At 62.4% G+C, this 41,128-nt stretch carries 37 protein-coding genes and 2 tRNA genes; 14 read left to right on the top strand and 25 right to left on the bottom strand.

Going from position 1 to position 41,128, the window contains the following annotated elements; translation table 11 throughout:
* Positions 1 to 409: 409 nt before the first annotated feature.
* Together L21_RS01920 and L21_RS01915 are read right to left on the bottom strand one after the other, a co-directional pair.
* Positions 410 to 862 carry a UPF0179 family protein gene (locus L21_RS01920; RefSeq protein WP_074368812.1) on the bottom strand — a complete coding sequence of 151 codons (453 nt, stop codon included), beginning with the start codon at positions 860 to 862 and terminating at the stop codon, positions 410 to 412.
* Positions 863 to 868: 6 nt separating this feature from the next.
* Complete coding sequence (locus L21_RS01915) at positions 869 to 1,951, bottom strand: NAD(P)-dependent glycerol-1-phosphate dehydrogenase (RefSeq protein ID WP_074368811.1); 1,083 nt, start codon at positions 1,949 to 1,951, stop codon at positions 869 to 871.
* 11 nt (positions 1,952 to 1,962) lie between these two features.
* Between L21_RS01915 and L21_RS01910 the strand changes: the two genes are divergently transcribed.
* From L21_RS01910 to proS, 3 genes are read left to right on the top strand one after another with little or no spacing between them, the layout of a single operon-like run.
* On the top strand, positions 1,963 to 2,808 hold the full coding sequence (locus tag L21_RS01910) for a DUF63 family protein (RefSeq protein ID WP_074368810.1): 846 nt from the start codon (positions 1,963 to 1,965) through the stop codon (positions 2,806 to 2,808).
* Positions 2,801 to 3,367: a stage II sporulation protein M gene (locus L21_RS01905; protein ID WP_074368809.1), complete on the top strand. Its 567-nt coding sequence runs from the start codon at positions 2,801 to 2,803 to the stop codon at positions 3,365 to 3,367. The genes L21_RS01910 and L21_RS01905 overlap by 8 nt, the downstream gene beginning before the upstream one ends.
* Positions 3,368 to 3,403: 36 nt before the next feature.
* Positions 3,404 to 4,837 carry a proline--tRNA ligase gene (gene proS / locus L21_RS01900; protein ID WP_074368808.1) on the top strand — a complete coding sequence of 478 codons (1,434 nt, stop codon included), beginning with the start codon at positions 3,404 to 3,406 and terminating at the stop codon, positions 4,835 to 4,837.
* Here proS and L21_RS01895 read toward each other — a convergent pair whose 3' ends face one another.
* On the bottom strand, positions 4,838 to 5,281 hold the full coding sequence (locus L21_RS01895; RefSeq protein WP_256711979.1) for a hypothetical protein: 444 nt from the start codon (positions 5,279 to 5,281) through the stop codon (positions 4,838 to 4,840).
* A gap of 311 nt (positions 5,282 to 5,592) precedes the next feature.
* Here L21_RS01895 and L21_RS01890 point away from each other — a divergent pair, with 311 nt between their 5' ends.
* Positions 5,593 to 6,513 carry a DUF362 domain-containing protein gene (locus L21_RS01890; RefSeq protein WP_074368806.1) on the top strand — a complete coding sequence of 307 codons (921 nt, stop codon included), beginning with the start codon at positions 5,593 to 5,595 and terminating at the stop codon, positions 6,511 to 6,513.
* 3 nt (positions 6,514 to 6,516) lie between these two features.
* Here the strand turns inward: L21_RS01890 and L21_RS01885 are convergent, their stop codons facing one another.
* Positions 6,517 to 7,074 carry a manganese efflux pump MntP gene (locus tag L21_RS01885; RefSeq protein ID WP_074368805.1) on the bottom strand — a complete coding sequence of 186 codons (558 nt, stop codon included), beginning with the start codon at positions 7,072 to 7,074 and terminating at the stop codon, positions 6,517 to 6,519.
* Positions 7,075 to 7,167: 93 nt separating this feature from the next.
* Between L21_RS01885 and L21_RS01880 the strand changes: the two genes are divergently transcribed.
* Entirely contained in the window at positions 7,168 to 9,096 is a 1,929-nt protein-coding gene (locus L21_RS01880) for an agmatine deiminase family protein (protein WP_074368818.1), read from the top strand.
* Here L21_RS01880 and L21_RS01875 read toward each other — a convergent pair.
* The 9 genes from L21_RS01875 to L21_RS01835 form a co-directional block, all read right to left on the bottom strand.
* Positions 9,056 to 9,682 (bottom strand): TMEM175 family protein, encoded by a 627-nt coding sequence (locus L21_RS01875; RefSeq protein ID WP_074368804.1) that lies wholly within the window; start codon positions 9,680 to 9,682, stop codon positions 9,056 to 9,058. The genes L21_RS01880 and L21_RS01875 overlap by 41 nt on opposite strands.
* 438 nt (positions 9,683 to 10,120) lie before the next feature.
* Positions 10,121 to 10,879: a SagB/ThcOx family dehydrogenase gene (locus L21_RS01870; RefSeq protein ID WP_256711974.1), complete on the bottom strand. Its 759-nt coding sequence runs from the start codon at positions 10,877 to 10,879 to the stop codon at positions 10,121 to 10,123.
* Positions 10,880 to 10,902: 23 nt separating this feature from the next.
* Entirely contained in the window at positions 10,903 to 12,414 is a 1,512-nt protein-coding gene (locus L21_RS01865; protein WP_074368816.1) for an MFS transporter, read from the bottom strand.
* Between the two features lie 549 nt (positions 12,415 to 12,963).
* The gene (locus L21_RS01860) at positions 12,964 to 13,776 is read right to left on the bottom strand and encodes a glucose 1-dehydrogenase (RefSeq protein ID WP_074368803.1); all 813 of its coding nucleotides are present in this window, start codon (positions 13,774 to 13,776) and stop codon (positions 12,964 to 12,966) included.
* A gap of 85 nt (positions 13,777 to 13,861) precedes the next feature.
* Positions 13,862 to 14,740 carry a thiamine pyrophosphate-dependent enzyme gene (locus L21_RS01855; RefSeq protein WP_074368802.1) on the bottom strand — a complete coding sequence of 293 codons (879 nt, stop codon included), beginning with the start codon at positions 14,738 to 14,740 and terminating at the stop codon, positions 13,862 to 13,864.
* Entirely contained in the window at positions 14,737 to 16,395 is a 1,659-nt protein-coding gene (locus tag L21_RS01850) for a 2-oxoacid:acceptor oxidoreductase subunit alpha (protein WP_074368801.1), read from the bottom strand. The genes L21_RS01855 and L21_RS01850 overlap by 4 nt, the downstream gene beginning before the upstream one ends.
* Before the next feature lie 245 nt (positions 16,396 to 16,640).
* Positions 16,641 to 17,387 (bottom strand): hypothetical protein, encoded by a 747-nt coding sequence (locus L21_RS01845; RefSeq protein ID WP_083608693.1) that lies wholly within the window; start codon positions 17,385 to 17,387, stop codon positions 16,641 to 16,643.
* 53 nt (positions 17,388 to 17,440) lie between these two features.
* Positions 17,441 to 18,574, bottom strand: coding sequence for an NAD-dependent epimerase/dehydratase family protein (locus L21_RS01840; RefSeq protein WP_074368800.1), 1,134 nt, complete (start codon positions 18,572 to 18,574; stop codon positions 17,441 to 17,443).
* A gap of 183 nt (positions 18,575 to 18,757) precedes the next feature.
* Positions 18,758 to 20,347 carry an FMN-binding glutamate synthase family protein gene (locus L21_RS01835; RefSeq protein ID WP_074368814.1) on the bottom strand — a complete coding sequence of 530 codons (1,590 nt, stop codon included), beginning with the start codon at positions 20,345 to 20,347 and terminating at the stop codon, positions 18,758 to 18,760.
* Positions 20,348 to 20,628: 281 nt separating this feature from the next.
* Between L21_RS01835 and L21_RS01830 the strand changes: the two genes are divergently transcribed.
* The gene (locus L21_RS01830) at positions 20,629 to 21,069 is read left to right on the top strand and encodes a hypothetical protein (protein WP_256711967.1); all 441 of its coding nucleotides are present in this window, start codon (positions 20,629 to 20,631) and stop codon (positions 21,067 to 21,069) included.
* Between the two features lie 101 nt (positions 21,070 to 21,170).
* Here the strand turns inward: L21_RS01830 and L21_RS01825 are convergent, their stop codons facing one another.
* Positions 21,171 to 21,851: a 2,5-diamino-6-(ribosylamino)-4(3H)-pyrimidinone 5'-phosphate reductase gene (locus tag L21_RS01825; RefSeq protein ID WP_074368798.1), complete on the bottom strand. Its 681-nt coding sequence runs from the start codon at positions 21,849 to 21,851 to the stop codon at positions 21,171 to 21,173.
* 240 nt (positions 21,852 to 22,091) lie between these two features.
* Here L21_RS01825 and L21_RS01820 point away from each other — a divergent pair, with 240 nt between their 5' ends.
* The 3 genes from L21_RS01820 to L21_RS01810 all read left to right on the top strand — a co-directional run bounded on the left by L21_RS01820 (position 22,092) and on the right by L21_RS01810 (position 25,724).
* Positions 22,092 to 23,864 (top strand): sensor histidine kinase, encoded by a 1,773-nt coding sequence (locus L21_RS01820; protein ID WP_083608696.1) that lies wholly within the window; start codon positions 22,092 to 22,094, stop codon positions 23,862 to 23,864.
* A gap of 3 nt (positions 23,865 to 23,867) precedes the next feature.
* The gene (locus tag L21_RS01815; protein ID WP_256711964.1) at positions 23,868 to 24,293 is read left to right on the top strand and encodes a response regulator; all 426 of its coding nucleotides are present in this window, start codon (positions 23,868 to 23,870) and stop codon (positions 24,291 to 24,293) included.
* 102 nt (positions 24,294 to 24,395) lie between these two features.
* Positions 24,396 to 25,724, top strand: a complete 1,329-nt coding sequence (locus L21_RS01810; protein ID WP_074368795.1) for a glycosyltransferase — start codon at positions 24,396 to 24,398, stop codon at positions 25,722 to 25,724.
* Between the two features lie 52 nt (positions 25,725 to 25,776).
* Here the strand turns inward: L21_RS01810 and L21_RS01805 are convergent, their stop codons facing one another.
* Positions 25,777 to 26,250 carry an Hsp20/alpha crystallin family protein gene (locus L21_RS01805; RefSeq protein ID WP_074368794.1) on the bottom strand — a complete coding sequence of 158 codons (474 nt, stop codon included), beginning with the start codon at positions 26,248 to 26,250 and terminating at the stop codon, positions 25,777 to 25,779.
* Positions 26,251 to 26,641: 391 nt separating this feature from the next.
* On the opposite strand from L21_RS01805, the gene L21_RS01800 reads away from it, so the two are divergent.
* Positions 26,642 to 27,901 (top strand): ferritin-like domain-containing protein, encoded by a 1,260-nt coding sequence (locus L21_RS01800; RefSeq protein WP_256711963.1) that lies wholly within the window; start codon positions 26,642 to 26,644, stop codon positions 27,899 to 27,901.
* Between the two features lie 122 nt (positions 27,902 to 28,023).
* Here L21_RS01800 and L21_RS01795 read toward each other — a convergent pair whose 3' ends face one another.
* Both L21_RS01795 and L21_RS01785 read right to left on the bottom strand, forming a co-directional pair.
* The gene (locus tag L21_RS01795; protein WP_074368793.1) at positions 28,024 to 30,420 is read right to left on the bottom strand and encodes a sensor histidine kinase; all 2,397 of its coding nucleotides are present in this window, start codon (positions 30,418 to 30,420) and stop codon (positions 28,024 to 28,026) included.
* Positions 30,421 to 30,972: 552 nt separating this feature from the next.
* Positions 30,973 to 31,620, bottom strand: coding sequence for a phosphoribosylanthranilate isomerase (locus L21_RS01785; RefSeq protein ID WP_074368791.1), 648 nt, complete (start codon positions 31,618 to 31,620; stop codon positions 30,973 to 30,975).
* Between the two features lie 213 nt (positions 31,621 to 31,833).
* Between L21_RS01785 and L21_RS01780 the strand changes: the two genes are divergently transcribed.
* The gene (locus L21_RS01780; protein ID WP_143727182.1) at positions 31,834 to 32,271 is read left to right on the top strand and encodes a hemerythrin domain-containing protein; all 438 of its coding nucleotides are present in this window, start codon (positions 31,834 to 31,836) and stop codon (positions 32,269 to 32,271) included.
* A 354-nt stretch (positions 32,272 to 32,625) separates the two neighbouring features.
* Positions 32,626 to 33,642 carry a DUF5677 domain-containing protein gene (locus tag L21_RS01775; protein WP_074368789.1) on the top strand — a complete coding sequence of 339 codons (1,017 nt, stop codon included), beginning with the start codon at positions 32,626 to 32,628 and terminating at the stop codon, positions 33,640 to 33,642.
* Between the two features lie 330 nt (positions 33,643 to 33,972).
* On the opposite strand, the gene L21_RS01770 is transcribed toward L21_RS01775, so the two are convergent.
* A tRNA-Phe gene (locus tag L21_RS01770) sits at positions 33,973 to 34,046 on the bottom strand.
* A gap of 137 nt (positions 34,047 to 34,183) precedes the next feature.
* Between L21_RS01770 and L21_RS01765 the strand changes: the two genes are divergently transcribed.
* Positions 34,184 to 35,158, top strand: coding sequence for a DHH family phosphoesterase (locus L21_RS01765; protein ID WP_074368788.1), 975 nt, complete (start codon positions 34,184 to 34,186; stop codon positions 35,156 to 35,158).
* On the opposite strand, the gene L21_RS01760 is transcribed toward L21_RS01765, so the two are convergent.
* Positions 35,145 to 35,930: a hypothetical protein gene (locus tag L21_RS01760; protein WP_074368787.1), complete on the bottom strand. Its 786-nt coding sequence runs from the start codon at positions 35,928 to 35,930 to the stop codon at positions 35,145 to 35,147. The genes L21_RS01765 and L21_RS01760 overlap by 14 nt on opposite strands.
* A gap of 42 nt (positions 35,931 to 35,972) precedes the next feature.
* Here L21_RS01760 and metG point away from each other — a divergent pair, with 42 nt between their 5' ends.
* The gene (gene metG, locus L21_RS01755) at positions 35,973 to 37,967 is read left to right on the top strand and encodes a methionine--tRNA ligase (RefSeq protein ID WP_074368786.1); all 1,995 of its coding nucleotides are present in this window, start codon (positions 35,973 to 35,975) and stop codon (positions 37,965 to 37,967) included.
* On the opposite strand, the gene L21_RS01750 is transcribed toward metG, so the two are convergent.
* From L21_RS01750 to L21_RS01720, 6 genes are all read right to left on the bottom strand, one after another.
* A complete protein-coding gene (locus L21_RS01750; protein ID WP_074368785.1) occupies positions 37,942 to 38,457 on the bottom strand; it encodes a hypothetical protein in 516 nt (171 codons plus the stop codon). The genes metG and L21_RS01750 overlap by 26 nt on opposite strands.
* 111 nt (positions 38,458 to 38,568) lie before the next feature.
* Positions 38,569 to 38,871, bottom strand: coding sequence for a YunC family protein (locus L21_RS01745; protein WP_074368784.1), 303 nt, complete (start codon positions 38,869 to 38,871; stop codon positions 38,569 to 38,571).
* A gap of 105 nt (positions 38,872 to 38,976) precedes the next feature.
* Positions 38,977 to 39,843 carry an NAD(+) diphosphatase gene (gene nudC, locus L21_RS01740; RefSeq protein ID WP_256711962.1) on the bottom strand — a complete coding sequence of 289 codons (867 nt, stop codon included), beginning with the start codon at positions 39,841 to 39,843 and terminating at the stop codon, positions 38,977 to 38,979.
* 356 nt (positions 39,844 to 40,199) lie between these two features.
* Positions 40,200 to 40,274, bottom strand: a tRNA-Arg gene (locus L21_RS01730).
* Between the two features lie 79 nt (positions 40,275 to 40,353).
* Positions 40,354 to 40,743: a DUF473 domain-containing protein gene (locus tag L21_RS01725; RefSeq protein ID WP_074368782.1), complete on the bottom strand. Its 390-nt coding sequence runs from the start codon at positions 40,741 to 40,743 to the stop codon at positions 40,354 to 40,356.
* Between the two features lie 6 nt (positions 40,744 to 40,749).
* Positions 40,750 to 41,128, bottom strand: a 379-nt coding sequence (locus L21_RS01720) for a proteasome assembly chaperone family protein (protein ID WP_178377661.1), incomplete at its 5' end; no start/stop codon positions are given.

Here is a 41,128-nt window from a genome sequence, read left to right as displayed (position 1 = left end):
GGGGAGGGGGGCGAGCCCCCCTCCCCGTCGGCCCCACCCCCGATGGCGATATCCCCACGGTCCACTACATGGGGAGGTGCCGGGAGAAGGGCGGTTTCTTGACTTGCTTACCCGGATACGGCTTTCCACCGACTTCGCACCTTCGGTGCTCTAGCTCCGGTTCTCCGAACCATCGCTTATCGCCATGACTGCCCCTGCCCCCGGGAGGGGGCGGGGGAGGAGCGCCGAAGGCGCGGGCGGAGTGGGGGTTGCCGAAGAAGGGTATAGGGGCATTCCCCGCCCCTTGTGAACCCTTTCGTAAATTTCCCTGCAACTCCCATCACCATCGTGGCGGAGCATCCGCCGCGATCTGGATGAGGGGTTGAGAAAAATACCTGAGCAGGTACGGGCGAGGTCTCGCAAAGAGCCGTCACACCGGCCGGAGTTCCACCAGTTTCAGTGCCCGGCCCCGCTCGCAGACGTCGGGAGCGTTGCCGAGAACCTCCCCGACGACGTACTTCTCCCCCTCGATGATGCCGTCGGGGCGGCAGAGCCGGTAACTCCGGCACCCGGTTTTCGGGCAGGAGAACTCGTAGCTGACCTTCGAGTTCGCTATCGCCATGTCGGCACCGATCAGCGCGACGAGGGGGGCCTCCATGACGTCGACCGCGATCACCGCCTCGTGGTGGACGGGGCAGTCGTGCCGGGTGTTCGTGCGGACGGCGGCGACGCGGTACTTCCTGCCCGGTTGCAGGTTGTGGCAGGCCTTGCGGACCCTGCAGTTCTCGCACTCCGGGCACGAATCGCCTTCGTATACAAAATCAAGTCCCTGCTTTGCGAGTGCGGCGCCGATCAGCGTCACCCTTGTTTTCCCTTTCGCCATCCTTCCTCACTCCCGGTAGAGCATCTTCACCAGATCCCGTGCCGACTCCTCGGTCAGTCCCATATCCAGGATGGTGAACCGTTCCGGCCGGATCGTCCTCGCGGCGAGCAGCGCCGCAACCGCCGTCTCGTCGTCGACTCCGATCCCGGCGGGAGTCGTCGGTGCGCCGATCTTCTTTAGCGAGTCGCGGATCCCCTCCCAGTCCCCGCCGTGGAGGTACATCGTGATGATCGCCCCGATCCCGCACTTCTCCCCGTGGAGCCCCTTCCCCGGCGCGAGCTGCTCCAGCGCGTGGGAGAATTTGTGCTCGCCGCCGCTCCCGGGTCGGGACGACCCGGCGATACTCATCGCGACGCCTGAAGAAACCAGCGCTTTCGTCACGAGCCAGGCGCTCTCCTCGGAGTGAGGTTTGATGAGGTCGGCGTTCTTAAAGAGGATCTCGGCGGTCATCCGGGAGAGCGTCAGCGCGTACTCCGAGAGCGGTTCGCCCCGGAGACGGTGGGAGAGTTCCCAGTCGAGGATTGCGGTGTAGTTCGCGATGATGTCCGCACACCCGGACGCCAGCAGCCGGTGGGGCGCCGACGCGATGACGGCGGTGTCGGCGACGACGGCGATGGGGGGTTCGGCCGCGAGCGAGACGTTCCCCTCGGCGGTCGGAACCGAGGCACGCGATGAAGCGATCCCGTCGTGCGATGCGGCGGTGGGGATGCTGATGAAGTGGCGGTCGGTGTTGTAGGAGGCGATCTTCGCCATGTCGATGACCCGACCCCCGCCGACACCGATGACGAACCCCGCCTCTGCCGCCGCCTCCTCGGCCTTCCTGATCGTCTCGAGCGGATCGCCTTCGCCCGCGGCGAACGTCCCGATATCGTAGGAGCCTGAAAGGAGCGCCTCGACCCTCTTCCCGGCAACGTCCCGTGTCCGGCCTCCCGATACGATGAGCACAGAGTCGCCGAGGGCAAGGTCTTCGCAGACAGCCGGGATCTGCTCGATGACATCGTGGCCGATGACGACGTCACGGGGGAGCTGCATCCATTTCGACTTGTCGAAGACCTTGGTTCTGAGTAGGTTTATGCGGTCTGCGCTCATTTAGATCAACAATGATTAGGGAGTTCCTCTACAAATACTACATCGATCCCATCCGTTACGGCGAGGCGTATACGCTCGTCGATACGCTGACCTATGCCCTGATCCTCATCGCAGCAGTCTACCTTGTCTATCGGGGGCTCCGGCGGTATAAGATTGCTATCGACGACGAGCTGGTGCTTGCAACCCTGCCTTTCGTCGTACTCGGCGGGCTTCTCCGGGTCGTCGAGGATACCGGGATGATCGCCTCCGACCTCCGGTTCCTCCTGATCACGCCCCTGATCTTCTTCTCGATCTTTGCGGTTGCGGTAATCGCTCTCTTTGCCGGAAAAATCGCGGAGAACGCCGGACTCGTCAAGCGCTACAGCCGTTTCTACGGAGGCGTGGGAGTCGTTGCCTGTCTTCTCGCCACAGCGGCGCTCGTCTGGTTCGGTCTTGCCGAGACGACGATCGCGCTCGACGTCCTCGCCGTCATCCTGGTGCTTGCCTCCGTTACGTCGCTCGCCCTCTGGGCATTCTTCGTGTACGTGCTGAAGTGGGACTATGCCTCACACATTCTCTACAAACTCCTCATCTTCGGCCACATGCTGGACGCAAGCGCCACGAGTTACGGGATCGACATCCACCCCGTCCGCTACGTGGAGCAGCACGTCGTGGGTGGAGCCCTGATCGATGCGACCGGCACCGCGTTCTCGATGTTCCTCCTGAAGTTCGCGGTGCTCGTCCCCGCCGTCTACGTCCTCGAAATGTACCGGCGCGAAGGAAACCCCGATCTCTGGCACCTCATCCTGCTCGCCATGATCGTCGTCGGCATGGCGCCGGGGATACGCGATCTCGCCCGGATGGTGCTCTATGTCTGAGGCATCGCTCGCCCGATCCACGATCTTCGCGGCCGCCCTCTTCGCCGTCTCGATCGCCATCGGCATCGTTGTCGTGGCCCGCGATCCGGGCATAGGTGCAGAGGCTGCGACCCTCTTTGCCGAGCAGGTGGTAGGCGATCTCCTCTCTGACCCCCCGGCAGTCCTTGCGGGAAAACTCTTCCTGAACAACCTGGCCGCCTGTCTCCTCCTCTTCCTCGGGGGAGCCTCTCTCGGGGTGGTCACGATGCTGATCCTCTCGGTCAACGGACTCTTGATCGGCGCGTTGACGGAGCTCGTGCGGCAGCAGCAGGGGATGCTCTTCATTGCGGCCGGGCTCGTCCCCCACGGCATCTTCGAGATTCCCGCCTTCCTCATCGCGGGAGGCCTCGGTCTCCTCCTCGGGAGGGGGCTCATCGACGAATGGCACGGCACGGCCGATGCAGCCGCGGAAGCCCGGCTTCTTGCCCGGCACTTTCTCCGGGTAGTCGTCCCGCTCCTCGCGGTCGCCGCGGTCGTAGAGGCATTTATTACGCCGGCAATCCTAAGTATGATCGCTTAAAAGAGGCAGATCGATAGGTTTTGAGGTACGAGTCGGATGGAAGAAGATACAGGAACACTCCCCCGGAAAGAGAATTTTTCCGAGTGGTACAACGATATTCTCTGGCGAGCCGAGATCATGGACGTCCGCTACCCGGTCAAGGGGCTGTACGTCTGGTACCCCCACGGGTTCGGCATCCGGAAGCGTGCATACGGGATACTCCGGGACCTGATGGACCGCGACCACGCCGAGACGATGTTTCCGCTCCTCATCCCGAAGACCGAGTTCATGAAGGAGGCCGAGCACATCAAGGGCTTCGAGGACGAGGTCTACTGGGTCACTCACGGCGGCAGGAACGAGCTCGACGTGCCGCTCGCCCTCCGCCCGACGAGCGAGACCGCCATCTACCCGATGTACTCTCTCTGGATCCGGTCGCACACGGATCTGCCCCTGAAACTCTACCAGATCGTCAATACGTTCCGCTACGAGACGAAGCATACCCGCCCGCTCATCCGTCTCCGGGAGATCACGTCGTTTAAAGAGGCACATACCGTGCACGCTACGCGGGAGGAGGCGGAGGCGCAGGTCGAGGTCGCGCTCGGTCTCTATAAGGAGTTCTACGACAGCCTCCGCGTCCCGGTGATCCTCTCCCGCCGCCCGGACTGGGACAAGTTCCCGGGCGCCGACTACACCATTGCGGTCGACACCATCATGCCCGACGGCAAGACGCTCCAGATCGGGACGGTGCATATGCTCGGCGACCACTTCTCCCGCACCTACGCCATCACCTACGAGGGCGCGAACGGCGAGCAGCAGTACGCCTACCAGACCTGCTACGGCATCTCCGAGCGGTCGATTGCGGCCACGATAAGCGTCCACGGCGACGACAAGGGGCTCGTGCTGCCGCCGGAGGTTGCGCCGCTTGAGGTCGTCATCGTGCCGATCATCGTCGGGAAGCGTCGCGATGAGGTGCTCGCGGCGGCCGGAGCGCTTGAAACGGAGCTCCGCGACGCCGGGTTCGCCGTGAAACTCGACGCCCGGGATATGCGCCCGGGTGCGAAGTACTACCACTGGGAGATGCGCGGCGTCCCGCTGCGGATCGAGGTCGGGCCGCGGGACATCGACGCGAACACGGTCATTGCCGTCACGCGCACGGGCAAAAAGACCACGCTCGACCGACGGGGCGTCGTCGAAGGGATCAACTCCGTCCTTGGAGCGTTCGGGGAGGATCTCTCGCAGGCGGCGAAACAGGCGATGGCCGGCCGGATAACCGCTGTCGCGACGCTCGAGGAGACCGCCGAGGCGGTGAAGAGCGGGGTTGCGGTCGTTCACTGGTGCGGTTCGCAGGATTGCGCAGAAAAGATTGAGGCGGCGGTAGATGCAAGCGTCCTCGGGTCCGAGATCCGCTCGGACCTGATTGCCGTCTCGGACGGCCCGTGCATCGCCTGTGGAGGCGAAGGCACGTCCGCCCTGGTTGCCCGGACCTACTGATCAGCAGGACGGGCAGGTATACGTTTTTACGTGTTCGGGGGCCGCGAGGTCTCCCGAGATTGCGGCTTTCCCACCCAGGATGAATATTTTCCCGCATTTTTCGCATCTCTTCGGGAGCAGCCGTTCCCAGCGGCTCATCGGAACTTCCAGAGTGAACTGCATCTTCTCCGCGTCGGCGGGATTGCACTGGGTGAGCTCCTCGTACCGGGAGAGGATCTGCATGACCTGGAGCGGGTTTGCTCCCTCGCTGCAGAACCGCTTGAAGACATAGAATTGAAAGATCATCCACCCGAGGTCGGAGCGCTCTATGGTCTCCTCGTACTCGCTGCACGTTCCGTCGTCTTCATCGAGGGAATACCCGCAGAGGGGGCAGCGCCCACCCACGAGTTCGTCCAGGTAGACCTCTTCATGGCAGCTGGGACAGGTGGTGTGGGGGGTATGCATTCTGGAAGTCATGTTAATACTGGCCTCATACCTCTTACTCTTCCAGAGACACCGGGCGCGGGGCTTCGTGCCTTCCGGAAGCATTCCGCGCGAGATGCGCGATCTCTACGGTTTTCGTGAGGTTTACTACGTATTGCGCTCGGGGTGCTCTTATACGTGTCGAATGGGGCGCGTGGATCCGCCTGCCCACGGTGTCGGAACCTGCCGCGATCCCCGTCTTTTGCAGACGTGAATGCCTGCAGCTCGACCATTTATATCGTCCCGGGGTGGCGGCCCAGAATTTTTATAGGTTGTCGTGGCACTCTGCGCGCATGGCATCTCCAGCGGCATCAGAAGTCTACGTCATCGATGCATCCGATCGCACCTTTGCCGTCGAGGCGCTCTGGCGCGAGATCGATCTCTCCTCCCTCGACGGAAAGGCCGTTGCGGTCAAAGCGAACTTCAACAGCGACGACCCGTTCCCGGCGACGACCCATCCCGATATGCTGGAAGTTATCCTCGGTCAGGTCCGCGACGCCGGCGCCCGGTCGATCGCGCTCGGCGAGCGAAGCGGGATGGGGGAGACCGCCCGGGTGCTGAAGAACCGGGGGGCCACCGATGTCGCGGCCCGGGTGGGTGCGGAGGTGACGGTGCTCGACTCGCTTCCCGCGGAGGGATGGGAGGCGATCCCGGCGGACGGCCTTCACTGGGAGCGCGGGTTCCTGGCCGCCCGGCTCTTCCGGGAGGCCGATGCGGTGGTCCAGACCTGCTGCCTGAAGACGCACCGGTTCGGCGGCCATGTCTCCCTCTCCCTGAAAAACACGGTCGGGGCGGTGGCGGCGAGGAACCCGGGGGACGGCTACAACTACATGACGGAGCTGCATTCGTCGCCGCACCAGAGGAGGATGGTCGCCGAGATCAACCGGTTCTGCCCCTGCGACGTCGCCGTCATGGACGCGACGGAGGGGTTCTCGACCGGGGGGCCCGAGCGGGGGAACCGTATCGCCCCGAACGTCATCCTCGCGAGCACCGACCGGGTCGCCCTCGATGCCGCCGGTATCGCGCTTCTCCGGCACTACGGCTCGACGCCGGAGGTGATGCAGGGCCGGATATTCGCAATGGATACCGTTGCCCGGGCTGCACAACTCGGGGTCGGCGTTAAGACGGCCGGGGATCTCCGGCTCGTCGCGCTCGACTCCGAGAGCAAAAACCTCGTCCTCGATATGCGGCGGATCCTGGATGAGACCGCCTGAGGTTTAGAAAAAGAGGTGTTCGAGCAGGACCCGTAGACCGATCGCGACAAGGATTATACCGCCGACGATGCCGGCCTTCTCCCCCATGATATGACCGAACGCGCTCCCGAGGAGCACGCCGGCGGCGGAGAAGGCAAAGGTGACGATCCCGATCGTGATTGCGGGCAGAACGATCGGGGTATCCAGCACGGCAAACGAGACGCCGACGGCGAGGGCGTCGATGCTCGTTGCGACGGCGAGCAGAAGGAGGGTGGCCGTGCCGCTCTCGAACCGGACGCTCTCGCCGTCACCCCGCACCGCCTCGGCGATCATCTTCCCGCCGATCAGGGCGAGCAGCAGGAAGGCGATCCAGGGGCCGTAGGTCCCGACGAACGAGGCGAGCCCCATCCCCCCGAGCCACCCGAGCACCGGCATTCCTGCCTGGAACCCGCCGAAGAGCGCTCCGGCAATGACGGCCCACCGGAGCCGTTCCTTTCCGACGGCGGCGCCTCCGCTGATCGAGACCGCGAACGCATCCATCGCAAGTCCGACGGCGATGAGGAGGGTCGTCGCAAACTCCATTGCTTCCGGAGATCTTCGGCACGGTGCGGGATAACGCTGTGGGTGCGGCGGTTGATATAAAACGCTGGAGTACCCTACCGATACGGAGAGATGATGGAGATGAGCACGCAAACGATCGGCCTCATCCAGACGGCGGTGAGCGAGGATCCCGACCGCAACCTGGAACGCACTCTTGAAGCGACGAGAGCGGCGATCGCGAGGGGTGCGCGGATCCTCTGCCTGCAGGAACTCTACCGCGTCCCCTACTTCCCGCAGTATGAGGATACGGACGCTTCCCGCTACGCCGAGACGATCCCGGGGCCGTCGACCGAAGCCTTCGCGGCGCTTGCCCGGGAGCACGGCGTCGTGATCGTCGTGCCGGTCTACGAGCGTGCCGCATCGGGCGAGCACTACAACACCGCCGTGGTGATCGATGCCGACGGCCGGCTCCTCCCCGCCTACCGGAAGGTGCACGTCCCCTACGACCCGCTCTTTTACGAGAAGACCTATTTCCTGCCCGGCGATCGCTACCGGGTCTACGATACCCGGTACGGCCGGATTGCCGTGCTCATCTGCTACGACCAGTGGTTCCCGGAAGCCGCGAGGGCGGTTGCACTCATGGGCGCGGAGATCATCTTTTACCCGACCGCCATCGGCCGGATTGCCGGGGAAGAGCCGCCCGAGGGGGACTGGTGCGAGGCGTGGGAGACGGTGCAGCGCGGTCACGCGATCGCAAACAGCGTCCACGTCGCCGCCGTCAACCGGGTGGGAAACGAGGGCGATATCCGGTTCTTCGGGAGCTCGTTCGTCGCCGACGCGTTCGGGAACGTCGTTGCCCGTGCGAGTGAGACCGACGAAGAGGTTCTCATCGTGGAGGTCGACCTCGCGGAGAACGAGGCCGTCCGGGAAGGCTGGGGGTTCTTCCGGAACCGGCGGCCGGAGACCTACGGTCTGCTCGCCCGGAGGCTCCCGCCGGGCATGGCCCCGGTAATCTCCGGCTACCGCATGCCTGCGGAGTGGGAGCCGCACGACGCCGTCTGGCTCTCCTGGCCCCATGACCGCGAGACGTTCCCCGACCTTGCTGCGGTGGAGGGGATCTACGTCGAGATCATCGCAGCGCTCCGCGGCTCGGAGACCGTCGACCTGCTCGTCACGGGCGAAGCGATGCGCACCCGCGTCGAGGCGATGCTGGAGGAGGAAGGCGTCGATACGGGCGGCATCCGGTTCCACCTCGCCGATTACGCCGACGTCTGGTTCCGGGACTACGGGCCGACCTTCCTCGTGAACCGGAAGACCGGGAACCTCGCGATGGTGAACTGGACGTTCAACGCCTGGGGGGAGAAGTATCCCGAACTCATGGAGGATACCCGGATCCCGCTTGCCATGAACCGCGAGATGGAGCTCCCCCTCTTCACCCCCGGGATCGTCCTCGAGGGCGGTTCGATCGAGGTGAACGGGTGCGGCACGGTGATCACGACGGAGGCCTGCCTCTTAAACCCCAACCGGAACCCGGACCTCACCCGGGAGGAGGTCGAGGCCTACCTGGAGGCATACCTCGGCGCCGGCCACGTCATCTGGTTAAAGCAGGGGATCGCCGGCGACGACACCGACGGTCACATCGACGATATCGCCCGGTTCGTGAATCCTACGACGGTCTTCTGCGCGCTCGAAGAGAACGAGGACGATGAGAACTACGCTGTTCTGCAGGAGAACTATGAGATCCTCCTCTCCTCGACCGACCAGGACGGCAACCCCCTGACCGTCATTCCCCTTTCCATGCCTGGGAGGGTCGGCGGCGAGGAGAGGCTGCCGGCGAGTTACGCGAACTTCTACGTAGGGAACACCGTCGTGCTGGTGCCGGTCTTCGGGCACCCGAACGACAGGATCGCCGTAGCCCGGATCCAGCAGGCTTTCCCCGACCGGGAGGTCGTCGGGATCGACTGCACGGCGATGGTCGCGGGTTTCGGTGCGATCCACTGCGTCAGCCAGCAGCAGCCGTCCGTCACCTCTCCGCGGGCAGAAAGCGCATCACGAGAGGAATGATGGCGTAGACGGCGGTGCTCCAGGTCCAGCCGGCGAGGGCGAGCAGAATTGCAATAACGGAGACGACCGGAACCACCATCGCCCGCTGGTTCCCGCGGCGGATATCGGTGCCGGGCCGGATGAGACGGCCGTCATGCGCGGCATACCGCCACTGGGCGGCAAAGAGCAGGCCGATGAAGAGGAGGTTCGCCTCAAAGATGACTGTCGCGAAGGTCCCGTCAGGGTAGTCGCCGATGAGGGAGACGGAGAACGGCACCAGCACGACGAACATGAGCGCCGCAATGTTGATCCAGAGGAATGTGCGGTCGATATGCCGGATCCGATCGACCTGGGCGTGGTGCGCTATCCAGAAGGAAGCAAGGATGAAGAACGCGAGGAAGAAGTGGAAGAGAGCGGGGATCTGACCGACAAGCATCGCGGCGATGGCGGCGTCGGAGGGGTCGTGCAGGCCTTCCGGGACGTTGAGGCTGAGTACCAGGAGGGTCATGGCGAAGGCGAATATGCCGTCGGTGAGCGCTTCCATTCGGTTCTTCGGGAACCCGGACGGTTTCCCGGCCTCTCTCCCTGCGTCGCCTCCCTGCTCCATTGCCAGTAATCTCTGCTGGGAGCGCCGGCCTGATAAAGAATGAGCATTTGTATCCGTGAGATCGGGACGGGGTCATCAACCGTTGCGATGAACCCTCTCCTCGCGGTAACGGTTCTCGGGCAGGACGGGCGGCCGATATACTTCCTTGAAGCTCCGCCGGGCTAGGATGGCTTCGAGGGCGTCCATTGTGTCCTCCTCCGGCCCGCTCATGGCTTCAAACATTCGCGAGAACCCTTTCGCGTTCTTCGCGGCTTCGCGTGAATCAGTTGCACCAGGACGGGGGCGTGGCCTCACGCGAAGAACGACTTCCCCTTTGGGGAAGGAGTTTGAGCCCCGCAGGTGCGAAGTCGCGAAGGTTTCGTGGCTCACACCTGATGTTGCTCAAGATCTGCTCTCGCTCACATTCCATGCGAGACCATCCGCCCGGCACCCGCACCTTCAGCCGTTGCCCGGAACCGACCTTCCCACCGGCATGAGGTAGAGCGGTGTCGTGTTCTCCGGGAGCGCGAGGACTTCCCGGACCTCATCCTCGTCGAATGCCCCGATGACGACGGTGGCACGGTCGAGCGCCTCCGCCTGGAGGTAGACGTTCTCTGCAGCGTGCCCGGCCTCCATGTATACGTAGCGCATCCCGCGTTCGCCGTATTTCGCGGTCGTCCGTACCGGAACCGCCGCGATGACGATGGTTGCCGGGGCGTCGCCGACAGGGGTCTGATTGATTGCCGCCGCCTGCAGCCCGGCCCGCCGGTCGCCTGCGCCGACCCGGATGATCAGGTGCTCTCCCGGCCGGTAATGGTAGATCCCCGCCTCAAGATCCGTGACGCTGCCCGCGACGAGGTAGACCTCCAGGGGATAGAGCCCCCCGGCGGAGGGAGCGGTCCGGTAGCCCCGGTCGTCCGTGATCCCCTGGGCCGCCCAGAGGAGCTGCCCGGCGTCGTCGAGTGCAAGCGGCACGTCGGCGTAGACCCTGACCGATCGCCGTGTCGAGAGCGCCTCCTCGACGGATACGTCCCCCTTCTCACGTGGCTCCGGGAGAGCAATCGCGTCTTCCGGCGGTTCCGGCGTGCCGTTGCCGTCCGGTGCCGTGGGGATGCCTGAGCACCCGGCGGCGAGGATCGCGGCAAGCGTTGCAGCGACGGCGAGGAGAGAGCGAGAGTACCTCCGGTTCATGAGATCGGACTCTGCCTCCGGGCTCATGATGGTATCGGAGCGCCCCCGCCCTACCGCTTCTTCTTCCCGCGGCGGCCCCTGGCGGATGAGAAGGGAAACTTCACGAAGTCCCGGAGGCCGCCCGCGGAGGAGAAGTTGCGCATATCCCGCCTGACCCCGGCGATGAGTTCGTCGACGACCTCCTGCTCCTTCGCCTCCCCCTCCTCCTGCACCGCCGCCAGGCGATGAAGGGAGTAGAGCCCGAGGATGAAGGCGAAGAGGAAGAAGAACTCCCACTGCTGGATGTCGAGCGTGACGAAGACGAGTTCCCGCACCGGGTCTTTCCAGATAAGAGTCCAGATCAGCTCCCGCTCGGCGAAGAAGTCTACGAAAAGCCCGCCGAGGATCGGGGCGACACCGGCGGCGACGGAGTTCGCGAAGGTGCTTGCTGCAAGGTAACTGGTCGCCTGGCCCTGCGGCGCCATCTTCAGGCCGATGTTTCCCGAGGCGAGCGAGACCCCCGCAAGCGAGATCCCCATCAGGATGTGGATGAGGATGAGCAGCGGGTAGGTCAGGATGTAGACGTTCGGGAGCGTGACGAACATCCAGGCGAAGATCGCAAGCATGAAGAGCGGCCCGCTCACGGCAAGAACCGACTTGTTGGAGTAGCGGTCGGAGACCCGGCCCCACGAGCGGTAGAAGACGATGTTCATGACCTGGCTGAGGACGCTGAGGGCGACGACGATCGAGATGTCGAGCCCGATCCTCTGCAGCATGTAGACGGTGAAGAACGGCGACGCGAGGTTGACGGCGAAGTTCCACGATCCGAGGAATATGATGAGGTTCTTGAAGTTCAGGTCCGCGAACGGCTTTTTGATCGCGGCAAACAGGCCGTCCTCACCGTTTTCAACGATCATCCGGGGCTCGGGGGTGCGGGCGAGGAACGTGATCCCGACGAGCCCGGCGATGAGCCCCAGAAGGAAGAGGGCGGAGTAGCCGTAGGCGGCGAGGTCGGGAAAGGCGATCTCCCACGAGTCGATGAAGAACCCGGCGACGAGGCTGACGACGAGCGCGATCCCCGTAGAGAGGGTCAGCCGGCGGGAGAAGAACTCCCCGAGCCGGTCCTGCGGTATCAGGTCGCGCATCCAGGAGTTCCAGCCGCAGTGTGAGATGGCCGAGAACGATGCGTAGAGGGCAATCGAGGCGATGAGCGCGATCACTCCCTGCCCCGGCGAGAGGAGGAAGGGTATCAGGATGATGGGTATCCAGCAGAGGCGCGCGGCAAGCGATGCCGTGACGACCACGAGCCTCCGTATCCTGATGCGGTCGACGATGTAGATCGCGGGTATCTGCAGGAGTTCTGCGAGCGGCGGGATGGCTGCGAGCAGGCCGATGACGGTGTTGGACGCCCCGAGTTGCAGAGCGAAGGCTACAAGGAAGATGCCGCCGGTCAGCGTCACCATCGCCTGGGTGGCAAGACCGTCCCGGACAACGAGTTTCAGGCCGTGCTCGACCTCTTCTGCCGTCAGGCTCTCTTTTGCCTCGAAGATCGTGCGCCGTCTGCGTCCTCTTCGTATATTCACGGAATCGATCACCTCGATGAATCGTCCGGCGGCAGATTTGATTCCTGCCGGGATTGCTGCAGCAGATCTTCAGCACTTCGCCAGTCCTGGCACCCGGCACCGAGCGATGCGGTCTCGCGCGAAACCTTAACGCGGATCTGGCATCACCTGGACATCGGATTTCGGAGCCTAACGATTGCTCTAACTCCGGTCAAAAGGGCCGTCGCACTTCGCGTTCTTCGCGGCTCGCACCTTCGATGCTCATGCTCCGGCCCTTCGGCCCATCGCATTCCGCAGGAGCGTCGTTCTTCGCGTGAGGCAACTGGTGTTGATGGCGATACTGTCTCACGCGAAGGACGCGAAGCCGCGAAGGGAAGCCAGCGCTTTGACTCCAGGGGCTTCTTCGGATCTAGCGAAGTACTGATCCTGTTGCGGGCGTTGTTTCGAGCCCAATCATATAAAAATTGAATTATATTAATTTGTTTGAATGAATCGCATGGCTCTCCGGCACTGAATCGGGGGCGGTCGCGATATCCGGACGGTATGTTCGTTACGGGGGTCCACCCTCACTCAACTTCCCGACGACCACGGCGTCCTGAAGTCTGGATAGAGCGTCAGCCCCCCGTCGACGTAGATCGTCTGCCCGGTGATGTACGCAGCCTCGTCGGAGGCGAGGAAGGCAAAGACTGCGGCGATCTCCTCCGGCTCTCCGGCGCGCCCCATCGGGATGTGCCCCTCGACATCCGCCTTCTTCTCGGGGTCGTCCATCCACTCCCGGTTGATCGGCGTCGCGATCGCACCGGGAGCAACCATGTTGACCCGGATGCCCTGCCCGGCGTACTCGAGCGCAAGCGTCCTCGAAAGAGCCCCGAGCCCCGCTTTGCTCGCGGCGTAGGGGGCGTACTGCGGTTTCGGGATCGTCTCGTGAACCGAGGTGTTGTTGAGGATGACGCCGCCTCCCCCGCGATCGAGGAAGTGCCGCACCGCCTCGCGGGAGCAGAGGAACGCGCCCCGGAGGTTCACCGCGAGAACCCGGTCATAGGCGTCCATAGCCGTCTCGTGGGTCGGGTTTGCGGTCTGGATCCCTGCGTTGTTGATCAGGACGTCAAGCCTCCCCCACGCCTTGAGGACATCCTGGAATATGCGTTCCACGTCCTCCTCGCTCGCGACGTCCCCCTGAACCAGCATCTCCCGGCATCCTTTCTCGCGGATGCTGTTGCAGGTCTCCCGCACCTCATCGAGCGTGATCTCCGCCTCTTTCTCGCTCGAGCGGTAGTTTATGGCGACGTTCGCGCCCTCGTCCGCGAACCGGATCGCCGTTGCCCGCCCGATCCCGGTCGAGCCGCCGGTGATGAGGACGTTCTTTCCTTCCAGCCGTTTCATATCGCTTCACCTTCTGGGTGGTCCGGGCACACCGCCCCGTCCCGCCTCCCGTGGGGCGGGTGGGTTATGAACTCTCGGGTGGGCTTCACCGCCACTCCTCGATGACCTTCCGGACAAGCGCCCTTCTGTCCGGTCTATCGGCCGTGAGCGCCCGGAACTTCTCCTCGTAGATCGGTTTATCAACAGAGTAGAACGTCCCGAGCGGGATCGGCGCCTCCCGGTCGTAGTCCCATTCCCGGATCTTTCCTAGAGCGCTCTCGAACCGGCTGGTCTCGCCCTCCTTCATCTCGTAGGCGTGCTCGTTGTAGTAGTCGGTCAGGTTGAAGTAGGTCGCGCAGATCTGGAGGACGTCAATGAGCGAGAACCCGCGGTGCATGATCGCCTCCTTGAAGAGACCCTTCAGGTGCTGGACCTTCCTGGTGTAGCCGCGGGCGATATGGGTGGCCCCGGCGGCGAGCATGACTTCGAGCGGGTTTAAGGGGTGTTCCGTGATCCCGCCCGGGGTGGAACGGCCGCGGAATCCGGTGGGCGACGTCGGGGTGTACTGCCCCGTCGTCAGCCCGTAGACCCGGTTGTCGTGGACGACGACCGTGATATCGCTGTTCCGTTTTGCTGCAAAGAGCAGGTGGTCGAGCCCCTCGGCGTAGATGTCCCCGTCCCCGACGTGGCAGATCACTTTTAGATCCGGATTCGCGAGACGTATCCCGGTCGCCGCCGGAACCGATCGGCCGTGGATGCCGTAGAAACTGTTGACGTTCAGGTAATCGACCAGTTTCCCGTGACACCCGATCCCGCCGAGGAGAACGAAGTTCTCGATGGGTATCCCCTCCTCCTCCGAGAGTTCCGCGATGGCCGACTTCATCATGTGCTCTATCGAGAAGTTGCCGCACCCGGGGCACCAGGTGTTTTCTGCCGGGCTGACGAGATCGCCGGCGGGCCGGCCGGCCGGCTGTGCTGGGGTCATGCGATGACCTCCTTGAGGCGTGCTGCAAGTTCGTCGACCGCGAACGGCCGCCCGTCGTACTTCAGGACGGATCTCCCCGGGTCGAACCCCTGCTGCCGGAGGAGGCGGGCAAGTTGTCCGGTGGCGTTGTTCTCGACGCAGACAACGTTCCCCGCCCCGATCATCGCCTCTTTCCAGGCACGGGCGGGGAACGGCGCAAGCACGAGCGGCTGGACGACCCGCGCACCAAACTCCTCGGCGGCCTCGATGCAGGCCCACTTCTCCGAGCCCCAGCAGACGATCGTCCTCCCGGCATCCCGTGCGCCGTAGGTCCTGACGGTCGGGTAGGTGGAGAGTTCCTCCTTGAGGCTCTCTCCTTTCCGGAGCATCTTCTCCTGGAGTGCCGTGACCTCCCCCGCCGCCTCCGTGGTGAACCCGGCCTCGTCGTGGGCGTAACTGTTCGCCTTGACGATTGTCCCCGCCCTCCCGGGGAAGGTGAGCGGCGAGACGCCGCTTTTGGTCCGCGCGTAGCGGCGGTACTCCCCGGTCCCGTCCCAGATTTCCGGTTTCCTATCCGGGTGCATGGCGACGGCCCCGAGGTCGAACGAGCAGGCACCTTCCGCGAGCGTCTTGTCGGTCAGGATGATCGAGGGCACCTGGTACTTCCAGGAGAGCGCCAGGGCGGTCGCCGACCAGGAGTAGGTCTCAGCAAGGTCGCCCGGGGCGACGACGAGCCGCGGGAACTCCCCCTGGCCCGCGTTCAGGACGAAGTGGAGGTCGGTCTGGGCGGTGTAGGTCGGTATCCCGGTGCTCGGCCCGGGCCGCTGTCCCACAACGATCGTCACGGGGATCTCGGACATCCCGGCAAGCGAGAGTCCTTCGGTCATCAGGCAGAACCCGCCGCCCGCGGTCCCGACCGCCGCCCTCTCGCCGGCGTAGGCGAGGCCGAGCGCCATCATGATGACGCTGATCTCGTTTTCGGGGTGGATGACCCTGATCGAGAGGTCTTCGGCACGGTTCGCGAGGAAATGGAGGAGGCTTGATGTCGGCGTCATCGGGTAGGCGACGTAGGAGTCAAGCCCGCCGTGGACCAGCCCGAGTCCCGCGACCTCGTTCCCCGTCAGGACCGGGAGCGCCGGCCCATCGAGGGGCTCGACCGTGAAGACGCCTTCCACGGCGTCGTAACCCCGTCCGGCGACCCGGAGGTTCGCCTCCAGGTGCTTTGCGGGGACGCTTTCGCGGAGGACGTCCTCGAGGACATCCCGACCGATCCCCGCCACCCGGGCAAGCGCCCCGAGCATCGCGGAGTTCTTGGTGATCGGGGGTGCTTTCTCCTCTTTGACGATCGTATCGAGCGGGAGACCGTAGCCTTCGCCCCTCACCACCTGCGAGGCATCGTGAACGACCGTCGTGCCGCCGTGGATGCTTTCGCGGTGGTTCTCGATGCTGTTCTGGTCGAAGGCGAGGAGGACGTCGGCCGGGGTGCGGTGTGCCCCGATCGCCTTCTCGGAGGCCCGGATGATCGCGAAGTTGTGCCCGCCGCGGATGAGCGAGGGGTAATCGAAGTACATGTAGGTGCGGTAACCGAGGCGGGAGAAGAGGCCGGCGATGGAGAGCCCCGCTGTGTTGATCCCTTCCCCCGCCTTGCCGCCGATCAGTATGGAGTATTCGGCCATGGCGATCAAACGTGGCGTAGCCCGCCGGCGGGTATATACATTGTGCCATGGGAGAGTGTGCGACGAGCGTGATCCGGCCGGTCCAACCCGCGACGTGATCTCTCATATGTTCGTGATACAGGATAGCGAAGTCTCACGCGAAGGCGCGAAGAGGAGCGGCAGCAACCATCTGCCGAACTTCGCGTTCTTCGCGTCTTCGCGTGAATCTGCGGCGTGTAATTGGCGATGCGATCCCTGCAGCACTCTCATCGTACTACCGGCGACGCCGTCTCGTCGAAGGGATTGCTCCGCATCGCAAACGAGAAGAGGTACGGGTGGTTCCTCTGGAGGTACTCCATGTAGGCGAGCCATTCTCCGATGAGCCTGCCGTACACCCGTTCGACGTCCCCCGCGAGGTGTTCGACGTCGCTTGCCGGGATCCCGGCGAAGTCGCCCCGCCGTTCGAGTTCTTCGGTCAGGTGGAAGACCGCCCGCAGAAGGTCGGTGAACGACTCGTGCTCCAGGAGAACGGGGTTCTCGAGCAGGCGGAGGAGGAACCCCCGTTGTTCTTTGAGGTACCGGCAGAGTTCCTGCAGGTCGGCGGCACCGACGGTGACCCGGCAGGTGTGATGCCGGAGGCGGCTGCGCACCCCGGAGAACTTCTCCGGCGTCCAGGCATTCGTCACGACGAGGTCGTGCCGGATCTCCGGGAGGTTCGGGTCGCGGTCTGAGAGGATGGTGAGGAGCTCGGTGCCGACCTCCGAAAAGAAGGTGCCGATGACCATGTTCAGTTTTTCCAGCCGGTCGCGCTTTGCCCGGACGCTCAGGAGCTGGTTTAAGATGAGGGTGACCAGGAGGACGTTGATGGGGAGGAACCCGAGAGCGTTGAAGATATACTGGTAGGTGTTCTCGGCATCGCCGAGCAGGAGGTGTTTCACGCCGTAGATGGCGACCGATGAGGCGATGAGGACGATCCCGAGCCGTACTTCCCAGGTCCTGAGGCTGATGCGCATGATACGATCACGTACCTCCGGCGGAGAAATAAAGGTTGGGCGTCGGGTGCCCCTCAGACCCGCAGGCGTGACGACCCGGGCGCCCTGACGGGTGCGGGAACCTTCCGCCGCTCTTCGATCCCGGCCTCGACCCAGGCGACCAGGTCGAGCAGGCCGGCCTCGAGGGTGACCTCCGGCTCGTAGCCGAGAACCTCCCGGGCACGACCGATGTCTGCAAAGCAGTGGCGGATGTCGCCGATTCGGCTGATTCCCATAATCTCCGGGGAGAGACCCTGCCGCCCGGCAATCGTTGCAAGAAGGTCGGCAGCGGTTCTAAACGTACAGGGGCGGCCGCTTGCGATGTTGAACGTCCCGCCGACGGCACCGGGCGACTCGAGGGCCAGGCGGAAGGCGCGCGCCGCGTCGTAGACGCTCACGAAGTCTCGCTGCTGGTAGCCGTCCTCGAAGAGGCGTAGGGGAAAGCCCTGGAGGAGGCGGGACGCGTACTCGGTCAGCACGCCGGAATACGGGTTTGCATACCCCTGGTGCGGGCCGTAGACGGGAAAAAGCCGGAGAACGGTCGTTGGAATGCCGTAAGACTCCCCGATCAGCCGGCACATCTCTTCCTGGTCGTACTTGGAGACGGCGTAGACCGAGAGCGGTGACGCCTCCTTCGTCTCCGGGGTCGGGAGGGGGTAGATCACCTCCCCGTCCGGGCTCCGGGGCTCCCACCCGCCCCTTGCCGTCTCTCCCCGGGAACGGTGGATCTTTGGGTAGGTGGTGCCGTTGTACGAGCAGTACAGCCCCTCCCCGTAGACGGTGCTGCTCGAAGCGACGATGAGCCGCTTGATGGGATGGTCGAGCAGCGCCTCGAGGAGAACGGCGGTTCCGGCGGTGTTGACGCTCATGTACTTCTCGATCTGGTACATGCTCGATCGCTCCCCGAGGACTGCAGCCAGGTGGATGACGGCATCGACCCCGTCGAGAGCCTCCTTGAACTGGTGCGCGTCCCGGATATCCCCGACGAGAACCTCCGCGCGCCGGTCGAGGTGCTCGGGCCGGCGTCGCTCCGGCCCGTGCACCTGCGGCATCAGGTTATCCAGGATGCGGACCTGGTAGCCGTGTTGCAGCAGTTCAGTCGCGAGGTGCGACCCGATGAATCCCGCTCCCCCGGTGATGAGAACGGTCGGACTGGTATCCGTATGCATGGTGTATCAGGCATCCTTGATGCACTCTTTGCATTAAGTATTATCGCGAATGCAAAATATTAATAAAAATTGTTTATTCGAGGTATTTGTATCTTCCGAGGTTGTTTTACCTCTCCCGGTCCAGCGTCAGGGGCGTGGTCTGCGGCCGGCGGGGGGGTTCTTCGCCGCTCAGTGTGCTCCGTCTCACGAGTCGAGGATCGCCTCGGCAGCGTCGCGGTAGGCCCGCATCACGTACGGGATGCCGGAGACCGCTTCCGCCTCCTCGGTCAGGGCCATCAGGTCATTGCGGTCGACCGTCTTGAGGCTGAAGTTCCGGGTTCCGGCCATGATCTGCTGGAGCCCGGTTCTGAACTTCTGGGCATAGGTGTAGAGCCCGATCGCTCCGAGCGGGATCTCGTCCATCCGGTCGGGGTATCTCTCCTTGAGCTCCTCGTAGCAGACGAAGATCTCCTCGGCGGTGCTGCCGTACTTCGAGACGGTCCTGGGGATATCGCCGGATTCAAGCCACGTTGCGATGTTCTTCCCGACCATGCCGGGGATCATCAGGGCGCGGCCCATACAGACCGCCTTGACGTAAGGACTCCCCATGGCAATCCCCTTGAAGACATTGGCCTCGTCCGCGAACCCGCCGGCGATGGCGATGTCCGGGACGCGTATGCCCCGCTCCCGGAGCCTCTCGGCGAACCGGTAGGCAAGCGACTCGATGTAGAACGTCGGAATGCCCCACTCGTTCATCATCGGCCAGGGGCTCATCCCCGTACCGCCGGGTGCGCCGTCGATGGTGAGGAGGTCGAGCTTCGCTTCGGCCCCGTAGCGGATTGCCATCGCGAGCTCGACGGCCGAGTAGGCGCCGGTCTTGAGGGTGACCCGCTTAAAGCCGATCTCGCGAAGCCGGTCGACCTCTTCGAGGAACTCTTCCCGGGTGACGAAGCCGAGGCGGGAGTGCCGCTCGAACTCCTTCAGGGCGCCGTCCTTGAAGGCCGCCTGCACCTCGTGAACCCCCGGGTCGGGGAGGACGATATACCCGCGATCCTTGAGCCGGCTCGCCTGGTCCAGGCTGCCGACCTTGATCTCGCCGCCGATGCACTTTGCCCCCTGGCCCCACTTCAGTTCGATCGCCTCCTGGTTGTGCTTCGAGGAGACGTACTCGGCGGTCCCGAGCCTCGTATCCTCCACGTTCAGCTGCACCAGGAGCTCGCCGTAGCGGTCTTTGAACTTCCTGTAGGACTCGATCCGGCGATCCATCTCGGGCGACCTGGCGACTCTGCCGTCATGATCGAGCACCAGTTCCGGATCGACGCCGCAGACGTTCTCCCCGCAGACGAGCGTGATACCCGCTATAGCGGCTCCGATGGCGAAGTGATCCCAGTTCGCCCGTGCAATCTCGGTCGACCCGAGCGCCCCGGTGAAGATCGGCACCCGCATCGGCACTCTGGTCGTCCACCCGTATTCGGTCCGGGTATCGACGCCCTGAAAGACGGCGGTGTCGGGATTGGCCTCGACGCCTTCCGGCAGCCCTTTTGCGCCCCGGGCGTAGCCCTGGATGTTCAGGTGCGAGTAGTCGATCGGGTAGTCTTTATCTGCGCCGGCCGTGATCTCGCCGAACGGGCCGGGGTAGAGCACTTCTCTGCCCCGGAACGAGGAGAGCCAGATCTCGCAGGATCCTTTGCACCCGTCGACGCACCGGCTGCAGATGCCGGACATCGGAACGACGTCGCGGGAGCGGTTGGCCGTTCCCGTCGCATCGTTAGCGTTTGGTCTTCGCAGATTCATCAGCTGCACCTTCTTATTTTTTGGATAGAAGGTTCCTTCCATAAAATATAAATGTTTTCCAGGCGGGCGTTCTGCTCTTCCGAAACCCCGTCGGAATCTCGGTGTCCTGCAGTTCGTTTCTCTTCTGTCTGATGCGGTTCCCCGGTTCGCGCTGCCGGTCGGCGGTGTCGGGGGTTATTTATACTGTCGTATTCATGGTATGCCGCGAGCGTGGCGAAAGGGTGAAATACATTGATGTATATGAATGCTTTATGAACTTCAGGTTGCTATCAGCTCTGATTGTGCTTCTGCTCGCATTCTCGCTCTCCGCTGCCTGCACCGGCACAGACGGCGACGCCGACCCCACAACCCCGAGGGCGACGACGACGATCGGGGAGACACCTGCGGCCACGGCGACGCCGGTCTCGCTTACGCCCGGCCCGACGCAGACGGCGCCGCCGGGAAAGGAGGTTGACTTCCAGCTTACGGGCGGATACCCCTCACGGGTCACGAACGACCTGTACATCGCGTTCAGCGGCGGGAAGGGTCAGGACTTCGTGACGAAGATCGACGTGCGCGTGACCAAGTCGACCGGGGAAGTCATCACCGACACCCTGCAGCCGATCCGCGGCGACGACATCATCATCCAGAACGCGAAAGGCGAGAACCGGGTTGAGATAACGGTATCCTTCGTCACCGGAGGCACTTTCAAGGTCAAAGACCAGATCGTGGAAGTACCCTGATTCAAACTTTTTTCGATCGGCCGGTCTGAAGTGCGTCCGGGCGGGCGATCGGGCTTTGTCTCTCTATTTTTGAAAAAAGTTATTGGGTGAGTTTTCCTGCCTTACGCTCTCTTCACTTCCCACCGTACGAGCAGGCCGTCGTCGAGCCGGGCGGCCTCGATGATCCGTAGCCGGGGAAAGTCTTCCTCCCGGAGAAAACCGGTGCCGTCGGCAGGTGTGGGGGCGTCCTTCCCGCCGATGACGATGCTGCCGACGAACGCCTGGATTTCGTCGACGAGCCCCTGCTCAAAGAGTGTCCAGATCAACGTCCCCCCTCCCTCGACCATCAGGCGCCGGACGCCCTGCCGGTGCAGTTCTTCGAGCAGGCCGCGAAGATCGACGGTCTCTTCACCGCCGACGATGACGGCGGCGTGCTGCCGGAGGTTCTCCACGGTTTTTTGGGGCGCTTTCTCTGAAACCGCGATGATGCGTCTCCCGCTTCCCTTGTGAAGGATATCCGCATCCGGGGGCGTCTTCCCCCTGCCGTCCACCACGATGCGGATGGGGTTCTCCTCCTTTCCGGCCGCCCTCCGCTGCTCCCGGAGTTCCGGGGACTTGACGGTGAGCGAAGGGTTGTCGGCGAGCACCGTGCCGATACCGACCATGATGGCATCGCTCTCCGCTTTGATCCGATCGACCCGCAGGTAATCCTCGTTACCCGAGATCCTCACCTGTCGCCGCTCTCTCGTCGAGATCTTCCCGTCAGCGCTCATGGCGATGTTGACGAAGACAAACGGGCGCATAATCTAGGGTTACACCCCGATCTTCATATATGCTCCTTTTTACGGCGGTATCGGGCCGGCCGACTCTCCTGCCGCCTCCCCTTCGCGAGGTGAGGAATATTCGGTAACAGTTCCAAAACTTCAAAGAATTGCACTTATTTTTGTGAAACATTATTGGTTATCGACCGGATAATTTCGAATTGCATATATACATCTTCCGGGAAACTCACTGTATTGTCTATGGCCCTGAACCGGAGCTTCTTGAGCTGCATTCGAGAGGATCTCTTTACCGGGACGGATATCGTCAAGATGATCGTGGTGGTCTCGTTCTCGGCAATATCGCTCATGCTCACGGCGGCTACACCGGTGAACGCTCAGCTCTTCTGTCCCCTGGTTTACTGCATCCCGATACTCCTTGTCGCCCTCTGGTTCCCCCGGCAGGCGTTCTGGACGACAACACTCCTTGTTATCGGGTTTGTGATCATCCGGGTATACCTATCGGGGCTCGGCTTTGCTATCGACCCTGTGATGACGGGGCTGCACACGATGATATTCTTCTGGGTCTTCGGGGCCGCGACGCTCTTTTCGCAGGATTCGCACCTGGCCGCCTCCCGGTGCAGGCGGATCATCGAGGATACCCGGAATGCGAGATTCCTCTGCGACCCCGAAACCCTCCGCGTCGTCTGCGCCAGCAGAAAGTGCGCTGATATCCTCGGTTATGCACCCCGGGAGCTCGTCGGCATTCCGGCCGAGGCGTTCTGGGCGGACGAAACCGGCAAAGCGTGGTTCATCGAGGAGATGGAGCGGGAGGGCTACGTCGGAAACGCGGAGATGACGTTTTACACGCACAACGGTGATGCGAGGAGAGTTCTTCTCTCCTGCAGGTTTCTCCCACCCGAGAACCTCTTCGAGTGTACGGTCGTGGACACCGGCAGGCTTCTCGGCGAGAACGACGAGCTCGTCCGGTCGAACGGACGACTGCTGGACCTCATCCGGCAGACAAACGATATCTTCTTCATGCTGGATGCAGCGGGCTGCATCGTGCACTTCACCTGGACTCGTGCGCCCGAGTACGGGATATCTCCCGAAGATCTCGCCGGGAAGGGTTTGGACGCCCTCCTTCCCGACGATCTTGCCGCGCAGAGCATGGAACGGATCCGGAAGGTGATCGGAGAACAGAAGAGTGCCTGTTACGATCTCGACCTGGATGTCGCAGGCACCCGACATACCTTCTCCATTTCGATCGCACCGTATAACGGGGTGGACGGTGCGTTCACGGGCGTCGTGGGGTCGGCACGGGACATCTCCGAGGTGCGGCGGCAGAGGCTTGCGTGCAGGCAGCTCTCCTGGGAAGTCGAACAGTGGAAGGGGCTCGTCACCAAACTGGCCCACGAGTTACGCACCCCGTTGCAACCGCTTCTCGGCTATCTCCGGATGATCGTCGAAGATCCTGATTATTACGATCTCACGAAGGAGACGGAGAAGGTCCTCAAGACCTGCCTTGCGTGCGCCGACCAGGAGCAGGCGGTGGTGGAGAGGGCGATCGAGCTCAGTCTGCTCACGATGGACTACGTCGATCTGACCATCCAGGAGATACCGCTCCGCGAGCTCGTTGCCGCCGCCGTCTCTGAGGGTGGATACGGACAAAATGCCCTGATTTACAACGAAATACCTGATAACGTCCGTATCCTGGGAGATCCCGACCGGCTTTCCATGGCGGTCACGGGACTGGTATCGAATGCTGTTAAGTATAATGAACCGCCAGAGAAAGTATGGATCCGGTATACGGGATCAAATGAGAATCATTATATTATGGTGTGTGATAATGGCATCGGTATCCCCGGGGATATCATCGAATCGATCTTTGAGCCGTTCTACATAGGAGATGCCAGGCAGGCCTGCAACGAGGGCAGCACCGGTCTTGGGCTCTCGATCGCGAACAAGTATGTCAAGTTGCACGGGGGAGACATAACGGTGATGAGTGAGATGGGCGAAGGGAGCACCTTCACCATCAGGATACCAAGGGAGGTATGAATTTTGGGAAACAAGATTATGGTCGTCGATGACGACCTGCCGACGCTGGAAGTAATGGAACTGCTGCTCAAGAAGATCGACCGCGAACCGCTCCTGGTCCACAACGGATGGGATGCCCTGCGGGCGATCAAGAAAGAGAAGCCCGCGCTCATTATTCTCGATGTGATGATGTCCCCTATAGACGGATGGCAGTTCCTGGAAGAACTCAAACGAAATGACGAGTACAGGGATATCCCTGTCTTGCTCTTCACCGCAAAACATGTCTGGCCGGAAGAGTACTCGAGATATGCGGACGACATCGTCGGCGTCCTGGAAAAGCCCATCTCTCTTGCCGAGTTGAAGGCCGCCCTGGAGAGGGCCCTTCCCCGGGACGCCTCTTCTCGCACGGACGACGACGCTCGTCGGACCCTGCCGATCAAGAGCGGGTGACCCCGTTTAGCACGCATCCCCGCGACATCCTCCGGGTTCGCCCGTCTCCCACCGAAAGGCATTTTATCGGTTGAGTGCGTATTGCCGGGTAGTGTTCCTCATATGATTGTTACGGATCTCCCCGGGTATCCCTCTCTCAGGGAATATCAGCGGATCGCGGGTACAAAGCAGTTTTCGGCGATCGAGGAACTTGCCGGGCGCCTCTCCGGCGTCAGGGTCCAGGAGATCAACTCGACCCGCTACGGTGGCGGCGTCTCGGAGATCCTGATCTCGTACGTTCCGTTTCTCAACGCGCTCGGCCTCGATACAACCTGGAGCGTCATGGAGGCCGAACCGGCGTTCTTCGACGTGACAAAGACGCTCCACAACTTCCTTCAGGGTCGGGGAGGCGGGTTCTCACCGGAGATGATCGAGACCTACTGGGAGGCACAGCGGCAGAACGAAGGGTTGATCGAGGACGATTCCGACGTCGTGACCATCCACGATCCTCAGCCGCTCGGCCTCGTCGAGTTCCTGACGAACCGGGAACTCGAACGAAAAAGGCTGCTCTGGCGGTGCCACGTCCAGCTGGAGACGATACCCACAGCAACCGTCGGGAGCATGGGGAGCATCCTGCGAAGGCTGGTCGAGAAGTACCATGCCGGCATATTCTCCAGTTTCCAGTATCTTCCTCTCTGGAACGTGCCGAGTTTCATCATCCCGCCGTTCATCGACCCATTGTCCGAGAAGAACCGCGATCTCCCCGTATCCGAGATCGATGCTACTCTCGCAAAGTACGGCATCGACCCGGAGAAGCCGATCGTCACCCAGGTCTCCCGGTACGACACCTTCAAAGACCCGGTCGGGGTCATCCAGGCGTTCAAGATGGTTCGCCGGAAGATACCCTGCCAGCTCGTTCTCGTCGGCGGGCGGGCGTGCGACGACCCGGAATGTTTCATCGTCCTGCGCGAGGTCCGTGAGACGGCCGAGGACGATCCCGATATCCATATCCTCGACCTCCCGCCGGACAGTCACCGCGAGATCAACGCGATCCAGCGGGCGTCTGACATGATCGTCCAGAAGTCCATCAAAGAGGGGTTCGGACTGACGGTGACCGAAGGGCTCTGGAAGGAGAAACCGGTCATCGCCGGGAGCGTCGGCGGCATACCGCTCCAGATCCGCGACGGCTGGAACGGCTACCTGGTCTCGACGATCCGGGAGACCGCCGATCGGATCCTCCATCTCCTCAGGAACCCGGAGCTGGCCCACGAGATGGGCGCACGAGGGAGGGAGTTCGTGCGGGAGTACTACCTTCTCACCCGGGGCGTGCAGGATCACCTCACTGCCATCGACCAGGTGGTCAACGGCAGGATCACCGCCCGGGACAGCGTCATCTGCTATCACCCGCAGGTGGTGACGACCCGGATGGCCGGGTGCGCGGCCCGGCACTGATGCGTGCCCGCCCGCTACACTCCGGCGGTGCACCTGCCCCGCGTCGGCGCCGTCACCCGATGGGGATCTTCTTGCCGCCGGGTCCGGACAGTCTCCTCATCTTCTTCAGGCGGATTTCGAGGACGCCGTTCTTGAACCCGGTCCCGGCGCCTTCTTCTACCACACTCGCGGGCAGGCGTATCATCCGGCTCAGGGTGCCGTCTCCGCGTTCGTGGACGTAGTACTTCCCCGGCTCCTCCTCGACCGTTCCGGCGCGCCTCGCTGTTATTCGCAGAATCTGAGGGTTCAGCAGGTTGATCCGGATCTCGTCCTTTTCTGCGCCGGGCAGTTCCGCAACGACGATCACCTCGTCGCCGTGTTCGAGAATGTCGACCCGGAATTCTGCAGAGAGGCCGGGGAAGTCGCGGCTGCCGCCGCGTGAGACCGGCGGCAACCCGCCTCTCTCCCCGCCCTCCCGGTTGTTCGCTCTCTGATCCCCTTCCTGCCGCCGCCCGGGGCCGGAGGGGTCGTCTTCTCTTCCTGTCACGATCCTTGCCTCCTGCAGTCTGGTCTGTCGGATGGCCGGTCACCATCCGCGCCCCCCTCTCGAGCCGGCATACTTAACATTTCGTACCCGGTTGCCCTGGTCATCCCGGTCGCCTTCTCGTGCAGCAACACCCCCGGTGATGTATACGTTGCGGTCCCCCGGAGGGCCGGAATGGTGCCGGCCCGGATTATCCCCCGGTGTCATCGGAACTGCTCTCGATGCGGGTTCGAGGGTTGTTCTTTGCAAATTCGTCTGCCGGCCGTTAAGTTTTTGTGGCGTGACCGGCATGGGGAGCAACCCCCGGTTTTCCGGGGTGCGGGGGGACTGCAAGGTTCACCGCCCGTGCCGCCGTACTGCCGGGGATGCCCGTGCCGATGGATATGCGGGGGTTATGGAGGAAGACGAGATGGCGCAATTCAAACCATTCGAGATGGAGGGCATGCCTATCGAAGAGCAGCCCATGAACTGGAAGGATATGGTCCCGGCCCCGTACGACAAGAAGGCGGTCGACGCCTACACCCGGACCCGGGTCATCCTCATGAACGGGATCGAGAACAACGCCGTCCTGATGTCGCACGCGATCGAGCGAATGCACCCGGATCCCGGGGTGAAGAAGTCGATGGCCCTGATGCGGCGGATCGACTCCCAGCAGCAGGAGACGGTCAACTGGCTCAACCCGGCCGACCAGTCGATCATCGAGACCACCCTCGGCTACGAGCAGGTGGCGGTCGACCTCACCGCGAACCTGGCGCAGAACGAGCCGGATCCCTACGTGAAGCAGACGCTGGACTTTGCCCTGCTCGAGGACTTCGACCACCTCTACCGCTACAGCTGCCTCTACGACTACATCGAGGGAGGCGACCCCGACTCGATCGTCCAGGGCAGGACCGAGGTCAAGCCCGGCCGGCCGACGAGCATCGAGCACCGCCACCCCTATGACTCGATGCGCAAGCACTACGACAGGGATACGGCCGACATCAAGACGAAGATGAACTACATCACGATCACCGCCGGAGAACAGCAGACGATGCTCTACTACCGGGCGCACGGGTTCATGTATCCCGACGAGATCGCGCGGCAACTGTACGCCGAGATCGCGGAGATCGAGGAGCAGCACGTCACCCAGTATGGTCTGCTCGGCGACCCGAACGAGACGATGCTTGAGAAGATGGCGATGATAGAACTCAACGAGGCGTACCTCTACTACTCCTTTGCAGAGCAGGAGAGCGACCCGAGGATCAAGGGGATCTGGGAGAACTTCATGAAGATGGAAGTCACGCACTTCAACGAGTGTGCACGGCTCATCAAGCAGTATGAGGGCCGCGACATCCAGGATATCGTGAAGGCCGACGTCATCGAGCCCCTGGTCGTCTTCGAGGAGAACAAAGACTACGTCAACAGCGTCATCGACGCCCAACTCGATATCGCGCCGAACAACATGGAGTATGTGCGGATGCGCGACCTCCCGGACGACTGGGCGAGTTTCGGCTACCAGCGTGTCATGAATGCAAAGGGCGTCCCGAGCGAGGAGGTCGTCGGGAAAGCGGGCCCGACCCTTGCTGAGCGCGACCAGATGCAGAACATCAGGAAGGTCAAGCAGGAGATGGCTCGCCGGGTCGAGAAGGGCATGGCAGCGGTGCCGGCCCGGTGAATACCTTTTTTTGCAGCGGACGGAGCCCCGCGGGTGCGAAGAGCACGAAGCCACGAAGGGGAGTTGCCATACCCATCTGCCGAACTTCGCGTAACGACCGTGACGGATCCTGCGCCCGGCCGTTATGCATCCGGCGCCGAAGATTCGCCGCCGTCAGCCTCCCTGAGGGTGAACCGGAACGCCGCTCCTGCCTCCGGGTGGCCCGGCACCCGGTCATCAACCCAGATCTTCCCGCCGTAGCGGGCAGCAAGCATCCGACAGATCGAGAGCCCGAGACCCTGGCCGTTTCCCTGCCCCTTCCCCTGCTCGAACCGGGCAAATATTGTCTCTTTCATATCGTCAGGAACTCCCGGGCCGGTGTCGGCGATGGCGACCTGAACCATCCCTTCTTCCGCATCCTCGACGGCGATCTCTATCTCGACGCCCGGCCCGCCGTGCTTCTCGGCGTTGCCGATGAGGTTCGTGAAGACCTCGGAGAGGAGGTCGTCGGCGAAGACCATCATCTGCAGCCCCTCATAGGTGATGCGAGCGTCTGCATGGTGAGCGATCTCCTCGCGGATCACCCCGTCCAGGTCGACCGGGCGGAGCGCCGCCCGGCTCTCGCGGATCTTGCGGATCGTGGCGACGTTTGCGGTGATCTCGATGCTCTTTCGGATACCGGCCCGGAGTTTCAGCAGGTACTCCCGCTCCTTCCCGGAAAGTGCTTCATCGAGCAGTTCGGCGTAGATGTTCGTGACGTTGTCGGCGTTCCGGATGTCGTGGGTGAGGATGTCAAGGTAGAGGTTCGCCTCCCGGTGCGCCTCCTCGAGCCGTGAGTAGAGTATCCCCCGGAGAACCCCGCCCCCGACCTCACGGCCGACCGCCTCGAGGATCAGCCGCGTCTCCTTTGGGATCGCCCGGGTGTCGGTGCTCCCCAGCACGAGCGCCCCGATGATGGAGGACTCGGCGGCGAGCGGAATGAAGGCCAGGGAAACGGCGCCGAAGTCCGCGAGGATATCCAGATTCCGACCGGATGCATCTTCCCCTCCCTCGACGAACCACGGCTGCCCCGCGACGAACACCAGGTTGTAGGGCCAGTGCCGGAGGTCGAGTCTCCCGTTATGCATCAGGGCGAACTCCGAGACCTTCCGGTGGCACCGGACGGTCGCCTGCATCCGCTCCCCCTCCTCCAGCATGTAGATCAGCCCGAGATCGAATCCGAGGTTGTCAAGGACGGCGTCAAGCGCCCTGTCGAGCAGTTCGTCCAGGGTGAACGCGGATGCCGAGGCTGCGATGACGGCGTTCAGGACGGCGAGCCGTTTGTTCCGGATCAGGATCTCGTTACCGGCCCGTATCCGTTCCGTGACGTCGGCAAGCGAGAGCACAAGCCCCTGGACGCCTCCACGGGCATCCTTCACCGGCACGAGGCTCCAGTCCCAGTTGGTCGTCCCGCGTTCCGGCTGATTCTCGTAGGTGAACGGTTTTGCGTATATCCGAAACGGCTTGCCGGTATCGCGCACCCGCTCAAAGACCACCTGGTTCTCCGGGTTCGGGAAGAGGTCGAAATGGTTGCGGCCGAGGAGTTCCTCTTTCTTGTATCCCGAACCTTCTGCGTAGGCCGTGTTCACGCGAACGAACCGGAAATGGGGATCGAGGTAGGCGAGGTGGACGTCGGTGTGCTCCATGATCGTCCGGAGGACGTCGCGTTCTGTTGCAAGGTTCGCCGCGAGCGACTGGTTCTCGGCGAGCAGCCGCTCCCGTTCCGCGTCCACCTGCGTCCTGTGGGTGGTGTCCCGGGCAAGCAACAGGATCTCCGTGAGGCTGCCCCGGTCGTCGTAGACGCCCGTGGCGGAAAGGGAGACGGGAATTGGCTCCCCGGTCGCCGGCTGTACCGTGACCTCGATCCCGCGCAGGGGACCCACGGCCCCGGCCTCGAACTGCGCGACGAGGTCACGGCAGGCCTTCCTGTCCTCGGGGGCGACGTAATCTGTCCCGGGCGTTCCGATCAGGTTCCGGCGGTCTTTCGCGAGGAGGAGGGCTCCCGCCCGGTTCACGTCGAGGATCGTCCCGGCGGGGTCGCAGACGAAGTAGCCGTCGGGGGCGAGGTCGAAGAGTTCCCGGTAGTGCCTCTGCTCCGCTTCGAGAAGGCGGTGCTTTTGTTCGCTCTTCTTCCTCGCGGAGATGTCGCTGACGAGGAGGAGTACCGTGCCGTCGCCCGGAACCCGGACCGAGTATGCCATCCAGCGGTCGGGAGCGATCCGGCACTCCATCCCGGAGAGCGGTTCTCTGTCCCGGAGTGCCGCGAGCAGCCGCCCAACCACTCCCGCGTCGTCGATGAGCGGTGCAAGATGGGTACGGACGAGCGCCATCCCGTCCGCCCCGGTGAGATTCCTGGCGTCCGGCAGCGATAGAAGGCTCTGAAAGACCCGGTTGACCCGCACCACTCTTCTGTCGGCGTCGAGCAGGAGCACGCCGTCTTCGAGTTCGTCAATGGTGGCGCGTGGGATGAGCAGTTCATTGGATACTGGTGGGGAGGGCATGGTACGTTCGGCCGTTCTGTGTATCTGGGGTGGAACCTGATCGACAGTAAACTTTGGCATGCGGTGTTCCGGGGGAAGCCGGTCTTGCAGGCGGCGATATCGGCGGTTATGCGTGAAGATTTTACGGTCTGTTCATGGGTGAACATACCCTGCCGGGAGGGATAACTTTATATTATTTAGCGCATATGAGTAATATGTTACAACTGAGGTGAACAAAAATGCCAGGATTCGATGGTACCGGGCCCCGGGGTATGGGGCCGATGGCCGGGCGGCGCATGGGCCGGTGTGTCCTGCCGCCGCAGCCGCCGGCAGAGGGCAGCCCTGCCGGAGAGACGAGCGAGACCACCCGGGAGACCCCGGCTGAGCAGCAGCCGGTTTACGGCCTTGGGCGAGGCGGAATCCCATACGGGTGCGGTCGTGGCCGCGGCTTCGGCGGCGGACGCGGGCGCCGGTGGTGAAGACAGGAAAACTTTTTTTCGGGCCGGATAGCCTCTCGCAGAAAGAGCACGAAGCCTTCCCGGCGGGTGCAGGAGGACGGCCGAACGGGATGTCCTACCCGTCCAGAGCGTTCCGTGCTTCGCGAGCAAAAGCCAAAGTTCTCTCAGGGTTACGAACACCGTCTTTCTTGACGCCGGTATGCACATCGACCCCGTACGGGCGAACTTTCCGTATTGCGGCTCGGACGTTCTCCGGCGTGAGCCCTCCTGCGAGTATCACGGGGATTGCAGAGTCCGCCACGATCTTCGCACTGATATTCCAGTCGTGAGGGATCCCCGTCCCCCCGAGTCTCTCCCGGGTTCTGGTGTCGAGGAGGAGCGCGTCGGCGTAGGGCTCGTAGCGTCTTGCCGTCTCGATCGCCGATACGTCCGTCACGTGAACGGCTTTCACGATCTTGAGGTAGGGGAGAGCGTCGCGGACGGCGTCCAGTTCGGCGGGTTCGACGGCGTTCTGAACCTGCAGCGTCGTGCAGTGCGACTCTCTCACCAGCCGGATGAGGTTGTCCGTCTCCTGCAGGTGGGTGACCGCGACCGGTTCGATGAACGGAGGAAGACGGCGTATCATCTTCGCGGCTTCTGCTGCCGTTACGAAGTCGCTGCTCTGGTGGGTCACGCCCATGATGAACCCCACGGCGTCGCAGCCTGCATCGACTGCGCACCGCATATCCGCAAGGCTTGCGGTTCCGCAGAATTTGACACGCATCGAATTCTCTCTGTCTTAATGATAGATAGACTGTCTGCATAGCCGGCGGGCCGTGACGTCGAAGGGTGGCGGCAGATGCAGGTCGGCGTGGCCGTGGCGGCGATGGTGAGGTCGATGGAGTCTTAACAGCATGAGATCCTGCCAGGAACTCCTCGGGCGATACTGTTATCGATTCCGACCGGTGTCTCAGGGACGGTAGCCGGGGGAGTGTACGTGGACCGGGACATTATCGAGATGATCAGGCAGAATCACGAGCAAATCCTGGAGGTGCTGGACGATCTGGAGGTGCACGATCGCGCAGCCTCCGAGACCTACAGCGTTGCCAGAGGACTGCTGTACTCGCACATGTACGGTGAGGAGGTGACGATATACGAGCGGATGAGGTCCGAAATGTATGAACGCATCGAAGACTCTCTCGCCGAGCACAACTCAATCGGGATAGGCCTGAACCAGCTGGACCGGAGCGAGATAACCGGAACAGAATGGGTTTCTGCCGTCCAGGATCTGAAACGGGGGGTGCAATTCCATGTCGACAGCGAAGAGCGGCTGCTCAAGGCGGCCGAATCGTTCCTTGATGCATCAGAGCGGTTCGAGATGGCAGAACGCTTCCAGCGTGCCAAAAGGGCGCGATCCGGTTACACCCTGGCATGACGGGAATCGGTCGTCTGGTGGATCTGTTCGCGTTTCCCGTCTCGCTCGCTGCTTGCGTGAACTGGAGGGTTAAAAGAGGCTATTGGCCGAGCATCAGCGCTTTGGTATCGTTAGGAGCGCTTTGCTGGGATTGAGATTTGGCGGGATATGGGGATGGCCAGCGCTGATATACTGGACGTACTCAATTGCTCTCTGGATTGCCCGTGTGAGCACCGAGTCACCGTCTCTTTTGGAGCAGATAGGGCTATGGATACTGCAATTAGCCCGAAGTTGGGCTGTGGTTCCCGAGGAGCAGCCTTAACCAAGCATCGTTATGAAAAACGCTTTACAATATTATAACTGAAAGTCAACTGTATGGACCCAGTTGACAGGGAGTTTTGGATCGATTGCGCCGATGATGATCTCCAAACTATTTTTCGCAAACTCCTGTCTCGTGGTTACTCTAGAGAAGAGTCTATAGAGATATTAGCAAGCGGGGAGTTGGTTGATGTCCTCCTTGAGGAAAGAGAGATTGAAATTGCAGAACAAAAATATGAGGGGTACAAGAAGAATTTCCTTAAACTTCATGACCTCAAATGCGCTGCAGATGCCCAATTTTTTCGTGCGAATATAGAAAAATGGGGTGATTGCTTCGTTGCATGCGATGCCCTTCACGTACATGCGGTTTTCCTCAATAACGAGTACCAAAATGACCTTAGAAGTATCCTTTCTGATGAAGTGAAAAAGGAAACCAATTTCCTCCACTATTCGTTAATGGCTAACTACGCAAGGGCGTGCCAGATCTACGCTGAAATATTCTGCCTCCTTAAAAACGGATTTGCTAACGGTGCATTTGCTCGTTGGCGTTCGCTGTTTGAATTGCTGGTTGTGTCCGAGTTCCTCATGAAATGTGGAGAGGAAACAGCAAAGGCCTACCTGTATTCATGTAACAATGCTAAGGAAAAATACGAATGGGCGAAAACCGCAGCGTGCTTCAAAAATTTGAAATCGGTTCAGTTCTCAGATCTTAGGAAAGAGGTTGAAATTGCACATGATTTTGTAGCCTATGAGGAGTATTCATTATCACATAAAATGGTCCATGCATCTCCGTTTGGTATATTCAACGGTGTAGGCGTCAGAGAAAACGATGCTGGACTCTACGACGGTCCGAGTCATTGGGGCTTGGCAGGTCCCGCTATTTTAACAGTTAGGGTTTTTGCGGTGTTATCGGGCCTATACTTCATGCAGTACGATATCACCAAATGGAGAGCAATTGGAGAGAGTTTCGTTTACTGGGTAAAGGATATCACTGATAATTTCGTCAAACAGGCTGAAATCAATGGAGACTTGGATATTGTAGATGAATTTGATGATTTTGCAATTACGCGTTAGCAGAGTTATATGCAATCAGAGGTTTATGCGTAACAGTGCTAGCCCTTTTCGAAGGCCCAACGACGCGCATGTGAAGGGAATCAACCTTTTGCGTGGGGTTATATTGAGGTCATCCCGAAAGCCTCTGCCGGGAGGGGGGCACCCCCTCCCGGTCCCTCCCCCGAGGCGCGATAGCCCATGGGAAGCCGGATCTGCGTTCTGGTCGGACATTACCCAATCATCAGCGCGCGCATAAGAGCATTCCGGGTAATGCGCTTCTGTAATCCCTGAATGTTCTTAGGCTGGCCGCACCGAGTTTTTGAACAAAAACGTCAGAAAAGTTGCTCGAAGTGCCCCCGCCCGGATTTGAACCGGGGACAACCAGATCTTCAGTCTGGCGCTCTCCCAGTCTGAGCTACAGGGGCTTCTGCCCTACAATGTTATCGGTTGTTCCTAATAAATACTGTGTTCCCCGGACGGTTACCCGCCGGCACCAGGATGGGGGAGCGCGAACTGACCCATAACCGCCTGTTTATCACGGTGTACACCGATATAGAGAACAATGGCTGGAAGCGATCGAAAGCCGAACACCCGGGACACGAACCTGATGCAGGCGCTCTCCGGGAGGACGGAGCACGTCGTGCACCTCACGCACAACGACCTCGACGCCGTCGGGAGCGATGCCGTTCACCGCCGGAAATACGGAGACGTCTTTACCGTCTGGTCTTCGGTCGGCAAGTTTCTCTCCCTTTTCGACGCCGTCGCCGGCTCTCCCGGCCGGGGCGACCTCCTCAGCATATCGGATCTCGGCTACCAGCAGGGCGTCGAGCAGCGGCTCGCAAAAGCGCGCTCCAACGGGTGGCGGATTGAGTGGCGCGACCATCACCGCTGGAAGGACGAGGAGATCCGCGCCGTTGATGCGAAGACGAGCCTCCTCCACGTCGACGTTTCCACCTGCGCGACCGGGATCGTCGCACGCGACCTCGCCCCCGGCGATGCGGTGGCCGAAGAGATCGCGCGGGTCGTCTGCGACTACGATCTCTGGAAACACCAGGATCCCCGGTCGAAGATGCTCGGCCAGGTGGTGATGCGGAAGGGTTGGCGTGAGTACGTCCGCGACAACCTCGTCCGGGGCACGATCGTCGACGCGAAGGTCGAGAGCGAGTATAACGAGATCGTCCGCGAGATGGAGCGCGACATCAAAAAGAGCATCCGGCACACCACGATCATCGAGGACGGTCGCTACCGGATCGCGTTCGCGCCCCTCTACGGCTACCCGAGCGAGACCGCTCACGCCATCCGTGACGAACTCAAGACCGATATCGAGGTGATCGTCTCTTCGAACGGCCGCATCTCCATCCGTTCCGTCCCCCCCGTCGGCCACATCATCGCCCGGGAGTTCTCCGGCGGCGGCCATCCCCACGCGGCCGGGGGGACGTTCTCCTTCACCCTTCTCGACCGGCTCCTCTTCTGGCTCATCAAGCGGAACCGCCACTACCGCCGCCTTGCAGAGAAAGCGGAGTCTATCGAGGAATGAACGCCCGGTCGACCAGATTTTTCCAGTAGTCCGGACAGGACTCCTCGCAGTAGCCGCCCGCCTCGAGCATATCCGGGTCGGCGAATACGGTGGCGGCCGCGAGGTCCTTCCCCTCCGCGTCGAGCAGGATCAGTTTTTTGACGCGGAACCGCTCCATCAGGTCCGGCGCCCGGTCGAGATGGGCCGCCGGGAGGACGAGAGCGCTCTGGTATTCGAGCAGCAGTTCCAGGTCGAAGGATCCCGGGTTTCTCGGGAAGAAGAGAATTTTTCTGCCCGCGAGCACCTCGAGTTCGATCGCATCCGCCTCATCTGCGACGAGAACGTGACCCTGCGCACCCTGATCGCGCATCTCACGCGCAAGACGGGCGTACAGGTCCGCTATCGTCTCGGAGAACTCCTCCTCGTCCCCGATACCGGCGTCGCGGAACCCGAGCATGTGGGGAGCGGGGAGGGAGAACCATGCATCTTTGCGTCTTGCCCTGACAAACCGGGCGTCGTCGGCCACGGCTGCCGGGTCGATCCCCGGCTCGCCGACGAGAACCCCGTCCTCCATGCCGAGGAATGCCCCGCTCAACCGCTCGCCGTAGAAGACGCCGCCGGCGGCGGGAACCGCCACCCCTTCCTGTCCGTCGAGCGATCGCTCGAGCCGGTAGGTGGTAAGATCCGCTTCCACCCCTCTCTTCCCCTTCAGCCACTCCGCGAGCTCTGGAACCGCGGGTGTTCCGACCTCGGAACCGAACGACCTCACCGGGATTCTAATCTGTCGTGCCATGCGCTGGTATCTTTATTAGCATCGCAACCAGAGTAGATAAGGATGAGTGGTAAGCCGTTGCTGGTAACGTGCGGGCTCCCGTACACGAACGGTCCCTGCCATATCGGGCACCTGCGGACCTACGTGCCGGCGGATTTTTATGTCCGATATATGCGCCGGTCCGGGGAGGAGATCGTCTTTATATGCGGTTCCGATAACCACGGAACGCCGATCGTGATCAGCGCCGAGCAGGAGGGCTCGACGCCCCGCGCCCTCTCGGAGCGGTATCACGAGCACTTCTACGAGACGTTCCGCCGGATGGAGGTCGTCTTCGACCGGTTCGGGATGACCGACGATGCCATGAACCACGAGACCACCCGCTCGATCGTCGAACGGCTCATCGAGAACGGCTACGTCTACGCAGAGACCGTCAGCCAGAGTTACTGCCCGCAGTGCGAGCGGTTCCTCCCCGACCGCTACGTGGAGGGGATCTGCCCGCACTGCGGGGCGGTTGCCCGGGGCGACGAGTGCGACCAGGGGTGCGGGCAGCACCTGGAGCCCGGCGAGATCAAGGACGCGATCTGCAAGATCTGCGGCGCTAAAGCGGAGTACCGGGAGCAGGAGCATTACTTCTTCAGACTCTCGGCCTTCCGCGACTTCCTCCTCGACTACCTCCCGAACCTCAAAGGCACGTCCACCGCCCGGAACTACGCCCTCGGGTGGGTGAAGGAGCTCCTGCACGACTGGTGCATCACCCGGACGCTCGACTGGGGCGTCAAGTTCCCCGGACGTGACGACCTCGTCGTCTACGTCTGGGTCGACGCGCCGATCGGCTACATATCGTTCACGAAGGAGTGGGCACAGAAGGCGGGAACCGACTGGAAGGACTACTGGTGCGGCGACGACACACGGGTCACGCACTTCATCGGCGGGGACATCGTCTACCACCACTGCATCTTCTGGCCGGCGCTCCTCAAAGGGGCAGGCTACGGCCTTCCGCACGCGGTGGTCGCGAGCGGCATGGTCACGATCGAGGGGCGGAAGTTCTCGAAGTCCCGCGGTTACGTCGTCTGGACGAACGATGACTACCTCGATGTGGGCCTCCCGGCGGACTACCTCCGCTACTACCTCCTCTCCTACACGAACCACACGAAGGAGCTCGACTTCTCCTGGAAGGTCTACGCCGAGCGGGTGAACAACGAGATCGTCGGGACGCTCGGGAACTTCATCTACCGGACGATGTACTTCGCCGAGAAGGAGTTTGCCGGCGTTCCCGATCTCGCTCCCCGGCCGGAGGTGATCGAGGAGATCGAGCGGTCGCTCGCCGGAATCGACGGTCTGATGCGGGACTACGACTTCAAGAACGCCGTCGATACGATGATGGCGCTCGCGTCGTACGGGAACGGCTACATCCAGAACAACGCCCCCTGGAAACTGATCAAGGAGGACCGGGCGGCGGCACAGCAGGTGATCGCCGACTGCCTCCAGATCGTGAAGGCGCTCGTCCTGGTTTTCCAGCCCCTGATGCCCGATGCGATGCAGCGGGCATGGACGATGCTCGGCTACGAGGACGAGGTTGCCGATCATCCGATCGCGGAGGCCACGGTGCCGATCGGCGCCCGCCCGCTTCCAAAACCCGCCCCCCTCTTTACGAAGATCGAGAAGGAGCAGGTCGCTGCCCTCGAGGCGACCCTCAATGCGCAGGTCGAGAAGGCAAAGGCGGCCGCCGAACCGAAGATGCCCACCGTCTCGATCGATGAGTTCGGAAACCTCGATATCCGGATAGCAAAGGTCGTCTCGGCCGAACCGATCAAGGGCTCGAAGAAGCTCTACAAACTCGTCGTCGACCTTGGAAGCGAGAAGCGCCAGGTGGTCAGCGGGATCGCGCAGTTCTATGCACCCGACGAACTGGTGGGCAGGGACGTGGCGCTGATCGCGAACCTGGCTCCCGCAAAGATCTTCGGCGTCGAGAGCCGGGGGATGATCCTCGCCGCCGGCGACGAGGCCTCCCTCCTCGTCCCCCTTCGCCCGGTCAAACCGGGGACGAAGGTCCGCTGATCAGGACGACCCGGTCGACCCTGTTTTTCTTGAGCAACTGGTCGTAGACGACGACCCGCCAGTCGCCGCCGGGTGAGAACGACCGGATGCCGGAGTGGTAGGTGTCCGTAAAGACGAGGTCGGGCTCGTCGGTGATCCAGTAGCCGGAGCGGCCGTCGACGGGGAGGTAGAAGATGTATGCGGCCCGGCCGTCAGCGGGGGTCGTGTTCGTGAGGACTGCGGTCTCCACATTATGGAGCACTCCTCCCGGGTCGGTGAGGTAGACCCGGCACTCCGTGAGGTTGACGGCATCCGCAGCAATCCGTATCACCGATGTCCCGTTGTAACCGGCGACGGCCTCCACCGGGGAGGCGGAGGAGCGCCCCGGGACCGTGATCCCCGCCGTCTCGCCGGGCGGGAGAAGAACAGCGGCTACGGCGGTCATCATCACTGCGGCGATGACGACGGCGAAGATCGTCGCCGTCCCGGTGGAGATGGAGCCCCGCTTCACGAGCAGCCATTGTGCATCACCTTATATTTGAAACTATGGGTGGAGCGGGGCGGAGAGAGGATGGTCGAGGAGGAGGGAGGTTTGTTTTTATAACGGGGCAGGCCGGGCGTTCTAAAGCCGGTCGAGCGCCTCGCGCCCGGTCATGCCGACGGCGACGCCGCGCTCCCCTGCATGCCTGTTCGCCCCCTTGATCTCGCCGCGGAGGAGGTCATCGACCGTCTCGATCGAGGATGCGCCTCCTGCGGGCTTGACGCGCGCTGCGGGGTAGCCGAATTTTTCCAGCGCATCGACGTCGAACGCGCCGCAACCGACCATCCCCGCATCGGTCACCACCGCGACAAGGTTCACCGGGCCGAGGGGTATGACGTAGCCGTCGGCCTCTCTTCCGGTCAGTCTGACCGTTTCGTGCTGCATGAGATGTAGTGAGCCGTCTGCCGTCATCAACCCCGTAGTTCATACTCTCCGTTGAAGCGAATCCGGGTGAGAACCATGACCGGACGAACCCGACGGGTGTACTTCTTAGATCTCCCGCCGGATCCAGGCCTCGATCAGCGCCCGCGATATGCTCGCTCCCGTTGGGACAGCGGGCAGGGCGTCGCGGGTGAACCAGCCGGCGGCCTCGATCTCCTGGTTGTCGACCCGGATCTCCCCTCCGGCGTAGTCCGCGACGAAGCCGATCATGAGCGAATCGGGAAACGGCCAGGGCTCGCTCCCGAAGTACCGGAGGTTTCGCACTGCAATGCCGACCTCCTCGCCGACTTCGCGGTGGACGGTCTGTTCGAGGTTCTCACCGGGCTCGTTGAAGCCGGCGATGACCGAGAAGAGCCCTGACGGGAAGCGGGGGGAACGGGCGAGCAGGACCTCCTCCCCCTTCTTGATCAGCACGATGATGGCGGGGGAGATCCGGGGGTAAACGATCCGGTTGCAGGCCGTGCAGATCCGTGCCCGCTCGGTCGTGACCGGGCGGGTCTTAGCGCCGCACCTGCCGCAGAAGGCGGTCGACCGGTCGAAGTCGAGGATCCGCACGGCATAGGAGGCAACGGCAAGGTCGTCGTCCGGAACCGTTCCGCGGAGTTCCCTGACCGGCGACGGCTGCCAGCCGGCCGGCGGCGCGGTACCGGCAGCGACCTCGGCAGCGTAGTAGACGACGTCGCCGCGGGTGCCGAGGTACGCCGGCGCACCGCACGCGAGACCGGCGGGGAGCGGGTCCGGCATGAGGACGGTGCCGGGTGCCGGTTTGCTCGCGAAGAGCACGGAACTCTCCCTGACCAGGATCCAGCGCTTCTGTTCAGGCGGTATGTCCTCCGGTTCCGGATAGACGGGGAGGAGAGGGCGGACTGCGTAGAACGAACGGTGCTCCATGCGTATAATCTCGGTCTGTATCACTGAAATATCTCCCGATTACCGGCAGGAATCTACCCGTTACAGGAAGTATTCCGGCTCCTTCCGATTGCTTTACAGCGTATGAAGGCGCAGTGATGCGTCTTTCGGCCCGGGTTTCATCGATCCGGCGTGTTGCGGGCAGGTTTTGGTGCACGCACAGCAGGTGATGCACGTTGTCGTGTCGATCAGGGCGCTGTCCCCGGGATCGATGGCACCGACGGGGCATCCGGTCGGGCGATGCCGAGTCTCTCTCATCCCCGACTCGGAGGAGGTGCCGAAGTCCCCCCGGCTCTCTATGCCCGAGAACGAGGGATGGGGCTGGCCATACCTGTTACTCGTGACTGAACTTCAAAAATCGACGGGCCTGGGGGGATTCGAACCCCCGGCATCCGGGTTAGAAGCCCGGCGCTATGTCCTGGCTAAGCCACAGACCCCTGTGGTATTCCCATACATTTTGGTCGCGTGGGGATATTAACCCTTTGAGGGTCGGGAGACGGGTAAAAAGGGGAGGTATCATCCGGCCCGGTAACATGCCGACCGGACGATCTCGACCTTGGTCGGGTCTCCCCACTTCCGCCCTTCCACGTCGCGGGCGAGGGTCATCCCACGGAACTGGACCTTGATCCGGGCGGACATCCGCTCCCGCTCCTCGTAGAAGAACGAGTTGGCGACCTCGATCCGTCTCATGCCGATGCTGAGGGCGAGGAGATCGACCATGATCCCCGGATCGCCGGGTGAGAGGTCTTCCTCGTTGACCGACGTCATGAAGATGCACTCGCCGGGGGCAGTCTCGGTCAGCGTGATGATGTTGTGGGCGCTGTTCAGCTCGAGGGTGCGGGCCTTGCCGCTCTTGAGTTCGGCAATGACCGACGGCGAGATTCCGGTTAACGCTGCGTACTTCATGATTCCTCACCCGTACATCGGCAGTTGTTCTCTCCGGGGCGTGGCCTCGGTCTTCTGCACCTGTTCGGCTATCTGGGACATTGCAGCCTCGATCTCCACCGCCTGTTCGAGCAGCGGCTGGATGTCCAGGTTGAGGCCGTAGATCTGGTTCAAGACCTCGATCGTGGCCGCGGACGACCGCGGGTCGGGGGTGTTCACCGTCTCGCCGAGGAGCCCTATCCCCGGGATGCCCCGCGTCTTGCACTCCGTGAGGAGGCTTGCCGCGACGCCGGATATGCTTCCCATCGGGAGGATGATCGTCTTCTCTTCGACGCGCTGCAGCACGCCGCTGCTGGTCGCGACCCCGAAGACCCTCTTCTCCGGTTCGTTCGTGATGATCCCGGCC

This window comes from Methanoculleus chikugoensis, from assembly GCF_900095385.1.
In the GTDB taxonomy this organism is placed as follows: domain Archaea; phylum Halobacteriota; class Methanomicrobia; order Methanomicrobiales; family Methanoculleaceae; genus Methanoculleus; species Methanoculleus chikugoensis_A.
This window is presented reverse-complemented; position numbering and strand designations above follow the sequence as displayed.

Bases quoted from the DNA above. Each gene is read 5' to 3' on its own strand.
- L21_RS01825 (WP_074368798.1), bottom strand. From the start codon at position 21,851: ATGCGCCCGTTTGTCTTCGTCAACATCGCCATGAGCGCTGACGGGAAG.
- L21_RS01905 (WP_074368809.1), top strand. From the start codon at position 2,801: ATGTCTGAGGCATCGCTCGCCCGATCCACGATCTTCGCGGCCGCCCTC.
- L21_RS01895 (WP_256711979.1), bottom strand. From the start codon at position 5,281: ATGCATACCCCCCACACCACCTGTCCCAGCTGCCATGAAGAGGTCTAC.
- L21_RS01920 (WP_074368812.1), bottom strand. From the start codon at position 862: ATGGCGAAAGGGAAAACAAGGGTGACGCTGATCGGCGCCGCACTCGCA.
- L21_RS01880 (WP_074368818.1), top strand. From the start codon at position 7,168: ATGGAGATGAGCACGCAAACGATCGGCCTCATCCAGACGGCGGTGAGC.
- L21_RS01855 (WP_074368802.1), bottom strand. From the start codon at position 14,740: ATGACCCCAGCACAGCCGGCCGGCCGGCCCGCCGGCGATCTCGTCAGC.
- L21_RS01860 (WP_074368803.1), bottom strand. From the start codon at position 13,776: ATGAAACGGCTGGAAGGAAAGAACGTCCTCATCACCGGCGGCTCGACC.
- L21_RS01745 (WP_074368784.1), bottom strand. From the start codon at position 38,871: ATGCAGCACGAAACGGTCAGACTGACCGGAAGAGAGGCCGACGGCTAC.
- metG (WP_074368786.1), top strand. From the start codon at position 35,973: ATGAGTGGTAAGCCGTTGCTGGTAACGTGCGGGCTCCCGTACACGAAC.
- L21_RS01725 (WP_074368782.1), bottom strand. From the start codon at position 40,743: ATGAAGTACGCAGCGTTAACCGGAATCTCGCCGTCGGTCATTGCCGAA.
- proS (WP_074368808.1), top strand. From the start codon at position 3,404: ATGGAAGAAGATACAGGAACACTCCCCCGGAAAGAGAATTTTTCCGAG.
- L21_RS01915 (WP_074368811.1), bottom strand. From the start codon at position 1,951: ATGAGCGCAGACCGCATAAACCTACTCAGAACCAAGGTCTTCGACAAG.
- L21_RS01785 (WP_074368791.1), bottom strand. From the start codon at position 31,620: ATGCGTGTCAAATTCTGCGGAACCGCAAGCCTTGCGGATATGCGGTGC.
- L21_RS01910 (WP_074368810.1), top strand. From the start codon at position 1,963: ATGATTAGGGAGTTCCTCTACAAATACTACATCGATCCCATCCGTTAC.
- L21_RS01890 (WP_074368806.1), top strand. From the start codon at position 5,593: ATGGCATCTCCAGCGGCATCAGAAGTCTACGTCATCGATGCATCCGAT.
- L21_RS01810 (WP_074368795.1), top strand. From the start codon at position 24,396: ATGATTGTTACGGATCTCCCCGGGTATCCCTCTCTCAGGGAATATCAG.
- L21_RS01845 (WP_083608693.1), bottom strand. From the start codon at position 17,387: ATGCGCATCAGCCTCAGGACCTGGGAAGTACGGCTCGGGATCGTCCTC.
- L21_RS01885 (WP_074368805.1), bottom strand. From the start codon at position 7,074: ATGGAGTTTGCGACGACCCTCCTCATCGCCGTCGGACTTGCGATGGAT.
- L21_RS01840 (WP_074368800.1), bottom strand. From the start codon at position 18,574: ATGCATACGGATACCAGTCCGACCGTTCTCATCACCGGGGGAGCGGGA.
- L21_RS01800 (WP_256711963.1), top strand. From the start codon at position 26,642: ATGGAGGAAGACGAGATGGCGCAATTCAAACCATTCGAGATGGAGGGC.
- L21_RS01760 (WP_074368787.1), bottom strand. From the start codon at position 35,930: ATGGCACGACAGATTAGAATCCCGGTGAGGTCGTTCGGTTCCGAGGTC.
- L21_RS01795 (WP_074368793.1), bottom strand. From the start codon at position 30,420: ATGCCCTCCCCACCAGTATCCAATGAACTGCTCATCCCACGCGCCACC.
- L21_RS01875 (WP_074368804.1), bottom strand. From the start codon at position 9,682: ATGGAGCAGGGAGGCGACGCAGGGAGAGAGGCCGGGAAACCGTCCGGG.
- L21_RS01775 (WP_074368789.1), top strand. From the start codon at position 32,626: ATGGACCCAGTTGACAGGGAGTTTTGGATCGATTGCGCCGATGATGAT.
- L21_RS01765 (WP_074368788.1), top strand. From the start codon at position 34,184: ATGGCTGGAAGCGATCGAAAGCCGAACACCCGGGACACGAACCTGATG.
- L21_RS01850 (WP_074368801.1), bottom strand. From the start codon at position 16,395: ATGGCCGAATACTCCATACTGATCGGCGGCAAGGCGGGGGAAGGGATC.
- L21_RS01835 (WP_074368814.1), bottom strand. From the start codon at position 20,347: ATGAATCTGCGAAGACCAAACGCTAACGATGCGACGGGAACGGCCAAC.
- L21_RS01870 (WP_256711974.1), bottom strand. From the start codon at position 10,879: ATGAGCCCGGAGGCAGAGTCCGATCTCATGAACCGGAGGTACTCTCGC.